At 71.2% G+C, this 49,635-nt stretch carries 38 protein-coding genes; 15 read left to right on the top strand and 23 right to left on the bottom strand.

What is annotated here, in order from left to right; genetic code table 11:
• The first annotated feature begins 243 nt into the window (after positions 1-243).
• The 5 genes from ACK4UM_RS14570 to ACK4UM_RS14550 all read left to right on the top strand — a co-directional run bounded on the left by ACK4UM_RS14570 (position 244) and on the right by ACK4UM_RS14550 (position 6,093).
• Positions 244-1,113 (top strand): AAA family ATPase, encoded by an 870-nt coding sequence (locus ACK4UM_RS14570; RefSeq protein WP_409800429.1) that lies wholly within the window; start codon positions 244-246, stop codon positions 1,111-1,113.
• A complete protein-coding gene (locus ACK4UM_RS14565) occupies positions 1,110-2,303 on the top strand; it encodes a vWA domain-containing protein (protein WP_409800427.1) in 1,194 nt (397 codons plus the stop codon). The genes ACK4UM_RS14570 and ACK4UM_RS14565 overlap by 4 nt, the downstream gene beginning before the upstream one ends.
• 19 nt (positions 2,304-2,322) lie before the next feature.
• Entirely contained in the window at positions 2,323-3,141 is an 819-nt protein-coding gene (locus ACK4UM_RS14560) for an XdhC family protein (RefSeq protein WP_409800425.1), read from the top strand.
• A gap of 36 nt (positions 3,142-3,177) precedes the next feature.
• Positions 3,178-3,735 (top strand): SRPBCC family protein, encoded by a 558-nt coding sequence (locus ACK4UM_RS14555; protein ID WP_409800423.1) that lies wholly within the window; start codon positions 3,178-3,180, stop codon positions 3,733-3,735.
• A 615-nt stretch (positions 3,736-4,350) separates the two neighbouring features.
• Complete coding sequence (locus ACK4UM_RS14550; protein WP_409800422.1) at positions 4,351-6,093, top strand: cell division protein ZapB; 1,743 nt, start codon at positions 4,351-4,353, stop codon at positions 6,091-6,093.
• Positions 6,094-6,100: 7 nt separating this feature from the next.
• Here the strand turns inward: ACK4UM_RS14550 and ACK4UM_RS14545 are convergent, their stop codons facing one another.
• From ACK4UM_RS14545 to ACK4UM_RS14535, 3 genes are all read right to left on the bottom strand, one after another.
• Positions 6,101-6,466 (bottom strand): hypothetical protein, encoded by a 366-nt coding sequence (locus ACK4UM_RS14545; RefSeq protein ID WP_409800420.1) that lies wholly within the window; start codon positions 6,464-6,466, stop codon positions 6,101-6,103.
• An 801-nt stretch (positions 6,467-7,267) separates the two neighbouring features.
• Positions 7,268-8,875: a D-alanyl-D-alanine carboxypeptidase gene (locus ACK4UM_RS14540; RefSeq protein WP_409800418.1), complete on the bottom strand. Its 1,608-nt coding sequence runs from the start codon at positions 8,873-8,875 to the stop codon at positions 7,268-7,270.
• Between the two features lie 526 nt (positions 8,876-9,401).
• Positions 9,402-11,699, bottom strand: coding sequence for a PAS domain S-box protein (locus ACK4UM_RS14535; RefSeq protein ID WP_409800416.1), 2,298 nt, complete (start codon positions 11,697-11,699; stop codon positions 9,402-9,404).
• A gap of 206 nt (positions 11,700-11,905) precedes the next feature.
• Here ACK4UM_RS14535 and ACK4UM_RS14530 point away from each other — a divergent pair, with 206 nt between their 5' ends.
• A complete protein-coding gene (locus ACK4UM_RS14530; protein ID WP_409800414.1) occupies positions 11,906-12,796 on the top strand; it encodes a lytic transglycosylase domain-containing protein in 891 nt (296 codons plus the stop codon).
• Between the two features lie 4 nt (positions 12,797-12,800).
• On the opposite strand, the gene ACK4UM_RS14525 is transcribed toward ACK4UM_RS14530, so the two are convergent.
• The 3 genes from ACK4UM_RS14525 to ACK4UM_RS14515 all read right to left on the bottom strand — a co-directional run bounded on the left by ACK4UM_RS14525 (position 12,801) and on the right by ACK4UM_RS14515 (position 15,390).
• Positions 12,801-13,580: a class II glutamine amidotransferase gene (locus ACK4UM_RS14525; protein ID WP_409800412.1), complete on the bottom strand. Its 780-nt coding sequence runs from the start codon at positions 13,578-13,580 to the stop codon at positions 12,801-12,803.
• Between the two features lie 78 nt (positions 13,581-13,658).
• Complete coding sequence (locus ACK4UM_RS14520) at positions 13,659-14,831, bottom strand: isovaleryl-CoA dehydrogenase (RefSeq protein WP_409800410.1); 1,173 nt, start codon at positions 14,829-14,831, stop codon at positions 13,659-13,661.
• A 277-nt stretch (positions 14,832-15,108) separates the two neighbouring features.
• Positions 15,109-15,390: a GIY-YIG nuclease family protein gene (locus ACK4UM_RS14515; RefSeq protein WP_409800408.1), complete on the bottom strand. Its 282-nt coding sequence runs from the start codon at positions 15,388-15,390 to the stop codon at positions 15,109-15,111.
• Positions 15,391-15,662: 272 nt separating this feature from the next.
• On the opposite strand from ACK4UM_RS14515, the gene ACK4UM_RS14510 reads away from it, so the two are divergent.
• Together ACK4UM_RS14510 and ACK4UM_RS14505 are read left to right on the top strand one after the other, a co-directional pair.
• On the top strand, positions 15,663-16,130 hold the full coding sequence (locus ACK4UM_RS14510; RefSeq protein WP_409800406.1) for a methyltransferase family protein: 468 nt from the start codon (positions 15,663-15,665) through the stop codon (positions 16,128-16,130).
• Between the two features lie 26 nt (positions 16,131-16,156).
• Positions 16,157-16,429, top strand: coding sequence for a hypothetical protein (locus ACK4UM_RS14505; RefSeq protein WP_409800405.1), 273 nt, complete (start codon positions 16,157-16,159; stop codon positions 16,427-16,429).
• Between the two features lie 84 nt (positions 16,430-16,513).
• On the opposite strand, the gene rpoC is transcribed toward ACK4UM_RS14505, so the two are convergent.
• The 9 genes from rpoC to ACK4UM_RS14460 all read right to left on the bottom strand — a co-directional run bounded on the left by rpoC (position 16,514) and on the right by ACK4UM_RS14460 (position 30,209).
• On the bottom strand, positions 16,514-20,698 hold the full coding sequence (gene rpoC, locus ACK4UM_RS14500; RefSeq protein ID WP_409800403.1) for a DNA-directed RNA polymerase subunit beta': 4,185 nt from the start codon (positions 20,696-20,698) through the stop codon (positions 16,514-16,516).
• Between the two features lie 111 nt (positions 20,699-20,809).
• Entirely contained in the window at positions 20,810-24,931 is a 4,122-nt protein-coding gene (rpoB, locus tag ACK4UM_RS14495) for a DNA-directed RNA polymerase subunit beta (protein ID WP_409800401.1), read from the bottom strand.
• Between the two features lie 279 nt (positions 24,932-25,210).
• Complete coding sequence (rplL, locus tag ACK4UM_RS14490) at positions 25,211-25,582, bottom strand: 50S ribosomal protein L7/L12 (RefSeq protein WP_409800399.1); 372 nt, start codon at positions 25,580-25,582, stop codon at positions 25,211-25,213.
• Positions 25,583-25,633: 51 nt separating this feature from the next.
• Entirely contained in the window at positions 25,634-26,152 is a 519-nt protein-coding gene (gene rplJ, locus ACK4UM_RS14485) for a 50S ribosomal protein L10 (protein WP_409800397.1), read from the bottom strand.
• 535 nt (positions 26,153-26,687) lie between these two features.
• A complete protein-coding gene (gene rplA / locus ACK4UM_RS14480) occupies positions 26,688-27,383 on the bottom strand; it encodes a 50S ribosomal protein L1 (RefSeq protein ID WP_409800395.1) in 696 nt (231 codons plus the stop codon).
• Positions 27,384-27,393: 10 nt separating this feature from the next.
• Complete coding sequence (gene rplK, locus ACK4UM_RS14475) at positions 27,394-27,825, bottom strand: 50S ribosomal protein L11 (RefSeq protein ID WP_409800393.1); 432 nt, start codon at positions 27,823-27,825, stop codon at positions 27,394-27,396.
• Positions 27,826-28,003: 178 nt separating this feature from the next.
• Positions 28,004-28,537, bottom strand: coding sequence for a transcription termination/antitermination protein NusG (gene nusG, locus ACK4UM_RS14470; protein WP_409800391.1), 534 nt, complete (start codon positions 28,535-28,537; stop codon positions 28,004-28,006).
• 5 nt (positions 28,538-28,542) lie between these two features.
• A complete protein-coding gene (gene secE / locus ACK4UM_RS14465; protein ID WP_409800389.1) occupies positions 28,543-28,746 on the bottom strand; it encodes a preprotein translocase subunit SecE in 204 nt (67 codons plus the stop codon).
• A gap of 209 nt (positions 28,747-28,955) precedes the next feature.
• Positions 28,956-30,209, bottom strand: coding sequence for an NAD(P)/FAD-dependent oxidoreductase (locus tag ACK4UM_RS14460; RefSeq protein WP_409800387.1), 1,254 nt, complete (start codon positions 30,207-30,209; stop codon positions 28,956-28,958).
• Between the two features lie 404 nt (positions 30,210-30,613).
• On the opposite strand from ACK4UM_RS14460, the gene ACK4UM_RS14455 reads away from it, so the two are divergent.
• Together ACK4UM_RS14455 and ACK4UM_RS14450 are read left to right on the top strand one after the other, a co-directional pair.
• Entirely contained in the window at positions 30,614-32,065 is a 1,452-nt protein-coding gene (locus tag ACK4UM_RS14455) for a YcjX family protein (RefSeq protein WP_409800385.1), read from the top strand.
• Positions 32,066-32,360: 295 nt separating this feature from the next.
• Positions 32,361-33,389 carry a YcjF family protein gene (locus ACK4UM_RS14450; protein ID WP_409800384.1) on the top strand — a complete coding sequence of 343 codons (1,029 nt, stop codon included), beginning with the start codon at positions 32,361-32,363 and terminating at the stop codon, positions 33,387-33,389.
• A gap of 397 nt (positions 33,390-33,786) precedes the next feature.
• Here the strand turns inward: ACK4UM_RS14450 and rocF are convergent, their stop codons facing one another.
• The 3 genes from rocF to ACK4UM_RS14435 all read right to left on the bottom strand — a co-directional run bounded on the left by rocF (position 33,787) and on the right by ACK4UM_RS14435 (position 39,219).
• A complete protein-coding gene (rocF, locus tag ACK4UM_RS14445; protein ID WP_409800382.1) occupies positions 33,787-34,761 on the bottom strand; it encodes an arginase in 975 nt (324 codons plus the stop codon).
• Between the two features lie 321 nt (positions 34,762-35,082).
• On the bottom strand, positions 35,083-37,737 hold the full coding sequence (gene alaS / locus ACK4UM_RS14440; protein ID WP_409800380.1) for an alanine--tRNA ligase: 2,655 nt from the start codon (positions 37,735-37,737) through the stop codon (positions 35,083-35,085).
• A 111-nt stretch (positions 37,738-37,848) separates the two neighbouring features.
• Positions 37,849-39,219 (bottom strand): aminotransferase, encoded by a 1,371-nt coding sequence (locus tag ACK4UM_RS14435; protein ID WP_409800378.1) that lies wholly within the window; start codon positions 39,217-39,219, stop codon positions 37,849-37,851.
• A gap of 174 nt (positions 39,220-39,393) precedes the next feature.
• Here ACK4UM_RS14435 and ACK4UM_RS14430 point away from each other — a divergent pair, with 174 nt between their 5' ends.
• Positions 39,394-40,800, top strand: coding sequence for an MATE family efflux transporter (locus ACK4UM_RS14430; RefSeq protein WP_409800376.1), 1,407 nt, complete (start codon positions 39,394-39,396; stop codon positions 40,798-40,800).
• 136 nt (positions 40,801-40,936) lie between these two features.
• Here ACK4UM_RS14430 and ACK4UM_RS14425 read toward each other — a convergent pair whose 3' ends face one another.
• The 3 genes from ACK4UM_RS14425 to ACK4UM_RS14415 all read right to left on the bottom strand — a co-directional run bounded on the left by ACK4UM_RS14425 (position 40,937) and on the right by ACK4UM_RS14415 (position 43,196).
• Positions 40,937-41,650 (bottom strand): hypothetical protein, encoded by a 714-nt coding sequence (locus tag ACK4UM_RS14425; RefSeq protein WP_409800374.1) that lies wholly within the window; start codon positions 41,648-41,650, stop codon positions 40,937-40,939.
• A complete protein-coding gene (locus tag ACK4UM_RS14420; RefSeq protein ID WP_409800372.1) occupies positions 41,643-42,746 on the bottom strand; it encodes an AI-2E family transporter in 1,104 nt (367 codons plus the stop codon). The genes ACK4UM_RS14425 and ACK4UM_RS14420 overlap by 8 nt, the downstream gene beginning before the upstream one ends.
• A 111-nt stretch (positions 42,747-42,857) precedes the next feature.
• The gene (locus ACK4UM_RS14415; protein WP_409800370.1) at positions 42,858-43,196 is read right to left on the bottom strand and encodes a cupin domain-containing protein; all 339 of its coding nucleotides are present in this window, start codon (positions 43,194-43,196) and stop codon (positions 42,858-42,860) included.
• Between the two features lie 142 nt (positions 43,197-43,338).
• Between ACK4UM_RS14415 and ACK4UM_RS14410 the strand changes: the two genes are divergently transcribed.
• Positions 43,339-44,166 carry a rhomboid family intramembrane serine protease gene (locus ACK4UM_RS14410; RefSeq protein WP_409800368.1) on the top strand — a complete coding sequence of 276 codons (828 nt, stop codon included), beginning with the start codon at positions 43,339-43,341 and terminating at the stop codon, positions 44,164-44,166.
• A 66-nt stretch (positions 44,167-44,232) separates the two neighbouring features.
• Complete coding sequence (locus ACK4UM_RS14405) at positions 44,233-45,474, top strand: multidrug effflux MFS transporter (protein ID WP_409800366.1); 1,242 nt, start codon at positions 44,233-44,235, stop codon at positions 45,472-45,474.
• Positions 45,475-45,703: 229 nt separating this feature from the next.
• Here the strand turns inward: ACK4UM_RS14405 and ACK4UM_RS14400 are convergent, their stop codons facing one another.
• Both ACK4UM_RS14400 and ACK4UM_RS14395 read right to left on the bottom strand, forming a co-directional pair.
• Entirely contained in the window at positions 45,704-46,246 is a 543-nt protein-coding gene (locus ACK4UM_RS14400; RefSeq protein ID WP_409800364.1) for a DUF2478 domain-containing protein, read from the bottom strand.
• The gene (locus ACK4UM_RS14395) at positions 46,243-46,473 is read right to left on the bottom strand and encodes a sulfurtransferase TusA family protein (protein WP_409800362.1); all 231 of its coding nucleotides are present in this window, start codon (positions 46,471-46,473) and stop codon (positions 46,243-46,245) included. The genes ACK4UM_RS14400 and ACK4UM_RS14395 overlap by 4 nt, the downstream gene beginning before the upstream one ends.
• Positions 46,474-46,526: 53 nt before the next feature.
• On the opposite strand from ACK4UM_RS14395, the gene ACK4UM_RS14390 reads away from it, so the two are divergent.
• Positions 46,527-47,543: a molybdopterin-binding protein gene (locus tag ACK4UM_RS14390; protein ID WP_409800360.1), complete on the top strand. Its 1,017-nt coding sequence runs from the start codon at positions 46,527-46,529 to the stop codon at positions 47,541-47,543.
• Positions 47,540-49,480: a molybdopterin biosynthesis protein gene (locus ACK4UM_RS14385; RefSeq protein WP_409800358.1), complete on the top strand. Its 1,941-nt coding sequence runs from the start codon at positions 47,540-47,542 to the stop codon at positions 49,478-49,480. The genes ACK4UM_RS14390 and ACK4UM_RS14385 overlap by 4 nt, the downstream gene beginning before the upstream one ends.
• The last annotated feature ends 155 nt before the right edge of the window (positions 49,481-49,635 follow it).

Here is a 49,635-nt window from a genome sequence, read left to right as displayed (position 1 = left end):
CCGCGACGGGATCCCCCTCCCCCCGCGAAGCGGCGGGGAGGGGTTAGGGGTGGGGGGTGGTGGAGCTTGTGGATTGGTCGGTGAGGGAGTCTCGACGGATGCGCCGAGCACCCCTCCCCGCCCGCTCCCCACGCCCGACCGCCCCCCACCCTACCCTCCCCACCGCTTCGCGGGGGGAGGGGGACCTCGGCGTCGAGACAGGTTCATGCAGCGATCGCCCAGCCCCGCGAAAGGATCCCCCCCGTGACCCCCGATCCCACCACAATCGCCGAGCGCCTCGCCGCCACCGGCTACGTGCCGGATCGGGATCTCGCCGTCGCGCTCTCGCTGATGCACCGCCTCTCCCGGCCCCTCCTCCTCGAGGGCGAGGCGGGGGTCGGCAAGACCGAGATCGCCAAGGCGCTCGCTTCGATCCACGGCACCGAGCTCATCCGGCTGCAATGCCACGAGGGGCTCGACCGGGCCTCCGCGCTCTACGAGTGGAACTACCCGCGCCAGCTGCTCGCCATCCGCGCCCGCGAGGGCGAGGATGCGGCGCGGGTCGAGGCGCACGTCTTCTCGGAAGATTATCTCCTCGAGCGCCCGCTGCTCGCCGCGATCCGCCGCGAGACCGCGCCCGTGCTCCTGATCGACGAGGTGGACCGCGCCGACGAGGAATTCGAGGCCTTCCTGCTCGAGCTCCTCTCCGATTGGCAGGTGACGATCCCCGAACTCGGCACGATCCGCGCGCGCGCGATCCCGTACGTGATCCTCACCTCGAACGCGACGCGCGAGCTCTCCGACGCGCTGCGGCGGCGCTGCCTCTACCATTACGTCGATTATCCCGAGCCCGACCGCGAGACGCGAATCCTGCTCGCCCGCATCCCCGGCATCGACGCCGCGCTCGCGGGCCAGATCGTGCGCTTCGTCGCGAAGATCCGGCGGGAGGATCTGGCGAAGGTCCCGGGCATCGCGGAGAGCCTCGATTTCGCCGCGAGCCTGGTGGGCCTGACCGATCTGCGCGACGACCCGCAGGCCGTGCGCGATGCGCTCGTCGCTCTTCTCAAGACCCGCGAAGACAGGCTGCGCCTCGCCGCTCCAGTGCTCGACCGTCTCGTCGAGGCGAGCGCATGAGCGCCCTGCCGGCCGAACCCCAAGCCGGAGCGCTGGCGCGGGCGCGGCTCGCGGGCTTCGTGCGCACGCTGCGCCTCGAGGGCTATCCCGTCGGCCTCGCCGAGAGCCGGGACGCGCTCGCGATCCTCGCCGGCGCCGACCTCGCGCGGCCCGCACGGCTGATGCCCGCTTTTCGCGCCCTCTTCGCCTCCCGCCCCGCCGATTTCGAGCGCTTCCCGGCCGTCTTCGACGCCTATTGGCGGGCGCGCCGCACCGGCATGCGCATCGTCGCGAGCGGGGCCTCGGCGCGACGCGGGCTCGACATCCGCCGCTGGAGGGGCCCCGATGCGGGCGCGGGCGAGGCCGGCCCGCCGGACCGCGTCTCGCGCAGCGAGGACGGCGCGGAGCCGATCGAGACGCACGAGGACGGCCCCCGCCGCGCCGGCGGCTCGAAGGCGGAGCGCCTCGAGACCACCGATTTCCGCCACCTCACCGACCCCGACGAGATCGCCCGCGCCCACGCCCTCGCCGAGCGGCTGGCGCGGAGCATGAAGGCGCGGCTCACGCGGCGCGCGAAGGCCGCGCGGCGGGGGCGGCGGATCGATCTGCGGCGCACGCTCGCGCGCGCCGTCTCGCGCGCCGGCGAGCCGATCGATCTCGTCATGCGCCGCCCGCGCGAGCGGCCGCTCAAGCTCGTGATCCTGCTCGACGCGTCGGGCTCGATGAGCGTCTACGCGACGACCTTCGTGCGCTTCGTCCACGGCATTCTCGGCGCCTTCGCGAAGGCGGAGGCGTTCCTCTTCCACACCCGCCTCGTCGAGATCACCCAGGCTCTGCGCGAGCGCGACCCCGTGCGCGCGGCCGAGCGCTTCACGCTCCTCGCGCAAGGGTTCGGCGGCGGCACGCGGATCGGGGCGGCGCTCGAGACCTTCAACCGCGTCCATGCGCGGCGCGCGATCACGCCGCGCACGGCCGTGATGATCCTCTCCGACGGCTACGACACCGGCGAGCCGGAGCTCCTCGCGCGCGAGATGAAGCGGCTGTCGCGCCGGGCGCGGCGGGTGATCTGGCTCAATCCGATGCTCGGCTGGCGCGATTACGCGCCCGTCGCCCGCGGCATGCAGGCGGCGCTGCCGCATGTCGATCTCTTCGCCCCCGCCCACGACCTCGAAAGCCTCGCCGCTCTCGAGGACGCGCTCGGCAAGCTGTGAGGATGCTCGGAGAATGCTGATGATGGAACCGCAGGACGTGGTCGATCTCGTCGCCGCCATGCGCGCCCGGGCGGAGCCCTTCGCTGTGGCGACCGTCGTGCGCACGGTCTCGCTGACCGCCGCCAAGGCCGGCGCCAAGGCGGTGATCCGCGCCGATGGGCGCATCTCGGGCGGCTGGATCGGCGGGGGCTGCGCGCGCGCCGCCGTGCTGCGCGCCGCCCGCCAGGTGATCGCCGACGGCACGCCGCGGCTCGTCTCGATCCGGCCCGAGGACCTGTTGGAGGATGCCGGCATCGCGCCGGGTGAGGAGCGCGACGGCATCCGCTTCGCCGCCAATCGCTGTCCGAGCAAGGGCACGATGGACGTCTTCATCGAGGCGGTGCTGCCAAAGCCGCTCCTCGTGATCTGCGGGGCGACGCCGGTCGCGAAGGCTCTGTGCGATCTCGGCCGGCGGATGGGCTACGAGACCTGCGTGCACGCCCCCGCCGACGAGCTCGACGCCTTCGCCGCGCCGGACGTGCGCGTCGCCGGCTACGAGGTCGCGGCCTCCTCGCCGCTCGCGCGGTTCGTCGTCGTCGCGACGCAGGGCGCGGGCGACAAGGCGGCGCTCGCCGGCGCGCTCGCGAGCGACGCGGCCTATGTCGCCTTCGTCGGCTCGCGGCTGAAGGCGGCGGCTCTGCGCGAGGAGCTCGCCCGCGAGGGCGTCGCGCGCGCCGCGCTCGAGCGCCTGCACGCGCCGGCGGGGCTCGACATCGGGGCGATTACGCCCGAAGAAATAGCCCTGTCGATCCTGGCCGAGATCACCGTCCTGCGGCGACGCGGGCAGCGCGAGGCCTGACGTGCCGCCGAATCTCAACGAGGAAAGGAAACGCCCATGGATATGACCGACAGCCGCCGGATCGCCGCCCCCCGCGAAGTGGTCTGGGCCGCGCTCAACGATCCGGAAGTCCTCAAGCAGTGCATTCCCGGCTGCGAGACGATCGAGAAGACCTCCGACACCGAGATGACCGCCAAGGTCACGCTCAAGATCGGCCCCGTGAAGGCGACCTTCAACGGCAAGGTGACGCTCTCCGATCTCGACCCGCCGAACGGCTACACGATCTCGGGCGAAGGCGCGGGCGGAGCCGCCGGCCATGCCAAGGGCGGCGCGAAGGTGTCGCTCGAGGCGGTCGAGGGCGAGGACGGATCGGAGGAGACGATCCTCCATTACGACGTGAAGGCGCAGGTCGGCGGCAAGATCGCCCAGCTCGGCGGGCGCCTCATCGACGCGACCGCGAAGAAGCTCGCGGGCGAGTTCTTCACGACCTTCGGCGAGGTGGTCGCTCCCGCGCCTGCAGAGGGCGCGGGCGACGAGGCGGGTGCCGAGGCGCCCAAGAAGGGCTGGCTTTCGGGCATGTTCGGCAAGAAGAAGGGCGAAGCCGCCGCCGAGTGACGACACGACGGGTCGCGCGCGCCGAGCGGCGCAAGGATCGATCTCGACGCCAACGCCCCCCGCGCAGCGGCGGGGAGGGTATGGGTGGGGGGTGGTCGGGCCGGTGGAGCGGGTGGAGAGACGTGCTCGGCGCATCCGCCGAGCCTCCTCCAAAAACCATCCGACAAGCCCCACCGCCCCCCACCCCTAACCCCTCCCCGCCGCTTCGCGGGGGGAGGGGAATCCCGTCTCGATCTGCACGACGGTCTTGCGAGGCGATCGGCGGAAGCATCGATCTCGCCGCCGACGCCCCCCTCCCCCCGCGCAGCGGCGGGGAGGGTATGGGTGGGGGGCGGTCGGGCCGGTGGAGCGGGTGGTGAGGCGTGCTCGGCGCATCCGCCGAGCCTCCTCCAAAAACCATCCGACAAGCCCCACCGCCCCCCACCCCTAACTCCCCGCCGCTTCGCGGGGGGAGGGGAATCCCGTTGCGATCTGCACGACGGTCTTGCGAGGCGATCGGCGCAAGGATCACATCGAGCCGACGCCCCGGAGCCGAAGGTCCGCCCAAAGCCACTTTCGTCGCCCCGGCGAACCAAAACCGAATTCGCGGTTTCTCCGGTTCGGGGAGAGACCGGAATGACATTGCCGCACGAGAATTCTTGCCGTCGCGCGCGCCGCGGGAAGGCCGGCGCCTCCGCGCTCGCGCTCGCCGTCGCCTTGGGCGCGCTCGCCTCGACGGGAGCCGCCGAAGGCACGCGCGCGCCGCCGCCCGTTCAAGCGGCCGCGCCCGCCGAGGACCCGCTCGTCCTCATGATCGAGACGCTGCTCGGCGAGATCGAGGAGCTGCGCCGCGAGCTCGACGGATCGGACGTGGTCGCCGAAGAGCTCGAGCAGCTGCGCGCGCTCCAGGAACGCGTCGAGAGCCTGCGCGCGCTCGCCGCCCGCCTCGACGACGGCCCGAGCACCGCGCGCGCGTCCGAGCCGGCGCCGGAGGCCGGCCCGCCGATCCCGTCGAACGACGAAGTGGCCGACGCTCTCGCCCGCGAGCATGCGATGATCGTCGGTGCCGACGGCGACCTCGCCGACCAGCCGCCCGCCCACTCCCCGACCTTGCGCCTCGCAGACGAGACCGAGGCCACGCTCGCTCGCGAGCATGCGATGATGCTCGGCGCAGAGGGCGATATCACCGACATGCCGCCAGCGCCCTCGCCCACGTTGCGCTTGGCGGATGAGACCGAGGCCACCCTGGCCCGCGAGCACGCGATGATGCTGGGCGCGGCCGGCGATATCCTCGACGCACCGCCGGCCCCCTCTCCCACCTTGCGCCTCGCAGACGAAACGGAAGCCGCCCTCGCCCGCGAGCATGCGATGATCCTCGGCGCCGATGGCGACGTCGTCGACCAGCCGCCGGCTGCCTCCCCCGCCCTGCGTCTCGCCGACGAGACGGAAGCCACCCTGGCCCGCGAGCACGCGATGGTGCTGGGCGCCGATGGCGACATCACCGACCAGCCGCCGGCGCCCTCTCCCGCCCTGCGCCTCGCCGACGAGACCGAGGCCGCTCTCGCGCGAGACCTCGCGATGATCCTCGGCGCGGACGGCGACATCGCCGACCAACCGCCGGCTCCCTCCCCCACCCTGCGTCTCGCCGACGAGGCGGAAGCCACCCTCGTCCGCGAGCACGCGATGATGCTGGGCGCCGACAGCGACCTCGCCGACCAACCGCCGGCTCCCTCCCCCACCCTGCGTCTCGCCGACGAGACCGAGGCCGCTCTCGCGCGAGACCTCGCGATGATCCTCGGCGCCGACGGCGACATCGCCGACGCACCGCCCGCACCCTCCCCCACCCTGCGTCTCGCCGACGAGACGGAAGCCACCCTCGCCCGAGACCACGCGATATTGCTGGGCGCCGATCGCGACCTCGTCGACGCGCCTCCGCCGCGGGCCGTGGCGGCGATCGAGCCGGACGATGCGCCGCTCGCGACGGGGACGCTGTCGTTACCGGAGCTGCGTCTTAACGCGCAGGGCCGTTTCCGGGAGGCTTGGGAGGCGCCGATCCCGCCCATGCGCCCGAGCGCGGCGCCGCCGGCCGCCGTCGCCGCTCTCCCGGAGCGGGCGCTCGAGACCGCGATCGAGCCCGAGGCGGGCCCGGCGCCGGAGGCTCGTTCCGTCCTCGTGCCGCCGCCGCGCCCGGGCGATCTGCAGGCGCCGGTGCGCGTGCAGCGACCCGCGCCCGCTCGTGCTCAGCCGGCGCCGCAGAGGCAGACGGCGCAGGTCGCGCCGCGGCCCCGAACCGCGCTGCGAGACGAGGCGCGACCGTCGCCGATCGCGCCCGCGCCGATGCCCCGGATGCTGCCCTTGCCCCTGGGGCTGCGCCCCTGAGGGGCGCTCATTGCAAGCCGCTGACGCGGCCCGCGGCGTCGAGACGACAGGTCACGCGCGATTCCCGCACCGCGTTGCCCTGCGGCGGGCCGTAGAGCACGCGCGCCCGCAGCGGCACGTCGATCTCGCCGTTGCGCGCGCGCCGCGCCCCTCCCGCGCTCGCCGCCTCCACGTAGATCGCGCCGAAGGGCTGCGCCGCGGCCGCGAGCGCGCTCCAGCAGACCCGCACCACCGGCTCGTCCACGCCCGGCGCGGCGCGCAGCGGGGCGAGCCGCCCCGGCGGCGCGGCCGCCCGCGCGGCGTCCCGTCCCGGCAGGAATTGAACCGGAAGATCGGGCCCGCCGCGCCCGCCGCCGCCGGGGATCGAGCCCACGGTCTGGGGATCGAGCGGCGGGGCGGCAGGGACAGGCGATGGGGCCGGAGATGGGGCCGGAGACGGGGCCGGAGACGGGGCCGGAGACGGGGCCGGAGACGGTGCGGCCACGGATGGCGCCGGAGCGGCGGGCGGTGCTGCGGGCGCGCTCGCGCCGGGGGCGGGGCCGGAGCCAGCGCCGGGGGTCGACGGCGTCGTGTCGCCCGGAGGGCCGGACGGAGAGGGCGGCGGAGCTGGAGACGCGCTCTCGTCGCCGCCACCGGAACCGCCGCCACCGGGACCGCCACCACCGGGATCACCGCCATTAGGGCTCTCGCCACCCGGACCGCCGCCACCCGAACCGCCCCCACCCGGGGAACCACCCCCCTGCCCCGGAGGCCCGTCGCCGCCGCGGCCGGGCGCGGAACCGCTGCGGCCGGGAGAGCCGTCGTCGCGCGCGCCGGACGTCGAGTCGCTCTGGCCGGGAGGCCCGCCGTCGTCGCTGCGGCCGGGCGGACCGTCGCCGCCGCGGCCAGGGGCGCTGTCGCTGCGTCCCTGGGCGAAGGCCGGGTCGCTGCCAATGAACGGGGGATGGGTGGCGAAAGCGAGCGTCAGCGCCGCGATCGCAGCGGCGGTGGTGTATCGTGAGCGCATCGGGTCGACCTTCGAGCAGGAGCGTGCCTCGTCCGGCCCCCCGACGCGAACGGCCGGCCGTCTTCGGCCGACCGAGGTCAAACGCCCCGTCGCAGCCGCCGTTCCCGGGCCGCGACGGCTCCGGGAACGGCGCCCCTGCTTACTTCCTCGCCCAGAAGAGGGCGCGCGTCAGAGCCGCATCTCGAAGCAATCGAACCCCGCACGCTTGACCGCGCGACAGGCGGATTGCGCCTCGCCCGCGCTGCCGAAGCCGGCGAAGCGGGCGCGGTAGAAGGTCCGCGAGCCGTTGCGCACGCGCTCGGCCACGGGCTGCGCCTGCGCGAGCGGCGAGCCGACCTTGCCCCGCGCCCGCTCGAGGAGATCGAGCGCCGCACGCTCGCTCGTCGCCGCCGACAGCTGGATCGCGTGACCGGACGGAGCCGGCGCGGCAGCGGCGGCGGGCGCCGTGGCGGCAGCCTGCGCGGCGGCGGCGAGGCGGAGCGGACGCGCGGGCGGGACGGGATGGTCGAGCGGCTCGGGCAGCTCGGCCACGACGTCGGGCTGCGCCGCGACGCCAGCCGCCAAATCCTCGCGCGCGTCCTCGCCGGCCGCCTGGAGGGATGCGGCGGGAGCGGCGGCGACGGGCGCTGCGGCGGTCCGGAGCGTGGCGGTCGCGGAGGCGGACGCGGCGGGCATGGCCGGCATCGCCGGCGCGCTCGCGACCTCGGTCTCGGGCTTCTCCTCGGCGAGCGTGGTCGAGCCCTGGTCGGCGTCGAGATCGCCGAAGGCGGCGACGGCGCGCTCGCCGGCGGGGCCGGTCTCCTCCGGATCGGGCTCCGGGTCGAGCTCGGCGATGACGAGGACGGGCAGGTCGAGCGGCCGCGTCGGCGGCGTCGGGACGTTCGCCGCGACGAGCATGCGCCCGGCGGACGGCGCCGTCCCGACGAGCCGCGTCGTGCGCGCGCCGGCATAGGCCTGCGGCATGTAGCGCTCGACGAGCCCGGTGACGATCCCGTCGCGATGCGCGCCGGAGCGCCCGCCGAGGACGATCGTCACGATGTGCCGATCGTCGACCTTGGCGTTCGTCATCAGGTTGAAGCCGGAGGCGCGGATGAACCCGGTCTTGATCCCGTCGACGCCGCGCACGCGCCCGAGCAGGCGGTTGTGGTTGCCGTGCCTCGTGCCTTCGAAGTCGAAGCTGCGGGTCTGGAAATAGGTGTAGTACTGGGGGAAGCGGTCCTGGATCGCCACCGCGAGGACCGCGAGATCCCGCGCGGTCGAGACCTGGGCCGCGTTCGGCAGGCCGTGCGCGTTGCGGAACTCGGTCCGCTCCATGCCGATCGCCCGCGCGCGGCGGGTCATCAGCGCGGAGAAGCCCTCGACGCTGCCGCCGAGATTCTCCGCGACGACGGTGGCGACGTCGTTCGCCGAGCGGGTGACGAGCGCCTTGATCGCCTGCTCGACGGTGATCGTCGTGCCGGGCTTGACGCCGATTTTCGAGGGCGGTTCGGCGGCGGCGCGGGCCGACACGCGCAGGGGCGTGTCGAGCGAGAGGCTGCCAGCCTCGAGGCGCTCGAAGACGAGGTAGAGCGTCATCACCTTCGTGATCGAGGCGGGATAACGCAGGTGGTCGGCATTCACCTCGTGCAGCACGCGCCCCGCATTCACGTCGACCACGATCGCCGCGAAGGGCGGATCGTAGGCGGCGGCGGGCGTAGGGGACGCGAGGACGAAGGCGGCGAGAACGGGGAGCACGGCAAGGAGCTTGCGCGCGCGCACGGAGTACTGGCTGATCATGTTTCGACGGCCCCAATCGGCGGCGGGAACGGTTCAGCTCTTCTCGGCTGCTCACCAACACCTGTCGCGACTTCGCGGCGATCGTGGGGCAGGTCGCAAATAAAAACGCCGAAAGGTTCCGTAGGAATATTTTTGAACATGTCGAGATCTCGGCAAATTCGCGCCGCGAAAGCGTGGCAATAGAGGCGGCGCGTCGATCGGAGACTGGCGCGAGCGCGTCGCATGCTGCCGAGGGGGCGGGTGTCCGTGGGCGCGACGGCGATGGTGCGCGCTGTCGTTTCTATCTGCGGTGTCATCCCGGACGCCGAAGGCGATCCGGGACCCATATCCACGACGGCTCAGTCGCAGCCTGTTGGCTGCGTTTCTCCATCGGAAGCTGCCCAAATGTAGCGGAACGAGCGCGGCATGCGCGCTCGAACGATCCTCGTGGATATGGGTCCCGGGTCCGCTTCGCGGCCCGGGATGACAGCCTTTCGAACTCTCCGGGGCAAGGCGAGCGGCGGCGCTCTCGGCTCGCGAAAGCCCCCTACCCCGTGCCCCCCTCGCCGACCGCATTCTCCTCGGGCGCGGCGAGCGTGGCCTCGATGGCGACCTGGAGACCGCCTGGCTCGTAGGCGAGGCGGACGTGGCCGTGGAGCTGGACGGCGAGCGCGCGCTCGAGGATCTGGGTGCCGAAGCCGGCGCGGGTCGGCTTCTCGACAGGGGGCCCGCCCTCTTCCGACCAGCGCAGCCGGAGGCGCCGGGTGCCGTCCGCCTCGTCTGAAACGCTCCAGCGGACGACGACGCGGCCATTGGGCACCGAGAGCGCCCCGTGCTTCGCCGCATTCGTCGTCAGCTCGTGGGCGGCCATGCCGAAGGCGACCGCGATTTCGGCCGGGAGCGCGACGCGCGGCCCGTCGAGGGCGATGCGCGAGCCGCGCCCGTCCGCATAGGGCTCGAGCTCGAGCTGGAGGATGTCGGCGATGCCGGCGCCCTCCCAGGCGTTCTCGATGAGGAGCGTATGGGTGCGCCCCAGCGAGATCAGCCGATCGGTGAAGGCGGCGCGGAAGGCCGCGGGGCTCGGCGACGTGCGCATGGTCGAGGCGGCGATCGCCTGGACGGTCGCGAGCGTGTTCTTGACGCGATGGTGCAGCTCGCGCTGGATCAGCGCCTGGCGCTCCTCGGCGCGCCGCCGCTCGCTCAGATCGAGCATCGCGCCGATGACGCGCTGCGCCCGGCCCTCCCGGTCGCGCAGCACGTAGCCGCGGTCGAGCACGAAGGCGTAGCTGCCGTCCGCGCGCGCGAACCGGTACTCGGCCCGAAACCGCCGCCCGCCCCCCTCGATCGCGGCGCGCAGCTCCGCCTCGACGCGGGCGCGGTCTTCGGGATGCACGCGCTCCATCATCCAGGCCGCCTGCGTCTCGATCACGGCGTGGCCGAACAGCGTCTCGACGGCGCGGTTCCAGATCACCTGGTCGGAGGCGAGATCCCAGTCGCGGATCGCGTCGTTGGTGGCGCGCGCGGCGAGCCGGTAGCGCTCGGCGATCTCGGCGAGGCGCATCTCGCCGATCCGGCGCTCGGTGACGTCGGCGAGGGTGCCGATCACGCGCGCGGGCTTGTCCTCCTGGAGGATCGTGCGGCCGTCGCAGGCGATCCAGCGGCGCGCGCCGCGCGCATCCTGCACCGTTCGGAACTCGAGCGCGAACCCGCCGATCGTGCCGCGCGCGATGCGCTCGCGCACCGTCCGCTCGACGTCCGCGCGGTCCTCCGGATCGACATGCGCGAGGAGCGTGTCGAGGTCGTAGGGGCCCTGCGAGGGCAGCTCGAGCAGCGCACGGGCGTGCTCGTCGAGAAACAGCGCGCGGCTCGCGAGGTCGAGGTCGAACACGCCGATGCGGGCGGCCTCGGCGGCGAGGCGACGCCGCTCCTCGCTGACGCGAAGGGCCGTCTCGGCGGCGACGTGCTCGGTGACGTCCACGCCCTGCACGAAGATGGCGCTCGGCTCGCCGTTGTCGTCGACGATCGGCTGGAAGACGAAGTCGACGAAGCGCCGCTGCGCCTCCCCGGCGGGGCCGCGCGCGAGGCGCACGGCGGCGTTGCGCGCGACAAAGGGGAGGCCCGTCGCCCGCACCTCGTCGAGCCGCTCGAGGAAGCCCTGATCCGCGAGCTCGGGCAGCGCCCGCGCGACCGGACAGCCGACGAGCGCGCGATCGCGACCGACGAGCTGCGCATAGGCGTCGTTGACGAGTTCGAAGACGTGGTCGGGCCCGTGCAGCACCGCCATGAAACCCGGTGCCTGCGAGAACAGGACGCGCAGCCGCTCGCGCTCGGCCCGCTCCAGAGCACGCGCGCGGACCTCGGCCGTGGTCTCGGTGCAGGCGCAGAACATCCCCACGACCGTGCCGTCGCCGTTCCGGACGGGGGTGTAGGAGAAGGCGAAATGGGCCACCTCGGGATAGCCGTGCCTGTGCATCACGAGGCGGATGTCGCTCATCGCCGTCGCCTCGCCCGCATAGGCCCGGTCGAGGATGGGGAAGACCTGATCGGCGAGCTCGGGCCAGACCTCCGCGAAGGGGCGCCCGAGCGCCTCGGGATGGCGCCGGCCGAGCAACGTGGCGTAGCCGTCGTTGTAGAGGACGATCCGCTGCGGCCCCCAGGTCAGGAACATCGGCTGGATGGCGTCGAGCATCAGCGCGACGAGGGTGCGCAAGCGCTCCGGCCAGGCCTCGGGCGGACCGAGCGGATTCGAGGCCCAGTCCGCCGCGCCGATCCGCAGCGCCATCTCGCCGGACGCGGCCCCGCCGCGCGCGGCCTCGCCGAACGGGTCAGCATGACGATCGACCATGGGCCAGAGCCTCTCGAGCGGCGGGACGCGACACAGCGGCCCGAGTCTGGGCATGTTCGAGCCGCGATTGTGGAACGCGATCGCACCGCGGCCGTTCCGAAACCGGAGAGTCTCTGCTCGCGGGTGCGCGAAAGGCGTCGGTGCGGCAGCGGCGACCTCTGCTACGATCAGTGTGACGCAACGGGACGCGAAGAGGGCAGATCGCGATGCGGATGCGACCATGGGCGCTGTGGATCCTGCTGCTCCTCGTGGCGGCGAGCCTCGCCCCCTCCCCTGCCCGAGCACAGGCCGAAGAGACGCTCGACGAGGCCGTGTGCCGGATGATCGAGGGCGCGGCGCGGGCGAACGACCTGCCGATCGGCTTCCTCACGCGGCTGATCTGGCAGGAGAGCAGCTTTCGACCGCACGTCGTCAGCCACGCCGGCGCGCAGGGCATCGCCCAGTTCATGCCCGGCACCGCCGCCGAGCGCGGCCTCGCCGATCCGTTCGACCCCGAGCAGGCGATCCCGAAGGCGGCGGAATTGCTCTCCGATCTCAAGGCGCGCTTCGGCAACAAGGGGCTCGCCGCGGCGGCCTACAATGGCGGCCCGCGCCGCGTCTCCGATTGGCTCGCGGCGCGCGGCGGGCTGCCGCTCGAGACGCGCGATTTCGTCATGCGCATCACGAGCCGCAGCGCCGAGGACTGGGCCGCGCTCGCCGGGGGCGCCGTCGAGCTTCCGGCGCAGAGCGCGGAAGACGAGGAGGCGGCCGCGGCCGCCGAAGAGGACGAGCGCTGCCTCACCCTCGTCGCCCTTCTGCGCGGACCGGGCCTGCCAGGCGCGCCGGGGCCGGCGCTGAGCCCGTTCGCGCCCTGGGGCGTCCAGCTCGCGGGCAATTTCGTGCGCGAGCGCGCGCTCGCCACCTTCGAGCGCGCGCGGCGGCAGGTCGCCTCCGTCGTCGGTGACGCGCAGCCGATGGTGATCGGCACCCGCATGCGCACCCGCGGCGGCGCGCCCTTCTACCGCGTGCGCCTCCCCGCCCAGACCCGCGCGGAAGCGGAAGCCCTCTGCCGCCGCATCCGCGACGCCGGCGGGGCGTGCGTGGTGGTGAGGAGCTGACGGCTCACGCCGCCGCGTAGGTGGAGGCGACGCGGCCGTCGCGGAAGGCGATGAGGGTGCGCGGGGGGATCGTCGTCCAGGTCTCGTCGCGGGTGAGCGGGCGGGTGGCGATCACGGTGACGACGTCGTCGGGGGTCGTCTCGCGCGCGAAATCGACCTGGAGATCCTCGTCGACCAGCGTCGCCTTGCCGAAGGGCGCCTCGCGCGTGAGATAGGACAGGCGCTTGTCGGCGAAGGCGTAGAGGGTGCGGCCGTCGCTCAGGAGCAGGTTGAGGACGCCCATCGGCGCGAGCTCGGCGACGATCTCGGCGATGCGCCGGTCGAGGGTCGCCGGCGCGGGCTCGCGCTCGTAGCGGCTGCGCAGGCGGTGGAGCATGAAGGCGAAGGCGTGCTCGCTGTCCGTCGTCCCGATCGGCCGATAGGCGCCGAGGGGAAGCCTCTTGGCGCCCTTCAGCTGGCCGTTATGGGCGAAGGCGAAAGGCCGGCCCCACAATTCGCGCAGGAAAGGGTGCGTGTTCTCGAGCGCCACGCGCCCGCGATTGGCCCGGCGGACATGGGCGATGACGGTTCGGCTCTTGATGGGGTAGCGGCGGATCAGCCCCGCGATCTCGGAATCGGCGCTCGGCTGCGGATCATGGAAGGCGCGGCAGCCGCGGCCCTCGTAGAAGGCGATGCCCCAACCGTCCCGATGCGGCCCCGTCCCCCCGCCCCGCCGGGCGAGGCCCGCGAAGCTGAAGCGAATGTCTGTGGGGACATTCGCGCTCATGCCCAACAACTCGCACATGCTCCCCCCGGCGCTCCGACGAGCCCTGCCGACAACGCCCGCGCCGCGCGGGCGGATCCGCGGGCGCGGCGTTCGCGCTCAGGCCGACTTGTCGAACAATTCCCGGCCGATCAGCATGCGGCGGATCTCGCTCGTGCCGGCGCCGATCTCGTAGAGCTTGGCGTCGCGCAGGAGGCGTCCCGTCGGGTAGTCGTTGATGTAGCCGTTGCCGCCGAGCAGCTGGATCGCGTCGAGCGCGACCTGGGTGGCGAGCTCGGCCGCGTAGAGGATCGCGCCGGCCGCGTCCTCGCGCGTGGTCTCGCCGCGGTCGCAGGCCTTGGCGACGGCGTAGACATAGGCCTTGGCGGCGTTCATGCGGACATACATGTCCGCGACCTTGCCCTGGACGAGCTGGAACTGGCCGATCGGCTGGCCGAATTGCTTGCGCTCGTGGACATAGGGCAGGACCACGTCCATCGCCGCCTGCATGATGCCGAGCGGGCCCGCCGCGAGCACCGCGCGCTCGTAATCGAGGCCCGACATCAGCACGTTGACGCCGCGTCCGACCTCGCCGAGCACGTTCTCTTCCGGCACCTCGCAATCCTCGAACACGAGCTCGCAGGTGTCGGAGCCGCGCATGCCGAGCTTGTCGAGCTTCTGGTGGGTGGAGAACCCCTTCATGCCCTTCTCGATCAGGAAGGCGGTGATGCCGCGCGGCCCGGCGCTCGGGTCGGTCTTGGCGTAGACGACGAGCGTCTCGGCGACGGGACCGTTCGTGATCCACATCTTGTTGCCGTTGAGCACGTAACGGTCGCCCTTCCTGTCGGCGCGGGTGCGCATCGACACGACGTCCGAACCCGCACCCGGCTCCGACATCGCGAGCGCGCCGACATGCTCGCCGGAGATGAGCTTGGGCAGATACTTCTCCTTCTGCGCGCTCGTTCCGTTGCGGCGGATCTGGTTGACGCACAGGTTCGAATGGGCGCCGTAGGAGAGGCCGACCGAGGCAGACGCGCGGGAGATCTCCTCCATCGCGACGACGTGCTCGAGATAGCCGAGCCCCGCCCCGCCCCATTCCTCCTCGACCGTGATGCCGTGCAGGCCGAGCTCGCCCATCGGCACCCACAGGTCGCGCGGGAAGGTGTTCGTGCGGTCGATCTCCTCGGCGCGGGGCGCGATCTTCTCGGAGGCGAAGGCCTGCACCGTCTCGCGGATGGCGTCCGCGGTCTCGCCGAGATCGAAATTGAGGCTCTTGCCGGCATTGGGGATCATGGCGCGCATCCTCGGTGGGTTCGTTTGCGCTCGTTATAGGCAGCGGGAGCGCGTGTGTCGACGGGGAGGCGCGGCGTCGGGGGTCTGTCATCCCGGGCCGCGAAGCGGACCCGGGACCCATAAGCTCCGACGACCGTCCGAGCGCGCATGCCGCGCTCGCTGCTCGACCTCGCAGCAGCTTCGATCCTCGGAGAAACGCAGCCTACAGGCTGCGACCCGAGCGTCGAGGGTATGGGTCCCGGATCGCCTTCGGCGTCCGGGATGACACCATCCGGTCTCAGCGGAGCGTCGGGTAGAGGTCCGCCCAGAGCGGGTTCATATCCTCGATGAGCGTGACCTTCCAGTCTCGCTTCCAGCGCTTGATCCGCTTTTCCCGAGTGATGGCCGCTTCGATCTCCGTGTGAACTTCGTACCAGACCAGACGGGCGACTCCGTAGCGGCGGGTGAAGCCGGGCACCGCCCCCTGCCGATGCTCGAAGACGCGGCGCGACAGATCGTTCGTCACACCGGTATAGAGCGTTCCGTTTCGGCGACTGGCGAGCATGTAGACGTAGTACATTGCGCACCTATGAGATGCATTCTCTCCATGATACACCTTCATAGCGGAGGTTGTCATCCCGGGCCGCGAAGCGGACCCGGGACCCATATCCGCGACGACCGTCCGAGCGCGCATGCCGCGCTCGCTGCTCGACCTCGCAGCAGCTTCGATCCTCGGAGAAACGCAGCCTACAGGCTGCGACCCGAGCGTCGAGGGTTTGGGTCCCGGATCGCCTTCGGCGTCCGGAATGACACGGTTTGTGCTCGGCCGGAGTTCAGGCGATGGTGATGGCCATGAACGATCTCACCGAGCGCCCCAACCGCATCCCCTGGCCGCCAATCCTCTTCGCGGGCGCGGCGCTCGTGGCGCTCGGGCTCGAATGGGTGGTGCCGACGAGCCATGGCGGGTACGGGGTCGTGCGGGCGCTCGGGGCGGTGCTCGCCGCGGGCGGGCTGTCGCTCGACGTCTGGACGGCCCTCACCTTTCGCCGGCACGCGACGACCATCATGCCCCATCGCGGCGCCGATCGGCTCGCGACCGACGGGCCGTTCCGCTTCTCGCGCAACCCGATCTATCTCGGCAACACGCTGATGGTGATCGGCCTCGGCCTCGCCTTCGACTGGCTCTGGGCGATCCCCGCCGCCCTCGTGGCCGCCGTCGCGGTCTCGCGGCTCGCGATCGCGCGCGAGGAGCGGCATCTGGAAGCGCGGTTCGGGCAGGCGTGGCGGGATTATGCGGGGCGGGTGCGGCGTTGGCTGTGAGGGGAAATCGACGAGGAGGCAGTTCGATGGCTTTCGACGAGACGGCGCAGATCCACATCGAAGCGGGCACCCCCGTCTTCTACGTCCACGAGGTGGATTCCGGGTTCGAACTCAGGACGATCGCCTTCCAACGCGCCACGTCGCAACATGCGGAGACCCTCAGCAAGCATCTCGCCTCCGAGGACGAGGCCATCGCCTTTTGCATGACGCATCCTAGCGCCGAGACGTCGATGATCGTGATCACGACCGTGCGCTCCGACGGTGGCGTGACTCTGCGGTCCTTTCGAAAAGCCGCCTGAAGGCCGATCCAGCCGCTGCACCACATGAAAAAGCCGCCCCGAAGGGCGGCTTTCTCGTCTCGTCGATGGCTTGCAGCCGAAGGCTCACTCGCCCGCGGGCAGCTCGCCGACGCCGGTGCCGGCGCCGGTGGCCTCGGCCTTCTGCTGGAGGATGAGCCCGTCGCGACGCGTCGCGATCCCGCGGATCTGCGCGGAGAGGGCGCCCGTGCCGGCCGGGATGAGCGAGCCGACGATGACGTTCTCCTTGAGCCCTTCGAGCTCGTCCACCTTGCCGTTGACCGCCGCCTCGGTGAGGACGCGGGTGGTCTCCTGGAAGGACGCGGCCGAGATGAAGGAGCGCGTCTGCAGGCTCGCCTTGGTGATGCCGAGCAGGACCGGCACGCCGACGGCGGGCTTCTTGTTCTTGTTGTCGGCGAGAAGACGCTCGTTGATCTCCTCGAATTCGAGGCGATCCATCTGCTCGCCGGCGATCAGCTCGGTGTCGCCCGTCTCGGTGATCTCGACCTTCTGCAGCATCTGGCGGACGATCACCTCGATGTGCTTGTCGTTGATCGACACGCCCTGCAGGCGATAGACCTCCTGGATCTCGTTGACGAGATAGGCGGCGAGCTCCTCGACGCCCTTGATCGCCAGGATGTCGTGCGGCGCCGGGTTGCCGTCGACGATGAAATCGCCGACCTCGACCACGTCGCCGTCCTGCAGGTGGATGTGCTTGCCCTTCGGGATCAGGTACTCGACCGGATCCGAGCCGTCGTGCGGGGTCAGCGTCAGGCGGCGCTTGTTCTTGTAGTCGCGCCCGAACTGGATCGTGCCCGACTTCTCCGCGATGATCGCCGCATCCTTCGGACGGCGCGCCTCGAACAGCTCCGCCACGCGCGGCAGACCGCCCGTGATGTCGCGCGTCTTGGCGCTTTCGGTCGAGACGCGGGCCAGCACGTCGCCGGCCTTGACCTTGTTGCCCGGATCGACGGCGATGATCGCGTCGACCGCGAGCAGCGAGCGGGCGTCGCCGCCGCGCGGCAGCTTCTTGATCTTGCCGTCCTCGTCCATGATCGTGATCGCGGGCTTCAGATCGGCCGTGCGCGAGGAGCCGCGCCAGTCGATGACGACGCGCTTGGCGATGCCGGTCGCCTCGTCCATCGTCTCCACGATCGAGCCGCCGTCGACGAGATCCTCGTAGGCGACCGCGCCGTCGACTTCCGCGATGATGGGACGCGAATAGGGATCCCACTCCGCGATGCGCTGACCGCGCTTGATCGAATCCCCCTCGTCGACGCGCAGGCGGCCGCCATAGGGAATGCGATGCACCGCGCGCTCGGCGCCGTCCGGCCCGATGATCACGACGGCCACGTTGCGGCCCATCGCGATCAGCTCGCCGTCCGAATTGCGCGCGACGTAGCGGTTGCGCAGCGTGACCTTGCCCTCGAAGGAGCTCTCCACGAAGGAGGTGTCGGCGATCTGCGCCGCGCCGCCGATGTGGAAGGTGCGCATCGTGAGCTGGGTGCCCGGCTCGCCGATCGACTGCGCCGCGATGACGCCGACGGCCTCGCCCTGGTTGACGGGCGTGCCGCGGGCGAGATCGCGCCCGTAGCAGGTGGCGCAGACGCCGTTCTTGGTCTCGCAGACGAGAACCGAACGGATCTTCACCTCCTGCACGCCGGCCGCGTTGATCGCGTCGATGTGCTTCTCCTCGATCATGACGCCCTTCGGCACCAGGATCTCGCCCTCGACGTCGACCACGTCCTCGCCCGCGGTGCGGCCGAGGATGCGCGAGCCGAGCGTCGCGACGACCTGACCGGCATCGACGATGGCGCGCATCGCGATACCCTTCTCGGTCCCGCAATCCACCTCGCGGATGACCGCGTCCTGCGCCACGTCGACGAGACGACGGGTGAGATAGCCCGAGTTCGCCGTCTTGAGCGCGGTGTCGGCGAGACCCTTGCGGGCGCCGTGGGTCGAGTTGAAGTACTCGAGGACGTCGAGGCCTTCCTTGAAGTTCGAGATGATCGGCGTCTCGATGATCTCGCCCGAGGGCTTGGCCATCAGGCCGCGCATGGCGGCGAGCTGCTTCATCTGGGCCGGCGAGCCGCGGGCGCCCGAATGCGACATCATGTAGATCGAGTTGACCTGCTTGTCGCGACCCTGGTCGTCCTTCTGCACCGACGAGATGCGGGCCATCATCTCCTGAGCGAGGCGATCGGAGCACTTCGCCCAGGCGTCGACGACCTTGTTGTACTTCTCGCCCTGGGTGATCAGGCCGTCCTGGTACTGCTGCTCGTAATCCTTCACGAGCTTGCGGGTCTCCTCGACGATGTCCCACTTGTTCTCCGGCACGACCATGTCGTCCTTGCCGAAGGAAATGCCCGCCTTGAAGGCGTGGTAGAAGCCCATCGCCATGATCCGGTCGCAGAAGATCACCGTCTCCTTCTGCCCGCAATTGCGGTAGACCGTGTCGATCATGTTGGAGATTTCCTTCTTCGTCATGAGCTTGTTCACGACGTCGAAGGTGACGCGGGGGCTCCGCGGCAGGAGCGTGCCGAGGATCGCCCGACCGGGCGTGGTGTCGTAGACCTGCGTGTAGGGCACGCCGTCCTCGCCGATATTGGTGGCGCGGAACTTGATCTTGGTGTGGAGATTGATCGCCTTCTGGAAGAGGGCGTGATCGATCTCGCCGAGATCGGAGAACAGCATCCCCTCGCCCGGCTGCCCCTCCGCGAGGATGGACAGGTAGTAGAGGCCGAGCACGATGTCCTGCGAGGGCACGATGATCGGCGCGCCTGAGGCCGGGTGCAGGATGTTGTTCGTCGACATCATCAGCACGCGCGCCTCGAGCTGGGCTTCCAGCGAGAGGGGCACGTGGACGGCCATCTGGTCGCCGTCGAAATCGGCGTTGAAGGCGGCGCAGACGAGCGGGTGCAGCTGGATCGCCTTACCCTCGATCAGCACAGGCTCGAAGGCCTGGATGCCGAGGCGGTGGAGCGTCGGCGCGCGGTTGAGCAGCACCGGATGCTCGCGGATGACCTCGTCGAGGATGTCCCACACCTCGGGACGCTCCTTCTCGACGAGCTTCTTCGCCTGCTTGACGGTGGCCGAATAGCCCTTCGCGTCGAGACGCGAATAGATGAAGGGCTTGAACAATTCGAGCGCCATCTTCTTGGGCAGGCCGCACTGGTGCAGCTTGAGCTCGGGACCCACGACGATGACCGAGCGGCCCGAATAGTCGACGCGCTTGCCGAGCAGGTTCTGGCGGAAGCGGCCCTGCTTGCCCTTGAGCATGTCGGCGAGCGACTTCAGCGGGCGCTTGTTGGCGCCCGTGATGACGCGCCCGCGGCGGCCGTTGTCGAACAGAGCGTCGACCGCCTCCTGCAGCATCCGCTTCTCGTTGCGGATGATGATGTCGGGCGCGCGCAGCTCGATGAGGCGCTTCAGGCGGTTGTTGCGGTTGATGACGCGACGGTAGAGGTCGTTCAGGTCCGACGTCGCGAAGCGGCCGCCGTCGAGCGGGACGAGCGGGCGCAGGTCCGGCGGGATGACGGGGATCACGGTCAGGATCATCCATTCGGGGCGGTTGCCCGACTGGACGAAGGCCTCGATGATCTTGAGCCGCTTGAGGAGCTTCTTCGGCTTGAGCTCGGAGGTCGTGGTGGCGATCTCGTGGCGCAGGTCGATGGCGATCTTCTCGAGGTCGAGATCCTCGAGGATCTTGCGGATCGCCTCGGCGCCGATCATCGCCGTGAAGCTGTCCTGGCCGAACTCCTCCTGCGCGCGCAGGTACTCCTCCTCCGACAGGAGCTGGCGCTCCTTGAGCGGCGTGAGGCCCGGCTCGATGACGACGTAGGACTCGAAATAGAGGATCCGCTCGAGATCCTTGAGCGTCATGTCGAGCAGGAGGCCGATGCGCGAGGGCAGCGACTTCAGGAACCAGATATGGGCGACGGGGGCGGCGAGCTCGATATGGCCCATGCGGTCGCGCCGCACGCGCGCGAGCGTGACCTCGACGCCGCACTTCTCGCAGATGACGCCCTTGTACTTCATGCGCTTGTACTTGCCGCACAAGCACTCGTAATCCTTGATCGGCCCGAAGATGCGCGCGCAGAACAGACCGTCGCGCTCGGGCTTGAAGGTGCGGTAGTTGATGGTCTCCGGCTTCTTGATCTCGCCGTAGGACCAGGACAGAATCTTCTCGGGGCTCGCGATCGAAATCCGGATCTGATCGAACGACTGCGGCTGCGCCGCAGTGTTGAAAAGGTTCATGACCTCTTGATTCATCGCCGTCTCCTGGCAGGGCGAGGCCGCCGTCCCCTCGCCGCGTAAAGCGCATGACGCCGCGGGGCTGTGGGCACCCCGCGGCCGGTCTCGTATCGGAACCCGATCAGGGCCTCATTCCGCCGCCTCGGAGGGCGGCAGCTCGTTCTCGTTCGACTTCGAGGACGTCAGCTCGACGTTGAGGCCGAGCGAGCGCATCTCCTTGACGAGCACGTTGAAGCTCTCCGGAATGCCGGACTCGAAGGTGTCGTCCCCGCGCACGATGGCCTCGTAGACCTTGGTGCGGCCGGCGACGTCGTCCGACTTGACGGTGAGCATCTCCTGCAGCGTGTAGGCCGCGCCGTAGGCCTCGAGCGCCCAGACCTCCATCTCGCCGAAGCGCTGGCCGCCGAACTGCGCCTTGCCGCCCAGCGGCTGCTGGGTGACGAGCGAGTAGGGGCCGATCGAGCGGGCGTGGATCTTGTCGTCGACGAGGTGGTGGAGCTTCAACATGTAGATGTAGCCCACCGTCACCCGACGGTCGAACGGCTCGCCGGTGCGCCCGTCGTAGAGCGTCACCTGGCCCGAGCGATCGAGCCCGGCCATCTCGAGCATGCGCTCGATGTCGGCCTCCTTGGCGCCGTCGAAGACCGGGGTGGCCATCGGCACGCCGCGGGTGAGGTTCGAGCCGAGCTCGACGAGCGTCTCGTCCTCGAGCCCGTCGAAGGCATCGCCGTCCTCGTAGATCCGCGTCAGCGTCTCGCGCAGAGGCGCGATGTCGTGGGCGCGGCGATAGGCCTCCACCGCCTCGGCCACCTGCCGGCCGAGACCGGCCGCGGCCCAGCCGAGATGGGTCTCGAGGATCTGGCCGACATTCATGCGCGAGGGCACGCCGAGCGGGTTGAGCACGATGTCGACCGAGGTACCGTCCTCCAGGAACGGCATGTCCTCGAGCGGCACGATCTTCGACACGACGCCCTTGTTGCCGTGGCGGCCGGCCATCTTGTCGCCGGGCTGGATCTTGCGCTTCACCGCCACGAAGACCTTGACCATCTTCATGACGCCCGGAGGCAGCTCGTCGCCGCGCTGCAGCTTCTCGACCTTGTCGAGGAAGCGCTGCTCGAGGCGCTTCTTCGATTCGTCGTACTGCTTCTGGATCGCCTCGAGCTCGGCCATGCGGGCATCGTCGGCGACGACGAAGGCCCACCATTGCGAGCGCGGATATTCGTTGACGATCTCGCGGGTCAGCTCGGTGTCCTTGCGGAAGCCCTTCGGCCCGGCGAGCGCCGTCTGGCCGACGAGGAGATCGGCCACGCGCGCATAGGTGTTGCGGTCGAGGATCGCCTGCTCGTCGTCGCGGTCCTTGGCGAGGCGCTCGATCTCCTCGCGCTCGATCGCCTGGGCGCGCTCGTCCTTGTCGACGCCGTGGCGGTTGAAGACGCGCACCTCGACGATCGTGCCGGTGACGCCCGGCGGCACCCGCAACGAGGTGTCGCGCACGTCCGACGCCTTCTCGCCGAAGATGGCGCGGAGCAGCTTCTCCTCCGGCGTCATCGGGCTCTCGCCCTTGGGCGTGATCTTGCCGACCAGGATGTCGCCCGCGTTCACCTCGGCGCCGATATAGACGATGCCCGCCTCGTCGAGGTTCTTGAGCGCCTCTTCCGAGACGTTCGGGATGTCGCGGGTGATCTCTTCCGGCCCGAGCTTGGTGTCGCGGGCCATCACCTCGAATTCCTCGATGTGGATCGAGGTGAAGACATCCTCCTTCACGATCCGCTCGGAGAGGAGGATCGAGTCCTCGAAGTTGTACCCGTTCCACGGCATGAAGGCGACGAGCACGTTGCGGCCGAGCGCGAGCTCGCCGAGCTCGGTCGAGGGGCCGTCGGCGATGATGTCGCCCTTGGCCACGACGTCGCCGACGCGCACGAGCGGCTTCTGCGTGATGCAGGTGTTCTGGTTCGAGCGCTGGAACTTCTGCAGCCGGTAGATGTCGACGCCGGGCTTGCCGGGATCGGTCTCCTCGGTGGCGCGGATGACGATACGCGTCGCGTCGACCTGGTCGACCACGCCCGCGCGGCGCGCGCCGATGGCGGCGCCCGAATCGCGCGCGACCACCGCCTCCATGCCGGTGCCGACGAAGGGCGCGTCGGCGCGCACGAGCGGCACCGCCTGGCGCTGCATGTTCGAGCCCATCAGCGCGCGGTTGGCGTCGTCGTTCTCGAGGAACGGGATCAGCGCGGCCGCGACCGAGACGAGCTGCTTGGGCGACACGTCCATGAGGTCGACGCGGTCCGGCGGCATCACGATGACGTCGCCCGCGCGGCGGCAGATCACGAGATCCTCGGTGAGGCGGCCGTCCTCGTCGAGCGCGGCGTTGGCCTGAGCGACGTTGTACTTCGCCTCCTCCATGGCCGAGAGATAGATCACCTCGCCGGTGACCCGGCCCTCGTGCACGCGGCGGAAGGGCGTCTCGATGAAGCCGTACTTGTTCACGCGCGCGAAGGTCGCGAGCGAGTTGATGAGGCCGATATTCGGGCCTTCCGGCGTCTCGATCGGGCAGATGCGGCCGTAATGGGTCGGGTGCACGTCGCGCACCTCGAAGCCCGCGCGCTCGCGGGTGAGGCCGCCCGGGCCGAGCGCCGAGAGGCGGCGCTTGTGGGTGACCTCGGAGAGCGGGTTCGTCTGGTCCATGAACTGCGAGAGCTGCGAGGAGCCGAAGAACTCGCGCACCGCGGCGGCCGCGGGCTTGGCGTTGATCAGGTCCTGCGGCATCACGGTGTCGATGTCGACCGACGACATCCGCTCCTTGATGGCGCGCTCCATGCGCAGGAGACCCAGGCGGTACTGGTTCTCCATCAACTCGCCGACCGAGCGGACGCGGCGATTGCCGAGATGGTCGATGTCGTCGACCTCGCCCTTGCCGTCGCGCAGATCGACGAGCGCCTTGACGACCGCGAGGATGTCCTCGCGACGCAGCGTGCGATGCGTGTCGGGCGCGTCGAGATCGAGGCGCATGTTCATCTTCACGCGGCCGACCGCCGAGAGGTCGTAGCGCTCGGCGTCGAAGAACAGCGAATGGAACATCGCCTCCGCGGTGTCGAGCGTCGGCGGCTCGCCGGGACGCATCACGCGGTAGATGTCGAACAGCGCCTCCTCGCGGGCGGAGTTCTTGTCCACCGCGAGCGTGTTGCGGATGTACGGGCCGACATTGACGTGGTCGATGTCGAGGACGGGGATCTCGTCGAAGCCCGCCTCGGCGAGCACCTTGAGGAGCTTCTCGTTGAGCTCCTCGCCGGCCTCGGCGAAGATCGCGCCGTTCGCGTAATCGACGAGGTCCTCGGCGACGTACTGGCCGAGCAGGTCCTCGTCGGTCGCGCGCAGCGCCGTGACGCCGCGCTCGGCGAGCTGGCGGGCGACGCGCGCGGTCAGACGCTTGCCGGCCTCGAGCACGACCTCGCCGGAATCGGCGTCGATCAGGTCGACCGAGCCCTTGAAGCCCTTCATCCGCTCGGCGTCGAAGGGAACGCGGAAGGCGTCCTTGTCGCGCTTGTAGAGGATGCGGTTGTAGAAGGTGTCGAGGATCTCTTCCGAATCGAGGCCGAGCGCATAGAGGAGCGACGAGACCGGGATCTTGCGCTTGCGGTCGATGCGCGCGTGGACGATGTCCTTGGCGTCGAACTCGATGTCGAGCCACGACCCGCGATAGGGGATGATGCGCGCGGCGAAGAGGAGCTTGCCCGACGCGTGCGTCTTGCCCTTGTCGTGGTCGAAGAACACGCCCGGCGAGCGGTGCATCTGCGAGACGATGACGCGCTCGGTGCCGTTGACGATGAAGGTGCCGTTGTCCGTCATGAGCGGCATGTCGCCCATGTAGACGTCCTGCTCCTTGATGTCCTTGACGGACTTCGCCTGCGTGTCCGGATCGACGTCGAACACGATCAGCCGCAGCGTCACCTTGAGCGGCGCGGCGAAGGTCATGCCGCGCTGACGGCACTCGTCGACGTCGTATTTCGGCGGCTCGAAGGTGTACTTGACGAATTCGAGCAGCGCGGTGCTCGCGAAATCCGAGATCGGGAACACGGACTTGAAGACCGCCTGCAGCCCCTCGTCGGGGCGCCCGCCCTTCGGCTCGTCGACCAGGAGGAACTGGTCGTAGGACGCCTTCTGAACCTCGATGAGGTTCGGCATCTCCGCGACTTCCCGAATCCGCCCGAAGGACTTGCGAATGCGCTTGCGGCCTAGCAGCGTGTTGGCCATGTCGACCTTGCTCCTCATCCACGGCTGACCCGGAGCCCGGGGGTGCGATACCGCGCCCTCGGAGAGGTGGGCCCGTCCGGGCCCCGGGTCAGCCGCCCCGCCCGTCGCGCCATGCGGCGTGGGCGGCTCAGGCTTGCCTCGAGGGGCGCATCACCCCCCGCTCGAAACGTCCGCGGCCGGGCTCGCATGCCCTGGCCACCGGACGGAAACGACGGCCCCGGGGAAACCCGGGACCGTCGGCGTCGTCTCGACCCGATCGCGTACGCGACCGGCCGAAGATCACTTGAGCTCGACCTTGGCGCCGGCCTTCTCGAGCTGCGCCTTGATCTTCTCGGCCTCGTCCTTCGACGCGGCCTCCTTCACGGTCTTGGGCGCGCCCTCGACCAGGTCCTTGGCCTCCTTCAGGCCGAGACCGGTGATCGCGCGGACCTCCTTGATGACCTCGATCTTCTTGTCGCCGGCGGACGCGAGGACGACGTCGAACTCGGTCTTCTCCTCGACCGGAGCGGCGGCGGCGGCGGCCGGAGCGGCGACGGCGACGGCGGCGGCAGCCGACACGCCCCACTTCTCCTCGAGCATCTTCGCGAGCTCGGCGGCCTCGAGAACGGTGAGCGACGACAGGTCGTCGACGAGCTTGGCAAGATCAGCCATTGTCTTACATCCTAGATAGGTTCGAACGGGTTTCGTTGAAGGGGGGCAGCGTCAGGCCGCTTCCTCGGACTTGGCATAGGCTCCGAACACGCGCGCGAGCTTGGCGGCAGGCGCGGTCGACAGCTGGGCGATCTTGGTCGCCGGGGCCTGGATCAGGCCGATCAGCGTACCGCGCAGCTCGTCGAGGGACGGCAGCGTGGCGAGCGCCTTGACACCGTCCGGGTTCAGAGCGGTCTGACCCATCGCTCCGCCGAGGATCACCAACTTGTCGTTGGCCTTGGCGAAGTCGACGGCGACCTTCGGAGCGGCGACCGGATCGTCGGAATACGCGAGCAGGGTCGGGCCCTGCAGGTATTGCGAGATCGAGGCGACCTCCGTGCCTTCGAGAGCGATCTTGGCGATGCGGTTCTTCGCGACCTTGACGGAGGCGCCGGCCTGCTTCATCTGCGCGCGCAGCTTCTGCATGTCGGCGACCGAAAGGCCGGAATAGTGGGCGACGACGACCACGGACGTGCTGGTGAACACGCCGTTGAGCGTCGCGGCGAGCTCGCGCTTGGCTGCTCTATCCACTGGGCTCTCTCCGGTTGGACGGAACGGAAGACGTTCCGACCGGTTGCACTTGCCGTCTCTCGCTCCGGCTCGCCGGGCCGACAGACGGCGCTCTAGCAAGCCCTGTCCCCCTCGGCCGCGCGGGACGCGCGATCTCGGGCGAGATGGTTCGAACCTCTTCCGGGCGTCGGCATGGCGCCGAACCCCCGTGGAAAACGCTCTTCCCCGTCTATGCCGGCCCCCGGAAAATCCCGGGATTCAAGCCCCTTCGGCACGAAGCCGGCGGGGCACCCGCAGTCTCGGACAGGACATTGGACCCTCCCCGCGCCTTTCGGCGAAGCGGCGGGCCCGTCCTCCGCCCGGTCGCCCGGGCGGAAACGCGCAGAACGAGGCTCGATCGCGCCGAGCCTCATCTCATTGAAAACGCGGACCGCTTCCTTAACGCGTCGCGGCGTGGATGCCAAGGGCTTTTCCACGAAAAAGTCAAGCGCGTTTTTCCCACGCTCGCCTCTCTCGCGGAAGCGCCCCGGCACCGCGCCGCGACGTGCGCCGGGCGTCAGCTCATGACGCTCGACAGCGTCACCTTGAGGCCGGGGCCCATGGTCGAGGTGACGGCGATGCGCTCGATATAGGTGCCCTTGGCGCCGGACGGCTTCGCCTTGGCGACCGCGTCGGCGAAGGCCTTCACGTTCTCGGCGAGCTTGCCCGTCTCGAACGAGAGCTTGCCGATGCCGGCATGCACGATGCCCGCCTTCTCGACGCGGAACTCGACCGCGCCGCCCTTGGCGGCCTCGACGGCGCCCTTCACGTCCATCGTGACCGTGCCGACCTTCGGGTTCGGCATCAGGCCGCGCGGGCCGAGCACCTTACCGAGACGGCCGACGAGCGGCATCATGTCCGGGGTCGCGATGCAGCGATCGAAATCGATCGTGCCGCCCTGGATCGTCTCGAGCAGGTCCTCGGCGCCGACGATGTCGGCACCCGCCGCCTTGGCCTCGTCGGCCTTGGCGCCGCGCGCGAAGACCGCGACGCGGACCGTGCGGCCCGAGCCGTTCGGCAGGTTGCAGACGCCGCGGACCATCTGGTCGGCGTGACGGGGATCGACGCCGAGATTCATCGCGATCTCGACGGTCTCGTCGAACTTCACCTTGGAGCGCTGCTTGAGCAGCTCGATCGCCTCGTCGAGGCCGTACTCCTTGGTGGGATCGATGCCCTCGCGGGCGGCGCGGATGCGCTTTCCAGCCTTGGCCATTCTACCCTCCTCAGTCCACGACTTCGAGGCCCATCGAGCGGGCGGAACCGGCGATCATCGCCGCAGCCGACTCGACGGTGTCGCAGTTCAGGTCGACCATCTTCTTCTCGGCGATCTCGCGGACCTGGGCCGCGGTGACCTTGCCGACGTTGCCGCCCTTGCCGGGCGTGGTGGAGCCCTTCTGGACGCCGGCGGCGCGCTTGAGGAAGTAGGAGACCGGCGGCTGCTTCATCTCGAAGGTGAAGCTGCGATCCTGGTAGGCCGTGATGACCACCGGAATCGGCATGCCCTTTTCCATCTGCGCGGTCTTCGCGTTGAAGGCCTTGCAGAATTCCATGATGTTGAGGCCGCGCTGACCGAGCGCGGGGCCGATCGGCGGCGAGGGATTCGCCGAGCCGGCCGGGACCTGAAGCTTCACGTAGCCCGTGATCTTCTTCGCCATGGGACTGCTCCCGTGTCGTCCGTCACCGGCTGCCGACCGGTGCGGAGGGTTGCAGGGCGCGGTACGGTCCTATGCGAGCCCGGATGGCGACCGGGCGGACCTCCCGCGCATGTGCGCCGCGACGCGTCACTGCGCCGCGGCGATGCGCCGCGTGTCGTCGGGCGGGGCTGCGCGCCCCTCAGACCTTCTCGACCTGGGCGTATTCCAATTCGACCGGGGTCGCGCGGCCGAAGATCGACACGGCGACCTTCACGCGCGAGCGGCTCTCGTCGACTTCCTCGACCACGCCGTTGAACGACGCGAAGGGGCCGTCGGAGACGCGCACCGTCTCGCCGACCTCGAAATGCACTGAGGGCTTGGGCCGCTCCACGCCTTCAGCGACCTGGCCCTTGATGCGCTCGGCCTCGTGGTCCGGGATCGGCATCGGCTTCGCCTTGTCGGCGCCGAGGAAGCCGGTGACCTTGGGGGTGTTCTTGATGAGGTGGTAGACCTCGTCGGTCATCTCGCACTTCACCAGCACGTAGCCGGGGAAGAACTTCCGCTCGGTGTCGACCTTGCGGCCGCGGCGGACCTCGACGACCTTCTCGGTCGGCACCAGGATCTCCTCGAACTTCTCGGCGAGCCCGCGCTGATCGGCCTGATCCTTCAGCGATTGAGCGACCTTGTTCTCGAAGTTCGAGTAGGCGTGGACGATGTACCAGCGCATGGCCATGACGATCAGCCCCCGAGCCCGAGGACGAGGCCGACGCCGGTGCGCAGCAGCCAGTCGACCACGAGGAAGAACAGGGCGGCGAGCAGCACCATCACGAAGACCATGCCGGTCGTGACCATGGTCTCCTTGCGCGTGGGCCAGGTGACCTTGGAGCCCTCGGCACGGACCTGCTGGAGGAACTGGAAGGGGGACGTCTTCGCCTTCGCCATCGTATCCATGAAGCCAAAAGCGCCCTCGCGCCGCGCAGCGCCCCCGTTCGGGGCACCGTCGGCAGAGGGCTCGCTGTCGCGCTCGACCGGCCCGCACGCGACTCGCGCGGCCGGAGCAGGGGGGTAATAAGCCCCCGTGGAGGGGAAATCAAGCCGCGCGTCGCGCGCCCGCCGCATCCGGGCTCATCGCAGGGGGTCTTGGCGAGGGGTCACGGCGGCGGCGCGTGCTCGCCGCCTCGCTCCTCCCCGAGCCACGCCTCCACCTCGCGCGCGGCCCGCACCCCGCTCGCGAACGCGCCTTGCAGGAGATAGCCGCCCGTCGGCGCGGCCCAGTCGAGCATCTCGCCCGCGACGAAGACGCCGTCGCGCGCCGCGAGCCGCCTCGTGCCGGGGACGAGCGCCTCGGCGGGAATTCCGCCGGCGCTGGAGATCGCCCGATCGATCGGGCGCAGGCCGCTCACGACGAGCGGGACGGCCTTGGCGAGGCGCGCGAGCGCGGCGGGCGCCTCAGGCAGCGCCGCCCCCGCCGCCTCGCGCATCAGGCCGGCGCCGACCGGCGGGATGCCGGCGCGGCGCAGGCGCTCGGTGAGCGTCTTCTTGCGACCGCCGGCCTCGATCCGCGCGGCGAGCGCGGCCTCGTCGAGATCCGGGCGGAGATCGACGCGCAGCCGCACCGGCCCCGCCGCGAGCGCCTCGGGCAGATCGGCGAGGCGGTAGATCGCGGTGCCCTCGAGCCCGTGGCGCGTGACGATCGCCTCGCTCGCGACCCGAGCCTCCCCTCCCCCCTCGCGCGCGATGGCGACGCGCTTCAAGGGGGTGCCCGCGAAACGCTCGGCGAAGAGCGGGCTCCAGGCGATCTCGACGCCGACATTGGCCGGCACCAGAGGCGCGACCGGGATGCCGGCGCGCGCGAGGATGTCGACCCAGGCGCCGTCCGAGCCGAGCCGCGGCCAGCTCGCGCCGCCGAGCGCGAGGATCGTCGCGTCGGCGCGCACGCGCATCGCGCCCTGGAGCGTGTCGAAGACGAGCGCGCCGTCCGGCGAGAAGCCCGTCCACAGCGCGCGGGCGACGAGCCGCACGCCGCGCTCTTCCAGCCGGCGCAGCCAGGCGCGCAGGAGCGGGCTCGCCTTGAAGCTCTTCGGGAAGACGCGGCCCGAGGAGCCGACGAAGGTCGGCTCGCCGAGCCCCTCGCACCAGGCGACGAGCGCGGCCGGATCGTAGGCGCGCACGTCCGCGCGCAGATCCTCCGCGAGGCTGCCGCGATAGCGCGCGAGGAAGGCGTCGAGCGGCTCGGAATGGGTGAGATTGAGCCCGCCGCGACCCGCGATCAGGAATTTTCGCGCGGGCGAGGGCATGCGCTCGTAGATCGCGACGGCGACGTCGCCCCGCCCGGAGAGGCGCTCCGCCGCAGCGAGCCCCGCCGGGCCGGCGCCGACGATCGCCACCTGCCGCTGCGTGACCATCGATGTTTCTCCCGGTTCGACCTGAAGCGCTCTGCGTCCTTCTAGACGCCTCGCGACCTCCAAAATCAATGGGACGCTGTCATCCCGGGCCGCGAAGCGGACCCGGGACCCATACGCTCGACGAGCGCCCGAGCGCGCATGCCGCGCTCGCTGCACCACCGTGCAGCAGGTTCAATCGTCGCAGAAACGCAGCATACAGGCTGCGACTGACACGTCGTGAATATGGGTCCCGGATCGCCTTCGGCGTCCGGGATGACAACCCGGAGGCCCGTCTTCCGAACCGTTCGCGATCGACGGACCCCATTCCGCCGCTCGAACCGAAGCGTTGCGAGTGGCGTTTTCGCGCGCGCGGCCTTAAGTGAGGGCCGACACGCCCGAGACGAAGCCACGACGACGGTCAGCCGGTGCCCATCAGAGACAGCTACGCCCGCCAGGCGCTCGACGCCATCGTCAATCTCGGCGATTACGCCGCGAGCACGGTCCGCCCCGGGCTTCGGCTCGGCGTCACCGGGCTCGCGCGCTCGGGCAAGACGGTGTTCACGACGGCGCTCGTCCACCACCTCGTCGAGGGCACGCCGCTGCCCGCCTTCCAGCCCGCCCACGAGGGCCGCATCCGCCGCGCGCGCCTCGCCGCCCAGCCCGACGATGCCGTGCCCCGCTTCGCCTACGAGGACAATCTGCGGCTTCTCGTCGAGGAGCGGCGCTGGCCGGGCTCGACCGATCGCGTGAGCGAGCTGCGCGTCGAGATCGAGTACGAGCGCGGGCGCGGCGCCTGGCTCTCGGGACCGTCGAGCCTGACGCTCGACATCGTCGACTATCCCGGCGAATGGCTCCTCGACCTCACGCTCATCGACCAGGATTTCGCGCAATGGTCGGCGGAGGTGCTCGACGGCACCCGCCGCCCCGACCGCGCGCCGCTCGCCGCGCCCTTCCTCGCCGCGCTCGATGCGCTCGATCCGGACGGGCCGCCCGACGAGGGCGCGATGGGGGCGCTCTCGCAAATGTTCAAGGACTATCTCGTGGCTCTGCGCGCGGGGCCGGAGGCGGTCGCGACGACGCCGCCGGGGCGCTTCCTGATGCCGGGCGATCTCGCCGGCTCGCCCGCCCTCACCTTCGCGCCCTTGCGGCTCGCCCCCGGATCGAGCGCGAAACGCGGCAGCCTCGCCGCGCTGATGGAGCGCCGCTACGACGCCTACAAGCGCCACGTGGTCTGGCCCTTCTTCCGCGAGCATTTCCAGCGCATCGACCGGCAGATCGTCCTCGTCGACGTGCTCGCCGCGATCGATGCCGGCCCCTCCGCGCTCGCCGAGCTCGAGCGCGCGCTCGACCGGGTGCTGCTGGCCTTCCGCGCGGGGCGCAACACCTTCTTCTCGGCGATCTTCGCGCCGCGCGCCGAGCGCGTGCTCTTCGCCGCGACGAAGGCCGACCACGTCCACCAGACGAGCCATGCGCGGCTCGAAGCCATCCTGCGGCTCCTCGTCGAGCGCGCGGTCAAGCGCGGCGAGGCCGCCGGCGCGCGGATCGAGGCGGTCGCCCTCGCCTCCGTGCGCGCGACGCAGGAGACGATCGTGCGCGAGGACGGGCTGTCGCTCGAGGCCGTCGCCGGGGTGCCGGAGGCGGGCGAGCGGATCGACGGCGAGGTCTTCGACGGGATCGCGCGCGCGGCGGTCTTCCCCGGCGAATTGCCGGAGGACCCCGGCGCCATCTTCCGCGGCGCGGTGGAGCCCGGCTCGCTGCGCTTCCCCCGCTTCCGCCCGCCTCCCGCCCGCGCCGACCCCGGCAGCCGCGCCTGCCGCCTCCCCCAGATCCGCCTCGACCGCGCCCTCCAATTCCTGATCGGAGACCGGTTGGCCTGATGCAGCGACGATCCCTCCCCGCAGGGGAGGGTGGCCTCCGGAGCGAAGCGACGGAGGTCGGGTGGGGCCCGAGGTTCGGAGGCAGATCTCCACCCGGGCCCCACCCGACCCGTCTCGCTCCGCTCGCAGCGCCACCCACCCCCACCCCCCCCCCCCCGTCCGGGTGGGGCCCCCGGTGCGGAGAAAAATCTCCACCCGGGCCCCACCCGACCCTTCTCGCTGCGCTCGAAGGGCCACCCTCCCCTACGGGGAGGGACGACGTCTCCCCATATTCCACGCCAAGAGCACCACGCCGATGACGAGAAAGCCCCGCGCCTATCGCTACGACGATCCGAGCGTCGCCGAGGTCGAGGCCGGCCGCGCGCCGCCGCGGCCGGTGCGGGTCGTGATCGAGCCGCAGCCGGAGGAGATCGTCGAGGCGGCGGACGGGACGGAGGTGCCGATGGGGCGCCGGTCTCGGATCTCGTGGGGCGGCGTGCTCGCGGGCGCGGTCTCCCTCCTCGTCTTCCTCGGGCTCGGCCTTGCGGCGGAGAGCCTCCTGCGCGGTCTCTACGAGGCGGCGCCGTGGCTCGGCGCGGTCGGCCTCGCCGCGCTCGCGCTCGCGCTCCTCGCGCTCCTCGTGCTCGTGACGCGAGAGCTCCTCGGCTATCGGCGCGAGCGCAAGATCGAGGCTCTGCGCGAGGCCGCGGCGGCGGCGATCGAGCGGCGCGACGACAAGCGGGCCAAGGCGGTTGTCGCCGATCTACTCGGGCTCTACGGCAAGCGGCCGGACACCGCGCGCGGGCGCGCCCGCGTCGAGGCGATCGCGGACGAGATCCTCGAGGCCGAAGACCGGCTCGCCATCGCCGAGCGCGAGCTCCTCGCCGATCTCGACGCGCGCGCCCAGCGCGTCGTCGCGGACGCCGCCCGGCAGGTCTCGCTCGTGACCGCGCTCAGCCCGCGGGCGATCATCGACGTCGGCTTCGTGCTGTTCTCAGCCGCGCGCGTGCTGCGGCGCGTCTCCGCCGTCTACGGCGCGCGACCGGGCACCTTCGGCTTCCTGCGGCTCGCCCGCGCGGCCCTGACGCATCTCACGGTCACGGGCGGCGTCGCGCTCGGCGACGGCGTGCTGCAACAGGTGCTCGGCCTCGGCCTCGCCGCCCGCGTCTCCGCCCGCCTCGGCGAGGGCGTGCTGAACGGCATCATGACCGCCCGCTTCGGCCTCGCGGCCATCGCAGTCTGCCGCCCCCTCCCCTTCCAAGCCCTCCCCCGCCCGAAGATCGGCGACGTCGCGGGAGACCTCGTGGCGAAGGCGGAGAAGACCGAGAAGGGGGAGAAGGCGTGAGCGCGTCCCTCCCCGGAGGGCGACGACGTGCGCATGTCGTCGTGCGTGCAGGCTTACGACGCGAACGGCGCGCTCCCTCTCCTTCCCCTCAGGGGAAGGTGGCTCCGACCCCGAACAGGGGTCGGAGACGGATGGGGTCATTCGCTCCGAAGGAGCGAAGGGGCGTTGGGCTTCTCCTTACGTAAGGAGCTCTAGGACGACGCCCCTTCGCAGCTTCGCTGCGAAAAACCCCATCCGACCCGTCGGCTATCGCCGCCGGGCCACCTTCCCCTGAGGGGAAGGAAAGCGGCGGCGTCATCCTGCGAGCGTCGTGCCCGGGCGCAGATCCACGATGGGTCGTGCCCCACCCGACCCCTGTCGCTTCGCTCCAGGGGCCACCCTCCCCTGCGGGGAGGGATCATTCCCTCGGTTCGCGCGGGCGCCTGTCCAAGATGGTCCTCCCGAACAGGCTCGCCGTAAGTTCGGCCTGGAGGAGCGCGCTCTTGCCGCGTTCGTCGAGGAAGGGGTTGAGCTCGACGAGGTCGACGGAGCGCACGAGGCCGCTCTCGTGAAGCAATTCCATCACGAGATGCGCCTCGCGATAGGTCGCGCCGCCGGGAACCGTGGTGCCGACGCCGGGGCCGAGGGAGGGGTCGAGGAAATCGACGTCGAAGCTCACGTGCAGATGCGTCGTCTCCGGGTCGAGCCCCTCCAGATAGGTGCGCATGAGATAGGCCGCGCCGTTCTCGTCGATGGCGCGCATGTCGGAGGCGCGCACGCCGAGATCGTCGACCACGCGGCGCTCCTGCGGGTCGATCGAGCGCAGGCCGAAGATGTGGATCGTCTCCGGAGCGACGGGCTCGATGCCCTCCATCACGGGCGCGAGCGAGGGCTCGCCGGTCAGGAAGGCGAGCGACATGCCGTGCATGTTGCCGGACGGCGTGGTGGCGGGCGTGTTGAAATCGGCATGCGCGTCGAGCCAGAGCACGTGCAGCGTGCGACCGGCCTCGCGGGCGACGCGCGCGGCGGCGGCGACGGTGCCCATCGAGAGGGCGTGGTCGCCGCCCATGAAGACCGGCACGCCGGGGCGCTTCATCAGGGCGTAGGCGCGATCGTGGATGGCGCGCGTCCAGCCGGCGATCTCGCGCACGTTGCGGCACGTCTGCGACAGGGCGTTGAGACCCGGCTCGCCGAGCGCCGGGCGCGGCACGGGCAGGTCTCCCTCGTCGCGGACCTTGTGGCCGAGCTCGGCGAGCGCCTCGGCGAGCCCCGCCGTGCGCAAGGCCGCCGGCCCCATCGCCGCCCCCCGCCGCCCCGCCCCCGCCTCGAGCGGGATGCCGAGGAGGACGATCTCGGTCTGCTGAGGCTCCGCCGCGCCAAGAGGTTGGGTCATGGGGGGTCTCCTTGCTCGTCCCTCCCCGGAGGGGAGGGTGGACTTGCGAGGCGAAGCCGAGAAAGGCCGGGTGGGGCCCGTGGCTTGCAGACTGGTCTCCACCCGGGCCCCACCCGACCCCTGTCGCTTCGCTCCAGGGGCCACCCTCCCCTACGGGGAGGGAGGTCGCCGCCCCATCCCTCCCCGGAGGGGAGGGTGGACTTTCGAGCGAAGCGAGAAAGGCCGGGTGGGGCCCGACGCTTCCCGTGAAATCTCCACCCGGGCCCCACCCGACCCCTGTCGCTTCGCTCCAGGGGCCACCCTCCCCTACGGGGAGGGAGATCACCCCATCGCGGCGGCGATGCGCTCCAGGGCCTCGTTCGCCTTCGACCCGTCCGGGCCGCCGGCCTGGGCCATGTCGCGGCGCCCGCCGCCGCCCTTGCCGCCGAGCGCCTCGGAGGCCACGCGCACGAGGGCGACCGCGTCGTAGCGATCGGCGAGATCGGGCGTGACGCCCACGACCACGCCCGCCTTGCCGTCATCGGACACGCCGACGATGGCGACGATTCCCGACCCGATCCGGCTCTTGCCCTCGTCGGCGAGGCTCTTCAGATCCTTCATCTCGACGCCGGTGATCGCGCGCGCCATCAGCTTGACGCCCGCGACCTCGCGCACGTCGTCGCCGCCACCGCCGCCGCCGCCCATGGCGAGCTTCTTGCGCGCCTCCGCGAGATCGCGCTCGAGCTTGCGGCGCTCTTCGAGGAGCGCGGCGACGCGGTCGGGCACGTCCGCGACGGTCGTCTTCAGGAGGCCGGCGACGTTCTGGAGCGTCTTCGATTCGCCCGCGAGATGGCGCCGCGCCGCCTCGCCGGTGAGCGCCTCGACGCGCCGCACGCCGGCCGCGACCGCGCTCTCGCCGACGATCGTCACGAGGCCGATCTCGCCGGTGCGCCGCACATGCGTGCCGCCGCACAATTCGATCGAGAAGGTCTTGCCCGCAAGCGGCCCCTCGGGGTTCACGCCCATCGACACGACGCGGACCTCGTCCCCGTACTTCTCGCCGAAGAGCGCACGCGCGCCCGACGCGATCGCCTCCTCGACGCCCATCAGCTTGGTGACCACGGGCTCGTTCTGGAGAACGAGCGCGTTCGTGAGCCGCTCGACGCGCGACAGCTCCTCCTCGCTCATAGGCTTGGGGTGCGAGATGTCGAAGCGCAGGCGGTCGGGCGCGACGAGCGAGCCCTTCTGCGCGACGTGATCGCCGAGCACCTGGCGCAGCGCCTCGTGCAGGAGATGCGTCGCCGAATGGTGGGCGCGGATCGTCGCGCGGCGCGCCGCGTCGACGGCGAGCTGCACGGGCTCGCCGAGCGCGAGCCGCCCTTCCTCCACCGTGACGTGGTGCACGAAGAGATCGCCGAGCTTCTTCTCGACATTGGTCACGCGCGCGCGAAAACCCGCACCCGTGATCGTGCCGGTGTCGCCCACCTGGCCGCCGCTCTCGGCGTAGAACGGCGTCTGGTTGACGACGAGGAGCGCGCTCTCGCCCGCAGCCACCGCATCGACGCGCTGCCCGTCCCGGACGAGGGCCGCGACGACGCCCTCGGCGCTCTCGGTCTCGTAGCCGAGGAATTCCGTCGCACCCGTCTCCTCGCGCAGCTTGTACCAGACGGCCTCCGTCGCCGCCTCGCCCGAGCCCGCCCAGGCCGCGCGGGCCTTCTCGCGCTGGCGCTCCATCGCCGCGGCGAAGCCGTCCGTGTCGACGCCGATGCCGCGCGCCTTGAGCGCGTCCTGCGTCAGGTCGAGGGGGAAGCCGAACGTGTCGTAGAGGGTGAAGGCGGTCTCGCCGGAGAGCTTGTCGCCGGCGGCCAGGGCCTTCGTCTCCTCGTCCAGGATGGAAAGCCCGCGCTCCAAGGTCTTCCGGAAGCGCCGCTCTTCGAGCTCGAGCGTCTCGCGGATGAGCGCCTCGGCGCGGGTCAGCTCGGGATAGGCTTCGCCCATCTCGCGCACGAGCGGGTGCACGAGGCGGTGCATCAGCGGATCCTTGGCGCCGAGGAGCTGCGCGTGGCGCATCGCGCGGCGCATGATCCGGCGCAGCACGTAGCCGCGGCCCTCGTTCGAGGGCAGCACCCCGTCGGCGACGAGGAAGGCGGAGGCGCGCAGGTGGTCGGCGATCACGCGATGGGAAGCCTTGCGCGGCCCGGTCGCGTCGACGTTGGTGAGGGTCTCGACCGCGCCCGTGAGGAGGCGCATCGTGTCCGTCTCGTAATTGTCGTGCGTGCCTTGCATCACGGCCGAGATGCGCTCGAGGCCCATGCCGGTATCGATCGAGGGCTTGGGGAGCCCCACGCGCTCGCCGGGCGCGAGCTGCTCGAACTGCATGAAGACGAGGTTCCAGATCTCGATGAAGCGGTCCCCGTCCTCGTCGGGCGAGCCGGGCGGGCCGCCGGGGATGTGGTCGCCGTGATCGTAGAAGATCTCCGAGCAGGGGCCGCAGGGGCCGGTATCGCCCATCTGCCAGAAATTGTCGGAGGTCGGGATGCGGATGATCTTCGAATCCGGCAGCCCCGCGATTCTGCGCCAGAGCGCCGCCGCGTCCTCGTCCTCGGCATAGACGGTAACGAGGAGCCGCTCGACGGGCAGGCCGAATTCCTTCGTGATCAGGTTCCAGGCGAGCTCGATCGCGACGTCCTTGAAATAGTCGCCGAACGAGAAATTGCCGAGCATCTCGAAGAAGGTGTGGTGGCGCGCGGTGTAGCCGACATTGTCGAGGTCGTTGTGCTTGCCGCCTGCCCGCACGCATTTCTGCGCCGTGACCGCGCGCGAATAGGGCCGCTTCTCGACGCCGGTGAAGACGTTCTTGAACTGCACCATGCCGGCATTGGTGAACATCAGGGTCGGATCGTTGCGCGGCACGAGCGGGCTCGAGGCCACGGGCTCGTGGCCGTGCTTGGCGAAATAGCTCAGGAAGGCCGACCGGATCTCGTTGACGCCGCTCATCGTGCTCTCACAGGGTACGCCGGGGCCCTCGCGCCCCGCGGGAAGCGTTGCGCGGTTTTAGAGAGGGGAAGAGGCGTTGTCGAGGGTGTGCGGGGGCGGGAGCGCCCGCCCTCACCCCTGCGTCGCCACGAAGTCGAGCCCGCGGTCGAGCGCCCGGGTCAGCTTGTCGAACATCTCGTCGATCTCGGCGGGCGTGATGATCAAGGGCGGGCAGAGCGCGATGCGGTCGCCCATCAGCGAGCGCACGATCAGCCCCTCGTCCTGAGCGAAGGTGACGATCTTCGCGGCGAGCCCGGTCGCGGTCGGATATTGCCGCTTCGTCTCCTTGTCGGCGACGAGCTCGATGCCGCCGATGAGGCCGATGCCGCGGGCCTCGCCGACGAGCGGATGGTCGAGGAGCCGCTCGAGCCGCGCGAGGAATTGCGGCGCCTTGGCCGCCACGCCCGCCACGATCCGGTCGCGCTCGAAGATCTCGAGGGTCTTGAGCCCCACCGCGCAGGCGGTCGGGTGGCCGGAATAGGTGTAGCCGTGGCCGAACGTGCCGATCTTGCGGCTCTCGTCGAGCATGGCCTGGTACATCGGCTCGTCGATCATCACGCCGCCGAGCGGGATGTAGGCGGAGGTGAGCGCCTTGGCGATCGAGAGCGTGTGCGGGCGCATGCCGAAGGCCTGCGCGCCGAACATCGTCCCGCAGCGCCCGAAGCCGCAGATCACCTCGTCGGAGATCAGCCGCACGTCGTGGCGCTCGAGCACCGGCCCGATCGCCTCGAAATAGCCCTTGGGCGGCACGAGCGCGCCGCCCGCGCCCATCACCGGCTCGGCGATGAAGGCGGCGACGGTGTCGGGCCCCTCCGCCTCGATCAGCGCCTCGAGCTCGGCCGCGAGCCGCGCGGAGAAGGCCTCCTCGCTCTCCCCGGCTTCCGCGAAGCGGTAATGATGCGGGCAGGAGGTGTGGAGGATGTTGGCGATCGGCAGGTCGAAATCGGCATGGTTCGCCGGCAGGCCCGTCAGCGAGGCGGAGGCGACGGTGACGCCGTGATAGCCCTTCTTGCGGGCGATGATCTTCTTCTTCTTCGGCCGGCCGAGCGCGTTGTTCATGTACCAGATCAGCTTGACCTGGGTGTCGTTCGCCTCCGAGCCCGAGGAGCAGAACATCACCTTCGAGATCGGGACGGGCGCGATCTCCTTGAGCTTCTCGGCGAGCGCGATCGCCGGATCGTGGCTGCGGCCGGAGAAGAGGTGCTGGAAGGGCAGCTTCTCCATCTGCTCGCGCGCGGCCTCGGCGAGCTCGCGGTTCGAATAGCCGAGCGCCGTGCACCAGAGCCCCGCCATGCCCTCGAGATAGGGGCGCCCGTGGACGTCGTAGACGTAGACCCCATCGCCACGCTCGAGCACGAGCGGCCCCGCCTCGCGGAAGGCGGCGAGCTGGGTGTAGGGGTGGATCAGGGTTTCGACGTCGCGGGTGGCGAGATTGCTGAGCACGGGTCTCTTCTCCGGGGAACGGCTGCGGGCGAGCCTAAACCCGTGCGCGCCGCCCGCAACCCCGCAAAAACCCGCTCTCCGAAGCGCGCCGATTCGCGTCCCGCCCGCATTCGCCCCGATTGCGCCCCCCGCCCCGCGCTGTAAGGTCGCGTCCGCGACGAAGGGGAGAGCGGTTTGGAGGGGCAGCAGGACGCGGGGGCGCAGGGGCGCTTCGTCACGGGCTCGACCCTGCGCCACGTCGTCGTGATGAGCACGACGGGCGCGGTGGGCCTCGTCGCGATCTTCGCCGTCGACCTCGTCTCGCTCCTCTACATCTCCTGGCTCGGCGACAAGAGCGTCACGGCGGGCGTCGGGCTCGCGACGATCCTCCTCTTCGCCGTCACCTCCGTGAATGTCGGCCTGATGATCGCCGCCGGGGCGCTCGTGTCGCGCGCGCTCGGGGCCCGCGACGCGGCCGGCGCCCGCCGGCTCGCCACCTCGACGATCGTGCTCTCGGTCGCCGCGGCGAGCGTCACGACGCTCGCGGTCTATCCCTTCGTGCCGGCGCTGATGGCGCTGCTCGGCGCCGAGGGGCGCGCGCACGCGGTCGCGGTCGATTTCGTCGAGCTCGTCCTGTGGGCCAAGATCCCGATGGCGGCGGGCATGGCCGGATCGGGGGTGCTGCGCGCGGTCGGCGACGCCCGGCGCTCGATGTACGTCACCTTGTGGGGCGCCATCGTCATCGCGGCGCTCGATCCGGTGCTGATCTTCGGGCTCGGCCTCGGCTACAGGGGCGCGGCCGCGGGGCTCGCTCTCTCCCACCTCGTCTTCCCCGTCGTCGCTTTGTGGCCGCTCGTGCGCGTGCACGATCTCCTCGCCCGCCCGACGCGCGCCGACCTCCTCGCCCATGCCGGTCCGATGGCCTTCATCGCGGGGCCGGCGATCCTCACCACCGTGGCGAGCCCCGTCGCGTCCGGGATCGCGGCGAGCGTGATCGCGCCCTTCGGCAACGAGGCGATCGCGGGCAACGCCATCCTCGACCGGCTCGTGCCCTTCGCCTTCGGCGGTCTGTTCGCGCTCTCGGGGGCGGTCGGGCCGATCCTCGGGCAGAATTGGGGGGCGGGGCGCTACGACCGGATGCGGGCGGTGTTGCGCGATTCGATGCTCGTCGCGCTCGTCTACGTCGTCGTCACCTGGGCGGCGCTCGTCCTCCTGCGCCACGAGATCGTGGCCCTGTTCGGCGTGAGCGGCGAGGCCGCGCGGCTCGTCCTGTTCTTCTGCCTGATCAGCGGGCCGGTCTGGTTCTGCCAGGGGCTGCTGTTCGTGGCGAACGCCGCCTTCAACAATCTCGGCCACCCGCTTTACTCGACCGCCTTCAATTGGGGGCGGGCGACGATCGGGACGCTGCCCTTCGCGCTCGCGGGCGCGGCGCTCGCGGGGCCGCAGGGCGTGATCGCGGGGATCGGCATCGGCGCCGTCGCCTTCGGGCTCGTGGGCATCGCGACGGCCTTCTGGACCATCGGCGCCCTCGAGCGCCGCGCGGCGGCCACGCCCCAGGCGTCCCCGCGCGTCGGCCTGGGCGCCCGGCCTTCGACGCCTTAGCCCCCTCCCTCCCCGTAGGGGAGGGTGGACTTTCGAGCGTCAAGCGAGAAAGGCCGGGTGGGGCCCGTCGCTTGCCGCGAGACCACGACCCGGGCCCCACCCGACCCCCGTCGCTGCGCTCGGGGGCCACCCTCCCCTACGGGGAGGGATGGTCCCCATCCTCCACCCCGTAGCGGCGCGCCAGATAATCGCGTGCCATCGCCCGCGTGATCCGACGTTTCGCCGCGAGCGCCTCTTGATCGAGCGCGGCGACCGCCTCCGACGCCGCGGCCAGCGAGCGGTCGAGGTGGCGGGCGAGCGTGTCGACGACGCTCGTGTCGACGACCAGCTGGCGGTCGACGAAGAGCTTGACGAGCACCGCCTTCAACAGCCCGTCGTCGGGCGGCTCGAGCCGGGCGACGGGGGCGAGGCGCAGGCGCGAGAGGAGATCGCGCGTGGCGATCCCCCAGGCATCCGGCGGTCGCGCGGCGGTGAGGAGGACGAAGCTCCGGCGCTCGCGGGCGAGGTTGAGGAGGTGGAAGAAGGCCGGCTCGTCGAGGTCGCCGCGGTCGCAATCCTCGACGACGAGCGCGCCGTTCGACACGAGATGGGGCGTGCGCGAAAAGCTCAGCTCGAAGGCGTCGACGCGCCAGGCATGGGCGATGCCCGCCCAGATCGCCGCGAGATGGCTCTTGCCGGAGCCCGCCGGCCCCTCGAGACGCAGGATCGGATCGGGCCAATCCGGCCAGCGCTCGACGAGGGCGTAGGCCTCCTCGTTGGTGGGGCCGACGAGGAAATCCTCCGCCGCGAAGCTCGGCGCGAGCGCGAGGTCGAGCGGCAGCTGACGGGCGGGCTCGCGCCGCTCAGCCATGCTCGTCCTCCCGCGCCCGCCGCTCCGCGCCCACGACGCCGCCGTCGTAGAACGAGCTCTCGAGATAGCGCGACAGGCCGAACCGCGCGAGCACGCCCACCATCGCCGCGAGCGGCACCGCGAGGAGGAGGCCGACGAAGCCGAGGAGCGAGCCGAAGGCGAAGAGCGCGAACATCAGCCAGACGGGGTGGATCCCCACCGCGCCGCCGAGAAGCTTCGGCTGCAGGAAATAGCCCTCGACGAACTGGCCGAAGAGGAAGATGCCGAGCACCACGAGCACCCACGCGAAATCCGGCCAGAACTGCACGATCGCGACGCCGACCGACAGGATCAGCCCGGTGAGCGTGCCGACATAGGGGATGACGCTCAGGAGCCCCGCCGTCATCCCGATCAAGGCGCCGAAATTCAGCCCGACGAGCGCCAGCGTCACCGCGTAGAAGGCCCCGAGGATCAGGCAGATCGTCGCCTGGCCACGCACGAAGCGGGAGAGCACCTCGTCCATCTCGCGCGCGAGCCGCCGGATCGTCGGACGGTGGCGCAGGGGAAGCCAGCCGTCGACCGTCGCGACGAGGCGGTCCCAGTCGATCAGGAGGTAGAAGGCGATGACGGGGGTGAGGACGAGGAGCGAGAAGACCGAGACGAGCGTCTGCCCGCTCGCGACGAGCGTGCCGATCAGCGTGACGAGATAGCCCGCCCCGCCCTGCACCATCTCGCCGATCGAGCGCTGCAGCTCCTGGCCCGTCGTCTCCACCCCGAGATATTCGAGGAACGGCGCCCCGCGATCGATGACGAGCTCCTGCAGGCGCAGGACGTAGCTCGGCAGGAGCGCGAGGAAGGCCGTGATCTCGCGCACCACGAGCGGCAGCACGACGACGAGCACCACCACGAAGACGAGAACGAACAGGAGGAGGATGAGGAGCGTCGCGCCGAGCCGCGAGACGCCGAGCCGCTCGAGCCGGTCGGCGAGCGGATCGAGCAGATAGGCGAGCGCGAGCGCCGCCACGAAGGGCAGGAGGATGTCGGCGAAGAGATAGAGGAAGAAGATCGCCCCGGCGAAGGCCGCGAGCCAGAACCCGAGCTGCTTCTGAACCGTCATGGCGCCGACCTCGCCGGCCCCGCCGCACGCGATCCGCGGCGGAGGCACCCAGGGAGGGTTACGGCGAAGCGCGGCGCGAGGCAAGCGCGAGGCGAGCGCGCGCGGCGCGCCTCAGGACGAGCGTCCGTGCACGTGATAGGGCGGCGCCGTCGCCTCCACGGCGGTGAAGGTCTCGAGGATCTCGTAGCGGTGGACGGAATCGGCGGGCACCATCCAGCTGTCGCCGGGCTCGATCACGATCGTCTGACCCTCGATCTCGAGCCGCGCGCGCCCGGCGATGCAATAGCCCACCACCTCGTAATCGTGGGAATGGGCCGGCTTGTCGACGCCCGGCTCCTCCTCGCGCCACATGCGCATGGCGAGGCGCTTGGCGCTCGCGAGATGGACGAGCCCGTGCTCGCCGCGGGGGGAGGAGGCGCTCTGCACCTTCTTGACGCTCGTGTCGGTCATCGCGTGTCGTCCCATTGCTCGTGTCCGGGAGATCCGGGCAAACGGATGCGGGCGCGCGGCGTTCCTCCCTTCCAATCGCGCGCGCGAGAGGCCAAGCTCGCCCGCGCGTCCCGTCCACGTCGTGTCCTGCCCGAGTGCCCCCATGCTGCCCATCGGCGACCAGAACCCGCTCGTCCACATCCGCAGCGCCTACGTGAACCACGCGCTGATCGCGGTCTGCGTCGTCGTGTACGTGCTCCAGCTCGGCGCCGACGACGGCCTCGTCCTCGCCTTCGCGCTCTATCCCGGCCTCGCCGACGGCAGCGTGGCGCTGCCGGCCTTCGCGGCGGACACGCCGCACGTCGTGCGCCTCGTCACCTACGCCTTCCTGCACGGGGGCTTCCTGCACCTCGCCGGCAACATGGTCACGCTGTGGGTGTTCGGCGACAATGTCGAGGACGCGCTCGGCCACCGGCGCTACCTCCTCTTCTTCCTCCTGTGCGCGGCCGCGGGGGGCCTCGCCGAGACGGCCCTGTCGACGCAGCCCGACATCCCCGTCATCGGCGCGAGCGGGGCGGTCTGCGGCGTGATGGGCGCCTATCTCCTGATGCATCCGAACGCGCGCGTCCTCGTCCTCGTCGGTTTCCGGGTGCCGGTGGCGGTACCGGCGAGCGTGTTCGTGGGGTTCACCATCCTCGTCAACGTGGTGATGGCGCTCTCGGGAGACGTCGCGGCGCAGGTCGCCTGGATCGCGCATCTGGGCGGCTTCGCGGCGGGGATGATCCTCCTGCCGCTCCTGCGTCACCGCGACGTCGCCCTGTTCAACCCGGCGGAGGCCTATCCGGAGAGCGCGCGCTTTCCGTTCCTCAACCGCCTTCATTTCGACCTCACGCCGCGCGGGCGCAGCCGGGCCGGGCAGGTGTTCGTGGCGCTGAAGACGGCCGCCTTCTTCGTCCTCGTCGTGGTGCTCGTCGAGACCTTCGTGCCCTGATCGGCGTCCGGCCTGCGCGTCTCGCGGGCTTGCGGAGGGGCCGTGCGAAGCGCACAAGGAGGGTGCATGCACGCCCCCCCGCCCCCGCCGACCGGCGAGAGAACCGCGCCCGGCCACGCGCCGATGACGTTCCGCGAGTTCGTCCTCGTCGTCGCCGGGCTGATGGCGCTCAACGCGCTCGCCATCGACGTGATGATCCCCGCGCTCCAGGAGATCGGCGCGACGCTGGGCGTCGAGGACGAGAACCGGCGCCAGGCGATCCTGCCGGTCTATCTCGTCGGCTTCGGGCTCGGCCAGCTCCTCGTCGGCTCGATCTCGGATCGGTTCGGGCGCCGCCCGGTGCTCCTGTGGGGGCTCGCGCTCTACGTCGCGGCCGCGATCCTGTGCGCGGTGGCGCCCTCCTTCGAGGCGCTCCTCGCCGGCCGTTTCGCGCAAGGGATCGCGTCCGCGGCGCCGCGCGTGGTGACGACCTCGATCGTGCGCGATTGCTATTCGGGACGGCGGATGGCGAGCGTCACCTCGCTCGCGATGACGGTCTTCCTCGCGGTCCCCGTGATCGCGCCGAGCCTCGGGCAGGCGATCCTCCTTCTCGCGCCCTGGCAGGCGATCTTCCTCGTGCTCGCGGTCTACGGCCTCGCGATGATGGCCTGGACCGGCTGGCGGCTGCCCGAGACGCTGCCGCCCGAGCGCCGCCGCTCGATCGCGCCGCGCGCGATCGCGGCCGCCGCGCGCGAGGTCGTCACGACGCGCGCCACCTTCGGCTACGCGCTCGCGGGCGGGTTCATGTTCGCGGCGATGTTCGGTTTCATCGTGTCGGCCGAGCAGATCTTCACGGAGGTCTACGGGCTCGGCATCTGGTTCCCGCTCGCCTTCGCGGGGGCGGCGGCGGCGATGTCGGTCTCGGCGCTCGTGAACGCGCGGCTCGTCGGCCGCATCGGCATGCGCCGGCTCTCGCACGGAGCGGTGGCGGCGTTCGTCGCGATGGCGGCGGCGCTCCTCGTGCTCGCACGCCTCGATGCGCTCACCTTCCCCCTCTTCATGGCGCTGCTCGCCGGCACGATGATGCTGGTCGGGCTGATCTTCGCCAATTTCAACGCGCTCGCCATGGAGCCGATGGGCCACATCGCCGGCACGGCGGCCTCCGTCTTCGGCTCGACGACGACGCTGATGGCGTCCTTGATCGGGGGCGCGCTCGGCCAAGCCTACGATGGCACCCTCGTGCCGCTCGCCACCGGCTACCTGACGCTCGGCCTCGCGACGCTCTGCGCGATCGCCTTTGCCGAGGGCGGGCGGCTGTTCCGGCGGTGAGGGGGCTGAACTCCTGTCATCCCGGGCCGCGAAGCGGACCCGGGACCCATACCCACGACGACAAGTCCGAGCGCGCATGCCGCGCTCGCTCCGCACCCGTGCAGCATCGATCGTCGGAGAAACGCAGCCTACAGGCTGCGACTGCGGCGATGGGCGTATGGGTCCCGGCTCGCCTTCGGCGTCCGGGATGACAACCCTGGCAGTTGAATGACGAGGCCTCGAAGATGCCTCAGGACGGCTGCGCGGCCGGGAGGGCGACGCGGGCCCACCAATCCTCCAGCGCGAGGCGCGCGGGGGCGACCTTCTCGTCGAGGCCGCCGGCGAAATCGTCCCAGGTCTGGGCGAAGCGGCGCGGGATGCCGACGACGAGGGGGATGCCGTCGGCCACGCAGGCGCCGATCTCCGCGATCAGGCCCTCGCCGTCCGCTTCCATCTTGCCGAACTTGTTGACGACGACGAGGTCCGGCCCGGCCGCGATCGAGGCGCGCAGGACGCTCGCCGCCTGCGCCAAGCCGCGCGGATCGATGCGGCAGCCGCGCGCGCCCGCGCCGAGATCCTGGCAGATGCGGATCGTGGTGCCCGAGGCGATGTCGCGCAGGCGCATCTCGCGGGTGAGGCAGGCATCCGCCCCCGACTGCGTCTCGACGAGGCCGGCGACCGCGCGCCCCTCCGCCACGCGGGCGGCGGCGAAATCGGCGATCAGCCGGTCCACCTCGTCGGTGCGGTCGTAGACGATCGCGGCGATGCGCGGCTCGCTGACGGAACGGCTCATGGCGCGGCTTTCTCGATGCGGAAGACGACGATGTCCCCCTCGCTCTCCTGCGCGAGGAGGCGGTCCTTGGTCTCGCCGAGGAGATGGGGAATGTCGATGACGGCCATCGGGTCGGTGCAGGTCACGACGAAGACGGCGCCGGGCGCCGCGTTCTTGAGCGCCTTGCGGGTCTTCAGGGCCGGGAGCGGGCATTTCAGCCCGCGCAGATCGAGATGCGTCTCACTCATGCTGGCACGTCGGGCGCTCCATGTGTAGAAACGCTTAGACCGGCAAGGACGCGATGACAACAGACGCCGCCGCACGGACAGCACCGCTCGTCCCTCTCGCCCGCGCGCTCGCGCTCTGGCTCGACGGGGTGGGTCCGGTCGCGCCGGTCGCGCGCGCGCCGCGCGAGGCGATCGGCCGCGTGCTCGCGGACCCGCTGCGCGCTCCCGCCGACGTGCCCTCGGCCGCGCTCGCGCGCCGCGCCGGCCACGCGGTCGCCGCCGCCGACACGATCGGCGCCTCGCCCTACGCCCCCGCCTTCGCGGGGAGCCCCCCTCCCCTCGTCGCCGCGGGCGCCGCTCTGCCGGCGGGCTGCGACGCGATCCTGCCGATCGGCGCCGTCGCGGACGGGCCGCTGCCGGAGATCCTCGCCGAAGTGGCGCCCGGCACCGACGTGCGGCGCGCCGGCTCGGAGGCGCGTGCGGGCGCGATCCTGCGCGCGGAGGGCGCCCGGCTGCGGGCGCTCGACGCCGCGATCGCGCAGGCCGCCGGACTGGAGCGGGTGCGCGTGCGCGAGCCGATCGTGGCGCTCGACGGGGCAGCGCAGGCCGCCGTCGCGCCCCTCGTCGCCGCGCTCGGCGGGCGGGTCGCGGACATCGGCGCGCCCGCCGACCTCGCGATCCGGATCGGCGCTGCGGGGGAGGGAGACACGATTCTGGCCGCAGGCCTCGCCTTGTCGCCGGGCGAGGATGCGGCGCTCGGGCGCGACGCGGCCGGCGTGCCGCTCCTCGTCCTCCCCGCCCTCGCGTCGGACGCGATCGGCGCCGCCCTCGCGCTCCTGCCGGAGGCGCTGGCTCGGCTTTCCGGAGGCGCGCTCGCGACCCGTTCGGGGATCCTCGCGGAGGGCCTCTCCTCCCGCGGCGGCCTGGCGGAGGTGGCGCTTCTCGCGGAGGGCGCGCAAGGGCTCGTGCCGATCGCGGTCGGCGACACCCCGCTCGCCGCGCTCGCGCGCGCGGACGCGTTCCTGGTGGTGCCCGCCGATCTCGAGGGCTTTGCCCGCGGCGCCGCGATCGCCTATCTCCCCGTGCCATGAGCACCCCCGTGACAGAGCCCCGCGCCCCCGCCCAGGACCAGTTCCTCACGATCCTCTCCCGCGAGGAGGCGATCGCGCGGTTCGAGGCGGCGCTCGATCCGAAGCCTCTCGGCCGCGAGCGCGTGCCGCTCGCCGCGGCGCTCGGGCGGGTGCTCGCGCAGGACGTGGCGGCCGCGGTCGACGCCCCGCCCTTCGACCGCTCCGGCGTCGACGGCTTCGCCCTGCGCGCGGCCGATGTCGCGAGCGCTAGCGAGGGCGAGCCGGTCCGCCTCCTCCTCAATGCCGAGACCATCGCCTGCGGCACGCAGCCGACGCTTCCCGTCGCGCCCGGCACGGCGACGCCGATCGCGACCGGCGGACCCCTGCCGCGCGGGGCGGACGCCGTCGTGATGATCGAGCACACCCGCGCCTTGGACGGCGGCGCGATCGCCGTGCGCAAGCCCGTCAATCCCGGCGGCTTCGTCGCCTTCGCGGGCTCCGACATCGCGCGGGGCGAGACCGTCCTGCGGCGCGGCACCCTGATCGGCGCGCGGGAGATCGGCATGCTCGCGACCTGCGGGCTCGGCGAGGTCCCGGTCTTCGCCCGCCCGCGCATCGCGGTGCTCTCGACGGGCGACGAGCTCGTCGCGCCGGGCGAGCCCCTGCCGCCCGCGGGCATCTACGACGCGAACGGGCCCATCGTCGCCGCGGCCATCGCCGAGAACGGCGGCGAGCCGGTGCCCTACGGCATCGTGCGCGACGACAGGGAGGCGCTCGCGGCCGCGCTCGCCAAGGCGCATGCGGAATGCGACGCCGTCGTGCTCTCGGGCGGCACCTCGAAGGGCGCGGGCGATCTCACCTATCGCGCGCTCGCGGGGCTCGGCGTGCCGGGCATCATCGCCCACGGGGTCGCGCTCAAGCCGGGCAAGCCGCTCTGCCTCGCCGTCTGCGACGGCAAGGCCGTCGTCGTGCTGCCGGGATTTCCGACCTCCGCGATGTTCACCTTCCACGACGTCGTGGCGCCCACCTTGCGCAAGCTCGCCGGCCTGCCGCCGCGCGACGAGACGAGCGTTCTCGCGACGATTCCCGTGCGCATCGCCTCCGAGCTCGGGCGGCGGGAATACGCGATGGTCGCGCTCGTCGAAGGCGAGGACGGGCTCGTCGCCTATCCGACCGGCAAGGGCTCGGGCTCCGTCACCACCTTCGCCCAGGCCGACGGTTTTCTCGCGATCGAGGATCTCGCCGACGCCCTGCCCGCGGGGACGCGCGCGCCGGTGCGCCTCCTCGCGCGCGACCTGCGCGTGCCCGATCTCGTGGTGGCCGGGAGCCATTGCACGGGGCTCGACGCGGCGATCGGGCGGCTTGCCGAGCGGGGGCTCGTCTCTCGCGTGATCGCGCTGGGGAGCCTCGGCGGGCTCTCGGCGGCGCGGCGGGGGGAGTGCGATCTCGCGCCGATCCACCTCCTCGACCCGAAGACCGGCACCTACAACGCCCCCTTCCTCGCGCCGGGGCTGACTTTGGTTCGCGGCTGGCGGCGGATGCAGGGCGTCGTGTTCCGCCGCGGCGACATCCGGTTCGAAGGTCTCGACCCGCGCGGGGCGATCGCAGCCGCTCTGGCCGATCCGTCCTGCATCATGGTCTCCCGCAATCAGGGCGCGGGGACGCGCATCCTGATCGACCAGCTGCTGGAGGGGCGCCGGCCCGACGGCTATTGGAACCAGCCGCGCTCGCACAACGCCGTCTGCGCGGCGATCGCGCAGGGGCGCGCCGATTGGGGGATCGCGATCGCCCCCGTCGCGGAGGCCTACGGCCTCGGCTTCGCCGCCCTCGCCGAGGAGCACTACGATTTCGCCCTCGTCGAGGCCCGGCGCGAGCGCCCCGGCGTGCAGGCCTTCCTCGAAGCGCTCGCCGATCCGCGCACCCGCGCTGCCTTGTCCACGCTCGGCTTCGCGCCGTGATCCCCCTCCCCCCGCGCAGCGGCGGGGAGGGGTTAGGGGTGGGGGGTGGTGGGGCCTGTGGGGTGGCTCGCGAGGGAGATCCGGCAGACGGGGCCGAGCACGCCTTTCCACTCGCTTCCACAGGCCCGACCACCCCCCACCCTACCCTCCCCGCC

Source organism: Salinarimonas sp. (assembly GCF_046292825.1).
Taxonomy (GTDB): domain Bacteria; phylum Pseudomonadota; class Alphaproteobacteria; order Rhizobiales; family Beijerinckiaceae; genus Salinarimonas.
The sequence above is the reverse complement of the archived record's forward strand: the minus strand, read 5'-3'. Positions and strand labels throughout refer to the sequence as shown.

Coding starts and splice junctions, on each gene's coding strand:
- ACK4UM_RS14535 (WP_409800416.1), bottom strand. CDS start 11,699: ATGGTCGATCGTCATGCTGACCCGTTCGGCGAGGCCGCGCGCGGCGGG.
- ACK4UM_RS14515 (WP_409800408.1), bottom strand. CDS start 15,390: ATGTACTACGTCTACATGCTCGCCAGTCGCCGAAACGGAACGCTCTAT.
- ACK4UM_RS14525 (WP_409800412.1), bottom strand. CDS start 13,580: ATGTGCGAGTTGTTGGGCATGAGCGCGAATGTCCCCACAGACATTCGC.
- ACK4UM_RS14410 (WP_409800368.1), top strand. CDS start 43,339: ATGCTGCCCATCGGCGACCAGAACCCGCTCGTCCACATCCGCAGCGCC.
- ACK4UM_RS14405 (WP_409800366.1), top strand. CDS start 44,233: ATGCACGCCCCCCCGCCCCCGCCGACCGGCGAGAGAACCGCGCCCGGC.
- rplA (WP_409800395.1), bottom strand. CDS start 27,383: ATGGCCAAGGCTGGAAAGCGCATCCGCGCCGCCCGCGAGGGCATCGAT.
- rpoC (WP_409800403.1), bottom strand. CDS start 20,698: ATGAATCAAGAGGTCATGAACCTTTTCAACACTGCGGCGCAGCCGCAG.
- alaS (WP_409800380.1), bottom strand. CDS start 37,737: ATGAGCGGCGTCAACGAGATCCGGTCGGCCTTCCTGAGCTATTTCGCC.
- ACK4UM_RS14450 (WP_409800384.1), top strand. CDS start 32,361: ATGACGAGAAAGCCCCGCGCCTATCGCTACGACGATCCGAGCGTCGCC.
- ACK4UM_RS14505 (WP_409800405.1), top strand. CDS start 16,157: ATGGCTTTCGACGAGACGGCGCAGATCCACATCGAAGCGGGCACCCCC.
- ACK4UM_RS14390 (WP_409800360.1), top strand. CDS start 46,527: ATGACAACAGACGCCGCCGCACGGACAGCACCGCTCGTCCCTCTCGCC.
- ACK4UM_RS14550 (WP_409800422.1), top strand. CDS start 4,351: ATGACATTGCCGCACGAGAATTCTTGCCGTCGCGCGCGCCGCGGGAAG.
- ACK4UM_RS14420 (WP_409800372.1), bottom strand. CDS start 42,746: ATGACGGTTCAGAAGCAGCTCGGGTTCTGGCTCGCGGCCTTCGCCGGG.
- ACK4UM_RS14415 (WP_409800370.1), bottom strand. CDS start 43,196: ATGACCGACACGAGCGTCAAGAAGGTGCAGAGCGCCTCCTCCCCCCGC.
- ACK4UM_RS14510 (WP_409800406.1), top strand. CDS start 15,663: ATGAACGATCTCACCGAGCGCCCCAACCGCATCCCCTGGCCGCCAATC.
- ACK4UM_RS14565 (WP_409800427.1), top strand. CDS start 1,110: ATGAGCGCCCTGCCGGCCGAACCCCAAGCCGGAGCGCTGGCGCGGGCG.
- rpoB (WP_409800401.1), bottom strand. CDS start 24,931: ATGGCCAACACGCTGCTAGGCCGCAAGCGCATTCGCAAGTCCTTCGGG.
- ACK4UM_RS14560 (WP_409800425.1), top strand. CDS start 2,323: ATGATGGAACCGCAGGACGTGGTCGATCTCGTCGCCGCCATGCGCGCC.
- ACK4UM_RS14395 (WP_409800362.1), bottom strand. CDS start 46,473: ATGAGTGAGACGCATCTCGATCTGCGCGGGCTGAAATGCCCGCTCCCG.
- nusG (WP_409800391.1), bottom strand. CDS start 28,537: ATGGCCATGCGCTGGTACATCGTCCACGCCTACTCGAACTTCGAGAAC.
- rplK (WP_409800393.1), bottom strand. CDS start 27,825: ATGGCGAAGAAGATCACGGGCTACGTGAAGCTTCAGGTCCCGGCCGGC.
- secE (WP_409800389.1), bottom strand. CDS start 28,746: ATGGCGAAGGCGAAGACGTCCCCCTTCCAGTTCCTCCAGCAGGTCCGT.
- rplL (WP_409800399.1), bottom strand. CDS start 25,582: ATGGCTGATCTTGCCAAGCTCGTCGACGACCTGTCGTCGCTCACCGTT.
- ACK4UM_RS14385 (WP_409800358.1), top strand. CDS start 47,540: ATGAGCACCCCCGTGACAGAGCCCCGCGCCCCCGCCCAGGACCAGTTC.
- ACK4UM_RS14460 (WP_409800387.1), bottom strand. CDS start 30,209: ATGGTCACGCAGCGGCAGGTGGCGATCGTCGGCGCCGGCCCGGCGGGG.
- rocF (WP_409800382.1), bottom strand. CDS start 34,761: ATGACCCAACCTCTTGGCGCGGCGGAGCCTCAGCAGACCGAGATCGTC.
- ACK4UM_RS14520 (WP_409800410.1), bottom strand. CDS start 14,831: ATGATCCCCAATGCCGGCAAGAGCCTCAATTTCGATCTCGGCGAGACC.
- ACK4UM_RS14400 (WP_409800364.1), bottom strand. CDS start 46,246: ATGAGCCGTTCCGTCAGCGAGCCGCGCATCGCCGCGATCGTCTACGAC.
- ACK4UM_RS14540 (WP_409800418.1), bottom strand. CDS start 8,875: ATGATCAGCCAGTACTCCGTGCGCGCGCGCAAGCTCCTTGCCGTGCTC.
- ACK4UM_RS14425 (WP_409800374.1), bottom strand. CDS start 41,650: ATGGCTGAGCGGCGCGAGCCCGCCCGTCAGCTGCCGCTCGACCTCGCG.
- ACK4UM_RS14555 (WP_409800423.1), top strand. CDS start 3,178: ATGGATATGACCGACAGCCGCCGGATCGCCGCCCCCCGCGAAGTGGTC.
- ACK4UM_RS14530 (WP_409800414.1), top strand. CDS start 11,906: ATGCGGATGCGACCATGGGCGCTGTGGATCCTGCTGCTCCTCGTGGCG.